This is a genomic window from Pseudarthrobacter sp. NPDC059871 (assembly GCF_042731175.1).
In the GTDB taxonomy this organism is placed as follows: Bacteria; Actinomycetota; Actinomycetes; order Actinomycetales; family Micrococcaceae; genus Arthrobacter.
This window is the reverse complement of the sequence record NZ_JBHWJV010000011.1, coordinates 113,259-168,471: the sequence shown is the minus strand read 5'-3', so window position 1 is coordinate 168,471 and position 55,213 is coordinate 113,259. Positions and strand designations below refer to the sequence as shown.

At 63.5% G+C, this 55,213-nt stretch carries 58 protein-coding genes and 2 pseudogenes (1 of these 60 running past the window's edge); 34 read left to right on the top strand and 26 right to left on the bottom strand.

Features of this window, described 5'->3' with window-relative positions; translation table 11 throughout:
• The 4 genes from ACFV4R_RS15865 to ACFV4R_RS15850 all read left to right on the top strand — a co-directional run.
• Window positions 1-717, top strand: partial view of a hypothetical protein gene (locus ACFV4R_RS15865; protein WP_377203324.1) — the 3' portion only. It extends 198 nt beyond the left edge of the window; 717 of the gene's 915 nt are visible here — the last part of the coding sequence; its start codon lies off the left edge, out of view; the stop codon is at window positions 715-717.
• Window positions 704-1,129, top strand: coding sequence for a DUF6228 family protein (locus ACFV4R_RS15860; RefSeq protein WP_377203323.1), 426 nt, complete (start codon window positions 704-706; stop codon window positions 1,127-1,129). Before ACFV4R_RS15865 ends, ACFV4R_RS15860 begins: the two co-directional genes overlap by 14 nt.
• 432 nt (window positions 1,130-1,561) lie before the next feature.
• On the top strand, window positions 1,562-1,783 hold the full coding sequence (locus ACFV4R_RS15855; protein WP_377203322.1) for a hypothetical protein: 222 nt from the start codon (window positions 1,562-1,564) through the stop codon (window positions 1,781-1,783).
• Window positions 1,780-2,136 carry a DUF6984 family protein gene (locus tag ACFV4R_RS15850; RefSeq protein WP_377203321.1) on the top strand — a complete coding sequence of 119 codons (357 nt, stop codon included), beginning with the start codon at window positions 1,780-1,782 and terminating at the stop codon, window positions 2,134-2,136. The genes ACFV4R_RS15855 and ACFV4R_RS15850 overlap by 4 nt, the downstream gene beginning before the upstream one ends.
• A 25-nt stretch (window positions 2,137-2,161) precedes the next feature.
• Here the strand turns inward: ACFV4R_RS15850 and ACFV4R_RS15845 are convergent, their stop codons facing one another.
• Window positions 2,162-2,560, bottom strand: a complete 399-nt coding sequence (locus ACFV4R_RS15845; RefSeq protein ID WP_377203320.1) for a DUF4259 domain-containing protein — start codon at window positions 2,558-2,560, stop codon at window positions 2,162-2,164.
• Between the two features lie 57 nt (window positions 2,561-2,617).
• Window positions 2,618-3,016 carry a hypothetical protein gene (locus tag ACFV4R_RS15840; protein ID WP_377203319.1) on the bottom strand — a complete coding sequence of 133 codons (399 nt, stop codon included), beginning with the start codon at window positions 3,014-3,016 and terminating at the stop codon, window positions 2,618-2,620.
• 85 nt (window positions 3,017-3,101) lie between these two features.
• Between ACFV4R_RS15840 and ACFV4R_RS15835 the strand changes: the two genes are divergently transcribed.
• Window positions 3,102-3,386, top strand: a complete 285-nt coding sequence (locus ACFV4R_RS15835) for a hypothetical protein (RefSeq protein ID WP_377203318.1) — start codon at window positions 3,102-3,104, stop codon at window positions 3,384-3,386.
• 52 nt (window positions 3,387-3,438) lie between these two features.
• Window positions 3,439-4,338 (top strand): DNA/RNA non-specific endonuclease, encoded by a 900-nt coding sequence (locus tag ACFV4R_RS15830; RefSeq protein WP_377203317.1) that lies wholly within the window; start codon window positions 3,439-3,441, stop codon window positions 4,336-4,338.
• A 606-nt stretch (window positions 4,339-4,944) separates the two neighbouring features.
• On the opposite strand, the gene ACFV4R_RS15825 is transcribed toward ACFV4R_RS15830, so the two are convergent.
• From ACFV4R_RS15825 to ACFV4R_RS15795, 7 genes and pseudogenes are all read right to left on the bottom strand, one after another.
• Window positions 4,945-5,502 (bottom strand): hypothetical protein, encoded by a 558-nt coding sequence (locus tag ACFV4R_RS15825; RefSeq protein ID WP_377203316.1) that lies wholly within the window; start codon window positions 5,500-5,502, stop codon window positions 4,945-4,947.
• Between the two features lie 49 nt (window positions 5,503-5,551).
• A pseudogene (locus ACFV4R_RS15820) lies at window positions 5,552-5,683 on the bottom strand (PspA/IM30 family protein); the annotation flags it as partial.
• Between the two features lie 111 nt (window positions 5,684-5,794).
• On the bottom strand, window positions 5,795-6,034 hold the full coding sequence (locus ACFV4R_RS15815; protein ID WP_377227117.1) for a hypothetical protein: 240 nt from the start codon (window positions 6,032-6,034) through the stop codon (window positions 5,795-5,797).
• Window positions 6,035-6,275: 241 nt separating this feature from the next.
• Complete coding sequence (locus tag ACFV4R_RS15810; protein ID WP_377203314.1) at window positions 6,276-6,764, bottom strand: hypothetical protein; 489 nt, start codon at window positions 6,762-6,764, stop codon at window positions 6,276-6,278.
• The gene (locus tag ACFV4R_RS15805) at window positions 6,761-7,192 is read right to left on the bottom strand and encodes a DUF6896 domain-containing protein (RefSeq protein ID WP_377203374.1); all 432 of its coding nucleotides are present in this window, start codon (window positions 7,190-7,192) and stop codon (window positions 6,761-6,763) included. The genes ACFV4R_RS15810 and ACFV4R_RS15805 overlap by 4 nt, the downstream gene beginning before the upstream one ends.
• Window positions 7,189-7,860: an ABC transporter permease gene (locus tag ACFV4R_RS15800; protein ID WP_377203313.1), complete on the bottom strand. Its 672-nt coding sequence runs from the start codon at window positions 7,858-7,860 to the stop codon at window positions 7,189-7,191. Before ACFV4R_RS15800 ends, ACFV4R_RS15805 begins: the two co-directional genes overlap by 4 nt.
• Window positions 7,861-8,383: 523 nt before the next feature.
• A pseudogene (locus ACFV4R_RS15795) lies at window positions 8,384-9,224 on the bottom strand (ABC transporter ATP-binding protein); the annotation flags it as partial.
• 124 nt (window positions 9,225-9,348) lie between these two features.
• Here ACFV4R_RS15795 and ACFV4R_RS15790 point away from each other — a divergent pair.
• The 3 genes from ACFV4R_RS15790 to ACFV4R_RS15780 all read left to right on the top strand — a co-directional run bounded on the left by ACFV4R_RS15790 (window position 9,349) and on the right by ACFV4R_RS15780 (window position 10,974).
• Window positions 9,349-9,963 (top strand): T6SS immunity protein Tdi1 domain-containing protein, encoded by a 615-nt coding sequence (locus ACFV4R_RS15790; protein WP_377203312.1) that lies wholly within the window; start codon window positions 9,349-9,351, stop codon window positions 9,961-9,963.
• Window positions 9,964-10,271: 308 nt separating this feature from the next.
• Complete coding sequence (locus ACFV4R_RS15785; RefSeq protein WP_377203311.1) at window positions 10,272-10,520, top strand: hypothetical protein; 249 nt, start codon at window positions 10,272-10,274, stop codon at window positions 10,518-10,520.
• Window positions 10,521-10,788: 268 nt separating this feature from the next.
• Window positions 10,789-10,974 (top strand): hypothetical protein, encoded by a 186-nt coding sequence (locus ACFV4R_RS15780; RefSeq protein ID WP_377203310.1) that lies wholly within the window; start codon window positions 10,789-10,791, stop codon window positions 10,972-10,974.
• Between the two features lie 133 nt (window positions 10,975-11,107).
• On the opposite strand, the gene ACFV4R_RS15775 is transcribed toward ACFV4R_RS15780, so the two are convergent.
• Together ACFV4R_RS15775 and ACFV4R_RS15770 are read right to left on the bottom strand one after the other, a co-directional pair.
• Window positions 11,108-12,040: an endonuclease NucS domain-containing protein gene (locus ACFV4R_RS15775; RefSeq protein WP_377203309.1), complete on the bottom strand. Its 933-nt coding sequence runs from the start codon at window positions 12,038-12,040 to the stop codon at window positions 11,108-11,110.
• Between the two features lie 1,013 nt (window positions 12,041-13,053).
• The gene (locus ACFV4R_RS15770) at window positions 13,054-13,350 is read right to left on the bottom strand and encodes a hypothetical protein (protein ID WP_377203308.1); all 297 of its coding nucleotides are present in this window, start codon (window positions 13,348-13,350) and stop codon (window positions 13,054-13,056) included.
• 780 nt (window positions 13,351-14,130) lie between these two features.
• On the opposite strand from ACFV4R_RS15770, the gene ACFV4R_RS15765 reads away from it, so the two are divergent.
• The 3 genes from ACFV4R_RS15765 to ACFV4R_RS15755 all read left to right on the top strand — a co-directional run bounded on the left by ACFV4R_RS15765 (window position 14,131) and on the right by ACFV4R_RS15755 (window position 15,666).
• A complete protein-coding gene (locus ACFV4R_RS15765) occupies window positions 14,131-14,736 on the top strand; it encodes a hypothetical protein (protein ID WP_377203307.1) in 606 nt (201 codons plus the stop codon).
• Between the two features lie 302 nt (window positions 14,737-15,038).
• Window positions 15,039-15,206, top strand: a complete 168-nt coding sequence (locus tag ACFV4R_RS15760; protein WP_377203306.1) for a hypothetical protein — start codon at window positions 15,039-15,041, stop codon at window positions 15,204-15,206.
• A 34-nt stretch (window positions 15,207-15,240) separates the two neighbouring features.
• Window positions 15,241-15,666, top strand: a complete 426-nt coding sequence (locus ACFV4R_RS15755) for a hypothetical protein (protein WP_377203305.1) — start codon at window positions 15,241-15,243, stop codon at window positions 15,664-15,666.
• Between the two features lie 414 nt (window positions 15,667-16,080).
• Here ACFV4R_RS15755 and ACFV4R_RS15750 read toward each other — a convergent pair whose 3' ends face one another.
• A complete protein-coding gene (locus tag ACFV4R_RS15750) occupies window positions 16,081-16,281 on the bottom strand; it encodes a three-helix bundle dimerization domain-containing protein (protein ID WP_377203304.1) in 201 nt (66 codons plus the stop codon).
• Window positions 16,282-16,501: 220 nt separating this feature from the next.
• On the opposite strand from ACFV4R_RS15750, the gene ACFV4R_RS15745 reads away from it, so the two are divergent.
• Entirely contained in the window at window positions 16,502-16,729 is a 228-nt protein-coding gene (locus tag ACFV4R_RS15745) for a DUF2188 domain-containing protein (protein WP_377203303.1), read from the top strand.
• 547 nt (window positions 16,730-17,276) lie between these two features.
• Entirely contained in the window at window positions 17,277-18,305 is a 1,029-nt protein-coding gene (locus ACFV4R_RS15740) for a DUF4192 domain-containing protein (RefSeq protein WP_377203302.1), read from the top strand.
• 280 nt (window positions 18,306-18,585) lie between these two features.
• Here the strand turns inward: ACFV4R_RS15740 and ACFV4R_RS15735 are convergent, their stop codons facing one another.
• Entirely contained in the window at window positions 18,586-18,978 is a 393-nt protein-coding gene (locus tag ACFV4R_RS15735; protein ID WP_377203301.1) for an STAS/SEC14 domain-containing protein, read from the bottom strand.
• Window positions 18,979-19,380: 402 nt separating this feature from the next.
• On the opposite strand from ACFV4R_RS15735, the gene ACFV4R_RS15730 reads away from it, so the two are divergent.
• The 9 genes from ACFV4R_RS15730 to ACFV4R_RS15690 all read left to right on the top strand — a co-directional run bounded on the left by ACFV4R_RS15730 (window position 19,381) and on the right by ACFV4R_RS15690 (window position 29,516).
• Window positions 19,381-21,597 carry a catalase gene (locus tag ACFV4R_RS15730; RefSeq protein ID WP_377203300.1) on the top strand — a complete coding sequence of 739 codons (2,217 nt, stop codon included), beginning with the start codon at window positions 19,381-19,383 and terminating at the stop codon, window positions 21,595-21,597.
• A 561-nt stretch (window positions 21,598-22,158) separates the two neighbouring features.
• Window positions 22,159-22,302, top strand: a complete 144-nt coding sequence (locus ACFV4R_RS15725; protein WP_377227116.1) for a hypothetical protein — start codon at window positions 22,159-22,161, stop codon at window positions 22,300-22,302.
• Window positions 22,303-23,175: 873 nt separating this feature from the next.
• Complete coding sequence (locus tag ACFV4R_RS15720; RefSeq protein WP_377203299.1) at window positions 23,176-23,400, top strand: hypothetical protein; 225 nt, start codon at window positions 23,176-23,178, stop codon at window positions 23,398-23,400.
• A 349-nt stretch (window positions 23,401-23,749) separates the two neighbouring features.
• Window positions 23,750-24,805, top strand: coding sequence for an iron-containing redox enzyme family protein (locus ACFV4R_RS15715; protein ID WP_377203298.1), 1,056 nt, complete (start codon window positions 23,750-23,752; stop codon window positions 24,803-24,805).
• Window positions 24,806-24,939: 134 nt separating this feature from the next.
• Window positions 24,940-25,188: a CDGSH iron-sulfur domain-containing protein gene (locus ACFV4R_RS15710; protein WP_377203373.1), complete on the top strand. Its 249-nt coding sequence runs from the start codon at window positions 24,940-24,942 to the stop codon at window positions 25,186-25,188.
• A gap of 527 nt (window positions 25,189-25,715) precedes the next feature.
• Window positions 25,716-26,864, top strand: a complete 1,149-nt coding sequence (locus ACFV4R_RS15705; protein WP_377203297.1) for a glutathione-independent formaldehyde dehydrogenase — start codon at window positions 25,716-25,718, stop codon at window positions 26,862-26,864.
• Between the two features lie 61 nt (window positions 26,865-26,925).
• Window positions 26,926-28,074 carry a zinc-dependent alcohol dehydrogenase gene (locus ACFV4R_RS15700; protein ID WP_377203296.1) on the top strand — a complete coding sequence of 383 codons (1,149 nt, stop codon included), beginning with the start codon at window positions 26,926-26,928 and terminating at the stop codon, window positions 28,072-28,074.
• Between the two features lie 15 nt (window positions 28,075-28,089).
• Entirely contained in the window at window positions 28,090-28,674 is a 585-nt protein-coding gene (locus ACFV4R_RS15695) for a hypothetical protein (protein ID WP_377203295.1), read from the top strand.
• A gap of 212 nt (window positions 28,675-28,886) precedes the next feature.
• Window positions 28,887-29,516 (top strand): DUF1345 domain-containing protein, encoded by a 630-nt coding sequence (locus tag ACFV4R_RS15690; protein ID WP_377203294.1) that lies wholly within the window; start codon window positions 28,887-28,889, stop codon window positions 29,514-29,516.
• 162 nt (window positions 29,517-29,678) lie between these two features.
• On the opposite strand, the gene ACFV4R_RS15685 is transcribed toward ACFV4R_RS15690, so the two are convergent.
• Window positions 29,679-30,749 (bottom strand): LacI family DNA-binding transcriptional regulator, encoded by a 1,071-nt coding sequence (locus ACFV4R_RS15685; RefSeq protein WP_377203293.1) that lies wholly within the window; start codon window positions 30,747-30,749, stop codon window positions 29,679-29,681.
• Between the two features lie 217 nt (window positions 30,750-30,966).
• On the opposite strand from ACFV4R_RS15685, the gene ACFV4R_RS15680 reads away from it, so the two are divergent.
• The 9 genes from ACFV4R_RS15680 to ACFV4R_RS15640 all read left to right on the top strand — a co-directional run bounded on the left by ACFV4R_RS15680 (window position 30,967) and on the right by ACFV4R_RS15640 (window position 39,823).
• Window positions 30,967-31,449, top strand: a complete 483-nt coding sequence (locus ACFV4R_RS15680) for a hypothetical protein (RefSeq protein ID WP_377203292.1) — start codon at window positions 30,967-30,969, stop codon at window positions 31,447-31,449.
• A gap of 61 nt (window positions 31,450-31,510) precedes the next feature.
• Complete coding sequence (locus tag ACFV4R_RS15675) at window positions 31,511-32,647, top strand: substrate-binding domain-containing protein (protein ID WP_377203291.1); 1,137 nt, start codon at window positions 31,511-31,513, stop codon at window positions 32,645-32,647.
• Window positions 32,648-32,700: 53 nt separating this feature from the next.
• Window positions 32,701-34,206, top strand: a complete 1,506-nt coding sequence (locus tag ACFV4R_RS15670) for a sugar ABC transporter ATP-binding protein (protein ID WP_377203290.1) — start codon at window positions 32,701-32,703, stop codon at window positions 34,204-34,206.
• A 3-nt stretch (window positions 34,207-34,209) separates the two neighbouring features.
• On the top strand, window positions 34,210-35,196 hold the full coding sequence (locus tag ACFV4R_RS15665) for an ABC transporter permease (protein ID WP_377203289.1): 987 nt from the start codon (window positions 34,210-34,212) through the stop codon (window positions 35,194-35,196).
• Between the two features lie 5 nt (window positions 35,197-35,201).
• Window positions 35,202-36,356 (top strand): Gfo/Idh/MocA family protein, encoded by a 1,155-nt coding sequence (locus ACFV4R_RS15660; protein WP_377203288.1) that lies wholly within the window; start codon window positions 35,202-35,204, stop codon window positions 36,354-36,356.
• Window positions 36,353-37,168 (top strand): sugar phosphate isomerase/epimerase family protein, encoded by an 816-nt coding sequence (locus ACFV4R_RS15655; protein WP_377203287.1) that lies wholly within the window; start codon window positions 36,353-36,355, stop codon window positions 37,166-37,168. Before ACFV4R_RS15660 ends, ACFV4R_RS15655 begins: the two co-directional genes overlap by 4 nt.
• 68 nt (window positions 37,169-37,236) lie before the next feature.
• Window positions 37,237-38,409 (top strand): Gfo/Idh/MocA family protein, encoded by a 1,173-nt coding sequence (locus ACFV4R_RS15650; RefSeq protein ID WP_377203286.1) that lies wholly within the window; start codon window positions 37,237-37,239, stop codon window positions 38,407-38,409.
• A gap of 59 nt (window positions 38,410-38,468) precedes the next feature.
• Window positions 38,469-38,819, top strand: a complete 351-nt coding sequence (locus ACFV4R_RS15645; RefSeq protein WP_377203285.1) for a putative quinol monooxygenase — start codon at window positions 38,469-38,471, stop codon at window positions 38,817-38,819.
• 2 nt (window positions 38,820-38,821) lie between these two features.
• On the top strand, window positions 38,822-39,823 hold the full coding sequence (locus tag ACFV4R_RS15640) for a sugar phosphate isomerase/epimerase family protein (protein ID WP_377203284.1): 1,002 nt from the start codon (window positions 38,822-38,824) through the stop codon (window positions 39,821-39,823).
• A gap of 104 nt (window positions 39,824-39,927) precedes the next feature.
• Here ACFV4R_RS15640 and ACFV4R_RS15635 read toward each other — a convergent pair whose 3' ends face one another.
• The 3 genes from ACFV4R_RS15635 to ACFV4R_RS15625 form a co-directional block, all read right to left on the bottom strand.
• Window positions 39,928-41,154 carry an ATP-binding protein gene (locus tag ACFV4R_RS15635; RefSeq protein WP_377203283.1) on the bottom strand — a complete coding sequence of 409 codons (1,227 nt, stop codon included), beginning with the start codon at window positions 41,152-41,154 and terminating at the stop codon, window positions 39,928-39,930.
• A 312-nt stretch (window positions 41,155-41,466) separates the two neighbouring features.
• A complete protein-coding gene (locus ACFV4R_RS15630) occupies window positions 41,467-41,748 on the bottom strand; it encodes an STAS/SEC14 domain-containing protein (protein WP_377203282.1) in 282 nt (93 codons plus the stop codon).
• 311 nt (window positions 41,749-42,059) lie between these two features.
• Entirely contained in the window at window positions 42,060-42,635 is a 576-nt protein-coding gene (locus ACFV4R_RS15625) for a MarR family winged helix-turn-helix transcriptional regulator (protein WP_377203281.1), read from the bottom strand.
• Window positions 42,636-42,742: 107 nt separating this feature from the next.
• Between ACFV4R_RS15625 and ACFV4R_RS15620 the strand changes: the two genes are divergently transcribed.
• The gene (locus ACFV4R_RS15620; RefSeq protein WP_377203280.1) at window positions 42,743-43,834 is read left to right on the top strand and encodes an FUSC family protein; all 1,092 of its coding nucleotides are present in this window, start codon (window positions 42,743-42,745) and stop codon (window positions 43,832-43,834) included.
• A 310-nt stretch (window positions 43,835-44,144) separates the two neighbouring features.
• On the opposite strand, the gene ACFV4R_RS15615 is transcribed toward ACFV4R_RS15620, so the two are convergent.
• From ACFV4R_RS15615 to ACFV4R_RS15605, 3 genes are all read right to left on the bottom strand, one after another.
• Window positions 44,145-45,626: an NAD-dependent succinate-semialdehyde dehydrogenase gene (locus tag ACFV4R_RS15615; RefSeq protein WP_377203279.1), complete on the bottom strand. Its 1,482-nt coding sequence runs from the start codon at window positions 45,624-45,626 to the stop codon at window positions 44,145-44,147.
• 187 nt (window positions 45,627-45,813) lie between these two features.
• On the bottom strand, window positions 45,814-46,674 hold the full coding sequence (locus tag ACFV4R_RS15610; RefSeq protein WP_377203278.1) for an alpha/beta fold hydrolase: 861 nt from the start codon (window positions 46,672-46,674) through the stop codon (window positions 45,814-45,816).
• An 18-nt stretch (window positions 46,675-46,692) separates the two neighbouring features.
• Window positions 46,693-47,100 carry a hypothetical protein gene (locus tag ACFV4R_RS15605; RefSeq protein WP_377203277.1) on the bottom strand — a complete coding sequence of 136 codons (408 nt, stop codon included), beginning with the start codon at window positions 47,098-47,100 and terminating at the stop codon, window positions 46,693-46,695.
• A 217-nt stretch (window positions 47,101-47,317) separates the two neighbouring features.
• Here ACFV4R_RS15605 and ACFV4R_RS15600 point away from each other — a divergent pair, with 217 nt between their 5' ends.
• Complete coding sequence (locus ACFV4R_RS15600; protein WP_377203276.1) at window positions 47,318-48,253, top strand: LysR family transcriptional regulator; 936 nt, start codon at window positions 47,318-47,320, stop codon at window positions 48,251-48,253.
• 75 nt (window positions 48,254-48,328) lie between these two features.
• On the opposite strand, the gene trxA is transcribed toward ACFV4R_RS15600, so the two are convergent.
• The 6 genes from trxA to dnaK are packed head-to-tail and all read right to left on the bottom strand — an operon-like array spanning window position 48,329 to window position 55,105.
• Entirely contained in the window at window positions 48,329-48,757 is a 429-nt protein-coding gene (gene trxA / locus ACFV4R_RS15595) for a thioredoxin (protein ID WP_377203275.1), read from the bottom strand.
• Window positions 48,754-51,390 carry an ATP-dependent chaperone ClpB gene (gene clpB, locus ACFV4R_RS15590; RefSeq protein WP_377203274.1) on the bottom strand — a complete coding sequence of 879 codons (2,637 nt, stop codon included), beginning with the start codon at window positions 51,388-51,390 and terminating at the stop codon, window positions 48,754-48,756. The genes trxA and clpB overlap by 4 nt, the downstream gene beginning before the upstream one ends.
• Entirely contained in the window at window positions 51,387-51,701 is a 315-nt protein-coding gene (locus ACFV4R_RS15585; protein ID WP_377203273.1) for a chaperone modulator CbpM, read from the bottom strand. The genes clpB and ACFV4R_RS15585 overlap by 4 nt, the downstream gene beginning before the upstream one ends.
• Window positions 51,698-52,648: a DnaJ C-terminal domain-containing protein gene (locus tag ACFV4R_RS15580; protein ID WP_377203272.1), complete on the bottom strand. Its 951-nt coding sequence runs from the start codon at window positions 52,646-52,648 to the stop codon at window positions 51,698-51,700. The genes ACFV4R_RS15585 and ACFV4R_RS15580 overlap by 4 nt, the downstream gene beginning before the upstream one ends.
• Window positions 52,641-53,186: a nucleotide exchange factor GrpE gene (locus ACFV4R_RS15575; RefSeq protein ID WP_377203271.1), complete on the bottom strand. Its 546-nt coding sequence runs from the start codon at window positions 53,184-53,186 to the stop codon at window positions 52,641-52,643. The genes ACFV4R_RS15580 and ACFV4R_RS15575 overlap by 8 nt, the downstream gene beginning before the upstream one ends.
• A gap of 8 nt (window positions 53,187-53,194) precedes the next feature.
• Entirely contained in the window at window positions 53,195-55,105 is a 1,911-nt protein-coding gene (dnaK, locus tag ACFV4R_RS15570) for a molecular chaperone DnaK (RefSeq protein WP_377203270.1), read from the bottom strand.
• Between the last annotated feature and the right edge of the window lie 108 nt (window positions 55,106-55,213).

Genomic DNA, 55,213 nt, shown 5'->3' with positions numbered 1-55,213 from the left:
GCTCCCGAGCCAGAAGATAGTGACCGTCTTCCAGGCTTCGGCTTCGGCGCCCACGCACCCGATGGATGGCAGCGGATCAACTGGGCAGAATCAGCCGCCGACAAAGGTGTCCAGCTGCAGGGGCCCGCCGGCGACGACGGCTTTGAGATTCCGCCCGCCTACTGCTGGTCGGCCCTGCTGAACGATAGCGCCGCCGACTATGTGCTCATGCCTCCCGGCGTGACACCCCAAGATTCGTTCTGGCCAACGGAAGGCTCTCTGGGGAAAGCTGATTTAGAGGCGCTCGTTCCCGTCCTGGCAGCGCATACCGGCTCGACCCGAATGCTCGGCAGGTTTTCACCCATCGCCAACATCTTCGAGGCCGAATCCATCCGGGTGTTCTCCTTCGATCTGCCAACCATGCTGTCCGCCATGCTGGCCGGCGGACAGCAGGAGTTCAGCCCGGAGCTGTGGTGGCCCGAGGACCGGGCGTGGCTCCTGTGGACTGACTACGACCTGATGGGCACCAGGGTGTTCGGCAGCAAGAAGCTCATCGATGCCCTGCGCGCCGCCGCTGACGTCGAGACGCTGGACTGGCACCGTGTCCGGCTCCGACCGCCGACACCACCACGTCCGCCGAGCCGTCTGCAACTGCGTGCGATGGGCCTTCTGGCCGAGCAGGAAGCAGAAACCACCACCCACGCCACCCCCAATGAAGCAGACGATGGACAGAGTTGAGGTCGGGGGTTCTCCTGAGCGCTTCATCTTCACCGACGTGCAACGCGGAACCAACGGCGTACCGTTCAGCATGCTGGTTGCCGTGGAACTCGGGGGCCTCACAGCCGGTCGCGAAGTGGCATCCCATTACGTGAGCGGTTTCGATGACCTGGTGCTGTTCTTCGTCGACCTGGCCGAGGACTGGCGTGGCTGGGACGGGGAACGGACCTACGAGTCGATGGAACACGACTTCCTGCTGGTGGCGCGCCACACCGGAAGCCACGTCAAGCTGGGCTTCACGCTCCAGGATCCCTCCTTTCCCGAAGAATGGTGCGTCCGCGGCACGGTCACGCTCGACGCCGGCGAAGAGCTCAGCGGTGCCAGCGAAGACATCCAGGCCCTGTTCACGGCCCAACCAACACGCTCGCCATGACCCAGACCAAGCGCCCGGCCCCCGACCCGGAGTGGGTACAGATGTACCGCCAGGGCACCCCGACCTCAACGATCGCCGCCGCCGCGCGCGTTGCTGAGACCACGGTCCGGTATCTGGCCATCGCCGCCAAACAGGATCCCGCCTTCGATCCGCCCACCGGGCAGCCGCGCGGCCCACGACCCGCGTCACCGCCGCCGGCCGGCGGAACCTGGACGATGTCCTGGCCCTCTACCGGGCCGAGGGACGCCTGCCCACCAAACGCACACCCAGGGAACGGGCACTGGCGATCTGGCTGGCCCGCCGCCGGGAGGACGCCGCGGCAGGCACCCCTCCCCCGACTACGCTGCGGCGCTGGACGAGATTCCCGACTGGCGGACCCCACCCACGAAGCACGCCGACGACACCGCCCGCTGGGACCGGCGCCTGAACGAGGTGGCCGCCTGGTTGGCCGCCGGCAACCAGCTGCCGCGGCACCAGAAGACCGACGACCAGGAAGAACGGACCCTGGGCGTCTGGCTGCATACCCAGCGCATCGACGACCGGGCCGGCCGCCTCGCCGAGACCAAAGAAACCCGGCTCAACGAGAAGGTCCCCGGCTGGCGGGAGGGTCGGCCCCGTGGTGGGTCACCAGCAAGGACTAGAATCCCGGGATGAGTCCTAGAAGCCTGCTGCCTGGTGAAGCGTTGATAATGCGGACTTTGCTTGCCCACGCATACGAGCAGAAGTGGACGGACGTCGACGTGGCATCCTTGCGGGTCACTGAAATGGACGACGGCGGAATGGGTAGCCTTTCGTTTGAAACGATAAAGCCGGACCGGATGTTCGGCCGGACTTTGTCGGAAGGCTGGTTCAAGGATGAGGACGGGTTCCCATGCGCGATTGCCATCGTGCTGGACAAGGAAGACGAAATATTCGAACTGGACAGCTTCAAGGTCGATTCCTCTCCGCGGCGCCGGCTTCCTGATTCAGAGTCGGAAATACGCTTCGATAATCCACACATGGAGTAGCTCGGTCAGCCAGTTCCACGACCAGCTACCGCAGGGCAGCGCGCAGTCGCTCGGCCAGGTCGTCGACGGAATCGTGCCATTCGGGTTCGTCGGCGTCGTCCCAAAGTTCAGCCAGCTCGGACTCCTCCCCCGCGACCCGTTGGACAGCTTCCAGGGCGAACTCCACGTCTTCGGCGGTGATCCCCCGCCCGTGAGCAGTCACCCAGTCGGCGACGTTCTCCGGGAGGTTTCCCGCCGGTGTCCCCTGACTGGCGGCGATGACCTCGGCGGCCGCCACAGCGACACTGCCTACCGGGGCGTCCACATAGCCATCCCCTACCCTAGTGATTGCCCTGCGGACGACGTCGGCATCCCCGCCGTCGAGCTCGTCGAGCCAGTCCATCGCGTCGTCGTTCTCAAACGGCAAGAAGCCCCATGCACCCATCAATCGCCCCTTCTCGGTATCCGGTGACACCACTATGGCAGAGAACACTGTGTCCGCTTAGAACTTCCACACGGCCTTCGAGGGCGAGCCGCGCGGGCCATCCTTCACCGGGGGATCCCAAGGGATAGGGTCCAGTGTTTTGTAGGCCACGACCGCCTGGGACGCAGTGTCGTAGACCGTCAGCCGCACGGCACGGACGCCGATCTGCATGGCCACGGACATGTGCATCGCCGCACTGTAGCGGTGTCCTGCCTGGTATTGGGTGCAGGCATCCTGATCGGACCGGTCCAGGCACGTCACCTCATATTCGAGACCCGCGGTTCGGGGAAACATGGTGAAGTCCAGCTCCAGGGTGCTGTACCGCATCATCGTGTCGCAGGAAACATTCCCGCAACCGGTCAGCAGTGAACCGGCCAGCAGCATCGATGAGAGTGCATATCCCGTCGACGGTCGCATAGCCTCACCCTAGCCGGGCGCGCGGGGGTGCGGTCATGAGTGAGGAACACGGTTAGGGCACAATTGCAAGCATGGGGATGAACTGATGGAGATGCTGGGTGCTTCCCGCTCTGTCATCAGCGGTGACCTGGAGTGGCCGCTGCATGGGCTCCGGCACCCGCCCGAGGCGAACACCTCCGGCTGGTATGTGTGGACCGGCGAATTGTTGCCCGACGCGGACTTCTTCCAGCCCTGGCATCCAGCCCACCTGGTCGAGCGCTGCCCGCAGGTTGAAAGTCTCCTGCAGATGCCGCCCGGTTCACGGTTTCTGCTCGCGCCCGGGTACGTGGAAGTCTGGGACGACCCGGCGTTGCTTGACGTAGCAGAATGAGGGCGGACCGACCGTTCAGCCCACCGTCATGTGCGGCTGGTAGGGTCCGGGCATGGATGAACTCATGACGCACGAGGCACAGGTCGCCACTGCCCGGGACCTGGCTGGCCGTGCCGGGTACGACACTGGTTTCCTCGGCGTTCCGGTCCCAATCCCTGCGCTGCCAGGCGTGGAGACCGTCCTGCTCCCGTACACGCATTTCTCGGTGCTGATGCGCCCGGACAAGCGGCTGGCCGCGGTGACTGCCCTGGCCATGGACGGGCAAAAGCTGATGGATCTGGACCGGTCCGGCATCCAGTGGCGGCTGGACCCGCGCCTGCCCGAGGACCAACAGACCGGCGAACGGGTGTACGCCCGGAACGACCTGGACCGCGGCCACCTGGTCCGCCGCGCCTCCGCGGTGTGGGGTGACACCCGGGCCGAGGCCGCCCAGGCAAACGAGGACACCTTCCACTACACGAACGCCGCCCCGCAAGCGGCAAAGTTCAACCAGGGCCTGGAACTCTGGCTGGGGCTGGAGTCCTACCTGCAAGAGAACGCAGCGGACAACAGCCGGCGGATCGTCGTGCTCACCGGGCCGGTATTCAGCGAACACGATCCGGTCTACCGGGGAGTGGACATCCCGCTGCAATTCTTCAAGGTCGCCGCATTCATCCACCACGGCGAACTGGCGGCCACCGGCTACGTCGTGGACCAGACACCCCAGCTCGACAAGCTGCCGGACATCCCCCGCCCGGGAGTCATCGATGACGTTCCCCCGCTGGGCCCGTTCCGCACCTTCCAAGTACCCATCCGGGACATCGCAGCGCTCACCGGGCTCGACTTGGACCAGCTGGTGGCCGTTGACAGGATGCCAATCGCGGCGGCCCTCCCAAGCGCTCGGGTGACCGAAACGTGGCGGGAACTCCACTCCCTCGACGACCTGGACCTGGACTTCGACCTCGGCGAGTGACGAGGAAAGCATTGACGCGGTGGTTCTGAAGAGTAGCGGCGAACTTTATCCGCGGTGTTGGAACGCCGTTGTGCTTCGCGCAATCCCCAAGACATCTCGCTCTGTTCGGGGCCGGGACCACCAGTCAGAGGAGTCGTCCTCGTCGCTCAACATCTTTCCGGCGGTCTTCGTCCTCTGACCAGAATGGGGAGTCGTTCCGCCGTATATACAGCAGGTGCACAACCTGCCCTGTAGCCAGCAGGAACAGCACCGTGTAAATCCAAAAACCGTGTACATCCCAGCTGTCGTCTGGACCTGCTGAGAGCCGGGTAATCGCGAGAAACGCACTGATTGGAATCTGCACGCCAAAAGCCCACATACTGAAGCGCCAACTGCCCCGCCCCATTTGCGGTCGAAGTCGCTTGGGACCTTTCGACTCTGACATATCCGGAGCCTACAACTGGAGGCAGGACATATGCCATCAGCTGTTAGCAGCAAGTAGTGAGCCCAGCTGGGCAGCGCCCCTTTGCCGTCGTTCACAAGGAGGTCGCTTTGGCGCCGAGCAATCAGTAGGATAACCCCGAAGACCAGTTCCCCGCGATTTTCCATACAGGGTCCAGCGCTCCTTCATGATGCCGACTTCGCAGAGCCTGACCCCATGGCCTCGGCAAACTTGTCCAGCGAATCCGGGCTTGCAGCGAGTTGCACCTTGCCGCCCTCGGTCAGCAGCGTTACGGCCTGCAGCCCATATGCCGGCAGGTATCTACGGTCCTTGCCACTGATTTTCAGGCGTTCAGGAAGGATCTCGTGGACTTTGAGCTCGGTCGGCCGGCCGGACGGCTCGAGGCTGTCATAGACCGCGGGCTGGAATCGCAAGGTCCCCTCGCCTGGCGTTGCGATTCCTTGGTTCCAGATCAGGCGGAGCGATCCAGGCAAAGCGTCTGGGTAGCGGATGAAAGCCCGGAGCTGGCCCTGTTCGTCGAGGCGCTGCCTGGTCTTGCGTAAATTTCGTATCTGAAAGATAGCCAGCACCCAGTAGACCAAGGTGTTGAAGAAGGCACTCACCAGCGCATCCACTAGGTCCCGAGTCGAAAAGAGCAGCCACACCCCGGTTATGATCACGAACGTGACGACGTAGCCGAGCGCCAGTGCAAGATAGGGATGCTGTCGGACCCAGGTCTTCATGGCGAGAGTCTATGGACCGATCCACGTTTCAGCTAACCCAATGAACGCCCTAATAGTCGATGGCTTTCCGGTCCATGGATTTAAGGGCGGCGAGGCGGGCCTCCACTTCGGTCTGCTCGCCGAGGTCTTCGAGGGAGGAGAACTGGGCGTCCAGCAATGATCCGGCGAGTTCCTGCTGGCCGTGGCTTCCTGGCGGATGTTCTATGTGTACGGGCGATGACGGTCGCTTCTAACGTTGGGAACCGGAATGGCCAGCCTTCTGTCGGCAAGTTTCGGTGCTTTTCCAGTCTGGCTAAGCCCAGATGATCTGACTCGGGGTGCGCTGCTCGGCGCTCCGGACCGCAGCTTCAATGGTCGCGTGGCCCTTGGAATCCGGCCAGGTGGGTTCCTCGGTCTCTCCCGCATGGCGAAACCTCACGTAGTAGAGCAACCCTTCAGTGCCTAGCGGTTGAGCCACGTCACCGGGTTCGAGTTGCTGATCGGTCTGGGCCAGCCCAAACCAAAAGTCATACGGCAGACCGACGATGTCCACGGGCATAGTGACTTCTCCCGCGTACAACCAGGTCCCGCTCCTGCTAATCAGCACAGACAAAGAATGCCATCTCATCCTGCCGGGTTACCACCGGTTCCCGGGTCCAAGGCCGACGTCTGGGCCACAGGTATGCTGCAGGCCGGTGACGGCCCCTGCGGGCAAGACCAGTCCGGTTGACGTGCGGCCGCGCGTCTCACGGTACGCGTCGCCGTGCGGGGCGACTGGTGTCCGTGCAGGTGGCTCACGGGGAGGCGTTGCCGTCGCGGCGGAAGGTCAGCCGGTCCGCGCTGTCCGGGTCGCCCAGCCACTGATACAGGCTTCTGCCATCTGTAGGTCCCATGACATAGAGCCAATACCCCCAGGGCCTGTTTTCTATGTCTATGCGGACGTGGACAATCTGATAGTCGTCGCCGGCGGGGCCTTGGTCTTGCTCAAGGGCCCACGTGTCGTGGTAATCCGTTCGGCTGTTCCAGTCCAGACTCAGCGTGGACGCGAAACCGTCGAAGACGCCGTCTGGGACTCCGGTCCAGTCCGCCGTACCGTCGGGCCGCAGTTCGAGCTGGGTCCGTTTCCCCTGTCCGTGGTCGGTGTGCCAGTTTCCTTCGACTTCAGCGGCCTGCACGTCGTTAGCGGGTATGGGCACCTCGAACCATGAACAGCCGGCCAGCAGCATGCCGCACACGACAAGGCCCAGCGTTGTGACCGCCCGCCGGCTGATGTTCAGCCTCATGATTCGGGCCTGGTGACGTCGTACCGGCGGTGCGAGAAGGTGAACTTGTCCGCTTCCAGGGTGACCACTGAGGGCGCCTGGTGCGCTGCAGCCCTCAGTTCCTGCCTGGTGACGGTCTCGTCCCCGGTCGAGTGGGCGTACATCAGGAGCCGCCACGAATTGAACACGGCCCGCCCGTCCCAGTCCCAGTCGATGTCCACGTCTTCACCGGTGTCCAGTTCGAAACGGCACCCGATGCCGTGCAGGTGGAAGGAACCCAGCCCTTCCAGGACGCCGGACCTGACCGGGTCACTTCCATCCCGTGGCACGAGCCACAGGCCGGTCCACACCGTCGGCCTTTCGTTTCCTCCGTACACAGTGAGCAGGGCATCCAGGCACCGGGACGTCAGCCGGACGAACGAGTCGACGATCGCTGCCGGGTCGCTCATTTGGCGGCGATTTCGTTGCGGCGGAAGGTCCCGGCGATCGAGAGTTTCTTGCCCTGGGCAATGGACCCGTACCGGAACAGATGGATGGCCAGACGCAGGATGAGGATGCCGACGATGAAGAGTTCGGCGATGACGATCCCGGCCTCGAGCGGGCTCAGGGTGCCGAAGCCGTTGCGGAGCAGGGCGGTGACCGGGGCGGTCAGTGGGAAGTAGGTTAAGATCTTCACCATGAGCGCTTCGGGGTTGGAGATGACCAGACTGAATATGTAGAAGGGGATGAACATCACGGCCATCAGCGGGCCGAAGATGGTCCCGGCTTCCTTCGCTGTGGGCATGACCGCACCGATGGCGACGAGCACGCCGGTGAAGACGGTGAACCCGCCGAGCAGGAGCAGCGCCCCGGTGATCATCGGGCCCGGTTCGAAGACCAGGGCGGACAGGTCCATGTCCGGCAGGGCCAGGGAGTCGCGGAAGAACAGGTACGCGAGCCCGACCGGGGCGTGGAACACCAGGATCTGGACGAGCCCGACGGCGAACAGGGAGATGACCTTCCCCGTGATCAGGGTGGTCGGGTTCAGGATCATCTCGGTGACCCGGTTTCCCTTCTCCTCCAGGGTGGAGTTCAGCATCTGGTTGGAGAGCAGGATCATCGAGATGTAGAAGACCACCAGGAACAGCAGGGGCGGGATGACCCCGCCGATGCCGGCGGCGACCTTCCCGTCCTTGAAGGGTTTCGGCGTCGAACTTCACGGTCTCCGTCAGGGCGGCGGTCAGTTTCGGTGAGCCGACCTGGTATTCGGCAGAGGCCTCCAGCAGCTGCTTGGCCACCGCCTCGTACTTGCCGTTCTCGAACATGCCCACGTCGGCCCCGTAGATCTTCACCGGCTCCGTGGTCGGGTCCGCCGGGTATTGGAAGTACGCCTCACTGGTCCCGTCCCGGACTGCTTCGATGGCGGCGGCCGGGTTGTCGGTGTACGTCCCGCCGGCAACCTTGGCGCCCGGGGACATGATGATGCCCGAGGCGTCGCTGTACGTGAAGGCGAACCGGGCGTCCTTCTGCGCTTCCGCGCTGTCCTTGGTGCTGGCGTTGGACGCGAACACCAAGGCGAAGACCACGATCAGGATCACTGGGATCGCCAGGGTGGCAATGGCGAAGCCCTTCCTCTTGATGGTGCGGACGAATTCGAACGCGACGACGGCCTCCACGAGCTCGCGCAGGACCGCGGCCTCACCCGCCCCCGCCGCCGGGGCCAGCTCGGCGTGGCCGTCACTGTCGGAGTCGACGTCGTACAGGCCCGAGGCCGGCAGGACGCCGTCGTAGGCCACCCGGTAGACGGTCCCGCCGAACTCTTCCTGGACTTCCTCAACCGTGCCGTACGCGCGGGAGACGCCGTCCTTGAGGAGGATGACCCGGTCACAGAGCCGCTCGACCTCTTCCATCTGGTGGGTGACCATGATGACGGTCGCCCCGGCCCGCTTGTGCTCCTCGATAATGTCCATCAGCAGCCGCCGGTTCACCGGGTTAAAAGCCCTTTGTCGGCTCGTCCAGGATCAGTAGCTCCGGGTTGTTCATGATGGTCACCCCGAGCTGGACCTTCTGCTGCTGGCCGCCGGAGAGCTTGTCCAGCCGGACCTTGGCCTTGTCACCGATCCCGACCCGCTCCAGGTACGACTCCGACCAGGACCGGGCGGCGGCCTTGGACATTCCCTTGAGCCGGCCGAAGTAGACCATCACGTCAAGGACCGATTCCTTCTTGTAGAGTCCGCGCTCCTCAGGCAGGTATCCGAGGCGGGCACCGTCGCGGGGCTGGAAGACCTTCCCGCCGATGTGCAGGGTGCCGGCGGTGGGCTGGTAGATGCCCAGCAGGGCCCGCAACGTCGTGGTCTTCCCCGACCCGTTGGAGCCCAGGAAACCGAACGTCTCCCCTGCCCGCACGTCGAACGACAGGTCCCGGATGACCGTGGTGTCCCCGAAGTCCATCCGGAAATCCTTGATGTGTACGAGCGGCTCCGCCGCGTCCCCCAAGCTCATGGATTGAAGCCTATCTTTCACGCGGCACGGTCCTTACGTGTAGGCATGCGTAGGGGGCCGCCTGCCACCCGTTGAATGCGTCTTTGGATAGAGTGGGGCACCACCATGGGGAGGAATTACATCGATGTTCGAATTGTTCGCAGACGGATTCACCGCCACATCACGGGAGCCGCACCCGAACACCAGCGTCGCCGCTCCCGGGATCCTCACTGGCTTGTTTAATACCTACGGGGGCACGACTTTCGACGGTGGCATCTACCGGATCCACGACGCCGTCTCATCGAAAGCTGCCTCAAAGACAGCTGCTGAAGCGTACCCGGGATTCCAGACGGAAACGTTCTGTTTCGGATTCGATTGGCTGGGCCGCCAATTCGCCTTGGACTTCCACCGGGGAACCCCGGATGACCCGGAGGTCATCCTGCTGGAGCCCGGCACCGGTGAAGCCTTGGAGATCCCTGTTCCCTTCTCCAAATTCCACGACGACGCCCTCTTCGAATATCGCGACTCGTGCCTGTTCCCAGACTGGTTCGCTGAGTGGCGTGCGGCCGGAGGAGCTGCACCCGCGTTTACAGAGTGCATCGGGTACAAGCAACCCCTGTTCCTCGGCGGCGAAGACACCACAGCCAACCTGCAACTGACCGACATCGACGTCTATTGGTCCATTGCGGGGCAGGTCCTGAATGCCACACGCCACCTCCCGGACGGTACCCCCGTCTCGCACCTGGGCATGGCCACCTAACCAGCCGGAGCCCTGTCGGAGTAAAATTGGGCCACCAAAGGCAGGGAAGAGGCCGCCATGCTCGACTCCATGCAACGCCGATTTCGGTCCGCCGTGCACTTCCCGATGAGGTCCGATGGGTATCTCCGCGGGATGCGGATCAGCAACCACGTCGTGGGCGTTGGCGCTTTGGCTCTGGCCCTGCTGTGGAATGGTCGCTGGCAGACAACCGTATGGGCCCTCGTCGGACTCGGCTGGTTTGTCCAGTCGTCATTGGCTGAGAAGGAACTCCGGCGCCGCACCGATACGACCGGAAGGTGAGGCCGCGCATGCCCGGCACACACCACTACTTCCGGACAGCGCTCCGCTTCCCGAAGCGGGATACGGCGGCTCTGCGGTGGATCCGGACGTTCAGCATCGTCGGCGGAGTCCTCTCCCTCCTGCAGGCCCTGACCTGGTTAGGCACCTGGCACACCGCCGTCGCGGTCCTGCTCGCCCTGGCCTGGTTCACGCAGACCTACTACGCCGCCAAGGAAATCAGACGCCGTGCCGGCGAAGCTCCCGGACCTCACCCGTAGCCGGCAGACGTGTCGGCCGGACGCGGACAAACTTGCGGGTGCTCTGCCGCTTCTTAACAGGTAGCGACCACTCATGCGCGTCACCTCTGCGCATCAATACCCTGTGGTCACGCCGGCGGCGAGGGCGCCGTTGAGACCGCGGGGCCTCCCCCAGCCGCCGCCGACCCAGCTATGTGCCCCACGCGCGCATCCGTGGTCTCCGCCGGGCTAGGCTCAGTTCAATGAACTGGGCACCACGAGCCCGACCACGGCAAAGATCAGGGGGATCATGACTGCCGTCGCGATCTCAGGACTGTGCCTGCTGGCCGGGGGTGCCCTCCTGTTGCTCCTGTCCGCACCTATGGCCCGGTTCGGAACCAGCAGGCGAAGCCTCCTGATCGTACGGTTCGTAGCCACGGCATGGCTGGCCATGGGGGCCGGCCTCATCATCTACGCCATCACCCAGGGGAAATAAACTCAGCTCCCCGGTTTCTCCCGGCATCCACCCAGCCTTCCGTCCTACTGTGATGGCAGAGTCGGCGGCGGGAGCTCCCCGTCTGAGATCGGGTGTTCCACCCAGCCGCCGCCGGCCAGCAAACCTTCCGCTCCTACCCGGCCTCTTCGAGGTGGAACTCGACCCGGTACTTCATGAACCGGATGTTCCTCGTCATCGACAACGCCCGGCGGATCCGCAGGTCGTCCTCCTGGGCGATAATGACCCCCTCCACGGACTGGCCCGGTTCGAGCAGCGCGTCCTGGACATACCCCATGTAGCGCTGGATCTGGCCGACGACGGCGTCGCTGGCCCTCCCCCGCTTCAACTCGACGACCAGCAGCCGGGACCGGTCCTTGCTGATCGCCAGGATGTCCATCGGGCCAGTGTCGGACGGGTACTGCTGGCCGACCGGTTGCCCGTCCTCCGTGTAGATGTCGAACTCCCGGCCCAGGGACGTGCTGGCCCAGTTGTGGACCAGGAACTCCTCAAGCTGCTTCTCCAGCTGGAACGCCAGCTGCTCCTGCACCTTTGACGCGATCGCCTGGACGACCGGCTGGCTTGCCTCGGTCATCTGGGTCAGGGTTGCCAGCTCCGCAGCGTGCGCCTCCACCTGGAACACCGTCATCGGCACCGCAGCCGTCGACGCCAGGGTCGGGCTCATGTCGTCCCGGTTGATCGAGCCCTTCCAGTCCACCGGCCGCCGGTGCGGCAAGTCCGTTCCCGGGTGATATTCGTACCCGCCGGCCACGACCCCGTACTGGTACGTCCGGTCAGGCTTCGGCGCCAACACCAGATCCCCCTCGGAGATGCCTTCCGACGCCGCCCAGAGATTGCCCATCGCCAGGCCAACCGCCATGCGCGGCTTCTCCGGGTACATCTCCTGGTAGATCCCGTTCATCGCCCCGCGGAACACTTCCGCTCCCCCGCCCAGGTGCGGCCGGATGACGTAGTCGCCGATGAAGTCCACGCCGATGTACCCGCTGCGGACCATCTCGTCGGCGAACTGTGCGCCGCGGCCCTGCCGGACCACCCATGCTGTCGTCATTGCTCTCCCAAAATCCAGGGCCCCTCATGGGCTGCTGTTGACCGTATCAGGGAGAGCTACCACAAGGTTGACGACTAATTCTGACTAACCGCCGAACAGCTTCTTGCCGATCCTGGGGAAGACTCCGCATTCCTGAGACTGGTCGATAATGGTAGGTTCAGCAGAGAAGTCCGTTCCGTTCTTCAGAACGGTCCAACGCTTGTTTTTCCAACCCACTGAGCCAAACTCAGTGTTATAAAGCGGCGGTGTCACGCCCTCAGAGCGGAATATCTCCCACATCCAGTTTGGGATATTTTCGTCAGTTCTCGGGTATCGGAGTAGTTGGGCCGACCCAGACTTCAGCATCTGCCGGCTCTGCTCCCGGATACCAGCGACCATTGCTCATTTTTCGTAGATGCTCTTCATCAAAAACATCCAGGTGGCCCGGCCTGTTAGGGTACACGTGCACTTCGGCTGTGGTCCAGGTTCCTAGCCCTGGCTCGTAGGCCAATCCTCTGACCTCGTCCAACCAACCGTGAAGTGCCTCATAAGTAAACTCGTCTTTGCCCCCCCTGCATTCCTCGAGAGGATCTGCTGGTTCCGGAGACGAGGTAGCCGTGTCCCAAGATACTGGAACCCCGGTGAATCAGTACGTGTGTTACCTCGTCGGCACCTTCAGCAAAACCATTGCGGCCAAAGGCCTCCTCCGTCAGTCTTTGCAGCCCAGCGATGACATAGGCATCAGCGTTGAGGTCGAGAACCCGCATATAGTGGGCCTACTTTGGGTCGAGGAGATCTGGAAAAGGACGTCGTCAGAGCCGAAGGCGTAAGTCAACTGCATAGAGGCGGGCAGCCCAGGCTTAGTCCCTGGCTCTAGCTTCATTTCCCACTGCAGATCAACTGGATCACTTTCTCAAAGCCGAACCTTCACTTCATCTATAATTCTCATCCCAGTCTCGTGGAAGTTCACGCTGTCGTTCTTACTTCCCAACTTCCGATTCTGCCACTCGTGCTGCGGGAATAGCCCTGCGCGCTCACCGGTGAACCCCAAGGCAGACGGGGGGGTTGGACATCGCGTCGAGGACTTTCGCAGTGGTTTGTGGCATTAGGACGTCCGTTCCGCTCGAGGGCCGGATCAGCAGGTCGATGTGCTCCTGGATAACGTCGGCAACGGTCGGTGTGCGCTTCTCATTGGCGAGGATGGCGTGCTGCGCGATTTCAAAAGACTGGCCGTTGGCGTCCAACAGACGCGTGAGCGTCTCAGCTTCAATGAGGGTGCTGACGGTGAGCCCTTGATTGGACCTGGATTTCGGATCCCGCCAGCGCACCATGTAGGACTTTGAACGGTCCTTTTAGATGCGTGTAGCGATGCTGGCCATAGAAAAACGGTACGCTCGTGTACGCACTCTTGGTGATTTTGTACACACCCAATCGGCCAACAGGCATCTGACCTACGGGGATGCTATGCCCGAGGTGGGACTCGAACTACATTCCAACCCTTGGAAACACTGGGAACCCGCGAAACATAGGGAATCCGGAGCAGTTCAAAGGCTGTACGACCCGGACCAAGGAGGAGGCGTTGACATTGTCAACTCCTCCTCCTTTCGTCACCGAAACCAAGCGAGGTCTCGCGCGATCCAGACGGAAAGGCCTCGTCTTCGAATACCGGCCACGGGCCGTAACGGTGGGTAAGAGGACATGCCAGCAATAGCCGCCGTCCGACTCTGGCCCCTACCGGCGGCCGGAAACCTGCGCTTGAGAACGGGAGTACAGAGTCACGGGTACTTGTGCACAAGAGTAGTGGGCAGTCATTGATCACTAGCCGTGTGCACAAACCCCGGAATTCAACGAGAAGTTGTGCTTCGTGCTTCTGAAAACAACAGCGGTTGTCGATTTCAGAAGCTGATTGCACAGACGACCACAGGGTTGTGGATTGGGCCCATATGACTTTGGCATCCGGCTGGCCGGAATATCCCTGCGCGAAGGTGCTTCTGTTCAGTACTCCTGCTCCCCAATGGAGGCGGTCATGGAGGCTGGTGTGGACCGGATTGCACGGCTCACCCGCGCGGGTGATTTACTGACCTGACCGTACATACTCCTGGGGGATAGGTATGAAGGCTTTCGCTGCCGCTCTTTTACTCACGTCGCTGGTGCTGGCAGGCTGCGCTGGCGGTCCGCAAGCAGCGTCAACTGCGCCTTCACCACCATCTGGTGCGAAGACCTACGCAGTTCTTGATCCGGCGGGCATTGAACGGATCAAAACGTCGGGGCTGGCAATTTTCGATATGAAGTCCGGGGAGCTCACCAATGAGAGCGTTGGCCTGGGCGGCGGTACCAGCCAGGCGCCGGATGTCTTGATGCCCGATGGTTTGATGGACCTGAAAATCGAAGCGCCAACGGGCATGATTAGCGCTAAGACGGATCGGCTGCGGCTCAATGGCATGAACAGCGGCTCCGGCTTTCAGGAAATGACGTACTTCCTCACGGCTGGATCGTTGGAGGACTTCAAGGCGCTGATCCGCGACGGCGTGGACCGCTACGGAATTCCGAGCGAGTCAGCAGAGGGCTGGATCGAATCCGTGTCCACCCGCCCGGAGGACAAAGGTGACTTTGCTTTGGCTCCGGGTACCGCGACGGGCCTAGAGGTCCAATATGACCTCCGCTATGACGGTTCAAAGGACGTGCAAGTGATCATTGTGCACGTTCGCCCCGTCTAACCCGGACCCGCCCCCGCCAGGATTTTCACCAAGAAGAGAGCACCATGGAACCTCACAGCCCCTACCCTCCTAACCATTTCCCGCCTCAGCCCGGGCCCATCCAGGTTTCGCCACTGCCTGGATGGGCCCGGACGTTCCGCACAGTCCTGCTGATCGGCGCCGGACTCCTGGCGCTCCTCCTGCTGCTCCTTATAGGTACGGCGACGTCCGGATCGGCCGACATGTATAGCGCAGGCGGACGAAACGCTCTACAGGCCATCGTCTGGCTAGGCTTGGGAACACTCCTGCTGACAATCCCGTACGTGCTCGCCAGCATTGTCTACGCTGCTCTGTGGGCCAGTAAGCTGCGCGGCAGAGGCTTCCGCCGGTACCCGGGTACCGCATGGATCCTGATCGCCGGACCAGTTCTGGCAGCACTGCCTATGGTGTTCCTGACAGGGCTGATCGCGTCCAACACCAGCACGTGGTGAACCTCTGACCAACTGACTCTTAAGGAAACTGACCATGTATTCAGATCAAGAGCGGCGCAATGATGCCGTCTATGCCGAACACAAGGCAGCGGTGAAAGCCGGGGAGAAGCGCGTACTCCGCAACACGGTCACCGGCGACCTTCACAGTTACCCGGGGGACGAAATCGGCTTTACCCCTGGCCGCGGTCAGGCTCAGGTCAGCACGTGGTGGGGGATGGGGATTCTCGCGCTGGTTGGCGCAATCATCACTGTCTTTTCGTTGGTGCTGTTGCTGGCGCCGCTGGGACAAGGACAAAGCCCCATGTGGGGTGTGCTGTTCATGACTGCTCTCGGCGGTGCCTTTACGTTGTATGCGGTCACGCTGTCCCGCCAGGAGTACCGGGCGACGCAGCTCCGTAAGCTGCGGGGTTCACCGAAACCAAGCTCGACCGGCAGGGCAGACATTCCCGCAGACCACTAACTCAAGCGCGCCTCCGGGACACCGGTATGCGTCGTGGAACAACGCAGAAGCCCTCTGCATCCCGGATTCCGGCTACTTAAGCCGCCGACAAGAGCCAAGAGATCCACGGCAGGTCTCCGGCCGGCCCAGGCCTGCAACGGCTCGTCGCAGGCCCTGCGGGCTTTCGGGGTATCAACACGGGTTTCCTCAACCATCACCAGCGGCTTGGGATGGCGACCTTGGTCATTTCCAGAGGTTCGAACAAGCGCCAGCCCCCGGTGCATCAACAGCCCTTGCCATCGCCAGGTGACGTACGCAGTCACTCCTGGCGGCGTAGTTGCTGCCGGTGTCGTCCCTGCTGAAGGAATGCCAGCCCCGGGCATGGCGAGTCAGAGGCGATCGTCGTGGACCATGGGAAAGATGCCTGCAGAGTTTCTACTGCCGCCTGCCCTGCAGGCGCCTGATGGCGGCACGTTCGACGAGTACAGGGACCATCGTCCGTACCGGGCCCGAGTTGAAGGCCGAATACTCTTCACAGACCGCGTCCTCAACGTCGGTCCGGGAGTGTCCGGGAAACCGGCAGGCAAGGGTGTTGATTACCGACACCACAGCGTGCTGCTCGTCGTTGAACTCCATCGCTCCACCTCATCATCGAAATGTCCACGGCACTGCTGCCCTTCCGGCAGCTTGAACGATAAGCATGCTTCCTATTATGGTTGGGGTCAAGCTTCTTCGCCTGTCCCCCATCAGGCGAAGGGGTTGCCAGGAAGGCCCTGCAGCTCCATGCGCTGCGGGGCTTTCCGCTAACCGCCTCATGGCGGGGGTGTCAGGATCGGAACGGCAGAGGGAGCATGCAGTGGCTCAGGGCGACATCGAGACGTACTACGAAGACGGTGCCTGGAAGAACAAGCGCGAGGGCACTGACCGCGCGTTCGGCGCCGGCTACGGCACCAAGGACGAGGCAGTACCCGCGGGCCGGGAAGCGGCGAAGGCTGACAAGGTCGAGCACGTCATCAAGAACCAGGATGGCCAGATCGGCTCCAAGAACAGTTACGGCAACGATCCCCGGAACGTCCTGGGCTGATCACCAGACGGCGTCTGGCGTCCCGGCGCCTGCGGAGACAAGAAGAGCCGGCTCAAAGTTTGAGCCGGCTCTTCTGCGTTCTCCTCGGCAAGGAAATCTACGGGTTCAGCCCAAAATGAACCCCGAACGCGCCAAGAAACGCCTCGTACGCCGAATGGTTTCGCTCGGATTCGAGCCCAACCTCACCCCACTTTCCGAGGGGAGCTCACCTTCGTTTTCTTAGTAGAATCGCCCTTGCCATCGCACGTACAAGGTCCGTAGAAATCGAGCGACCGTTCAGTTCAGATATCTTTCCGCGGACATGCGACCTCTTATTTCCCAAGGGGTCTTGAGACGCCAGGAGTCAGGTGATTCCCTGCGCGCTAAGGAGCAACATCCGGGGAGCGCTAGAGACTCATCAGCCGACAAGCACCCATGCGGCCTCGGTTCTGACCTCGCAGCCATGCCAAACGATCCTCTCCTCGTAGATCATGCCGCTGAGGGGGCGTACCCCGATGGATGAGTGGAAGGCATAACCACCAAGACCAAGGGTGAAGGAATCAGGATCATGGAAAAGCTCACGATCAAGACACCGTCGGATGTCCTCAGCTTCGTCGGCCACACCCTCGGCTTCTGGCCCCAGGAAAGCCTCGTCTGCATCACGCTGAACGACAACAGCATCGGCGCCACACTCAGGATCGACCTCCCCAACCAGCCCGGACAGGAACTCGCCTACGCACGCACCGTCGCGCACTACCTCACCAGCGACGCCGCAGCCACATACATTCTCTTCGCCATATACACCACCGCACCCACCCATCCCGGACAAGCCAAACCCCACGCCGCCACCATCGCCGCACTCACCGGAGTCCTCGCCGAACAAGGAATCACCATCCGCGACGGCCTCGTCGTCGGAGACACCACCTTCTCCCCCTACGACGACGAACCCGGCACCAGCATCGCCCTACCCGTCAGCTCCACCCAAACCAGCACCATCAACGCCGAATTCATCTACCGCGGCAGCTACATCCAACCCACCGACCGCATCACCCTCCCCACCACCAGCCAGGCACAAACCAAAGCTGCCGCCGTCGAACACCACATCCAAAGCATCAGAACACAGCTAAGAGACACCGCCCTGGAACAAGGCAGGAAACTCTGGGCCGGAATGCTCGACTCAAAAACCTTCCCCATCGACGACGACTGCCACGCCCTCATCGCCAACCTGCAATTCCCCGCAATCCGCGACCGCCTCATCGCAGACATCCCCGGCGTCGACGAACCCCTCCAACACATCCTCTTCGCCCTAACCGACACCGCCCCCAAATGGTCACGCATCGAATGGGCCCAACAACTACTCCTCCACGCCTACACCCGCACCAGCCCCCAACACGCAGCACCAGTCCTCACAACCATCGGCTACATCAACTGGTGGGAAGGCAAAGGCAGCAAAGCCCACCAATTCCTCCAACTCGCCCTCGACAACGACCCCGCCTACCGCCTCGCCCGCCTCAGCGACCAAATGATCGGCTCCGGCACCGTCGCCGGATGGAACATGAACAAAAGCACCGCCTACAAAGCCCTACCCTTCGATTAGACCAGCGGCCCGCAGGCATCCCGTCGAGAATCGAGTGCAAGCGCGAAGCAAGTTCCGCAGCTTACAGAAGGTCAATTATCAGCGTTTCGAAAACGCCTGGGGGAGTGACGAAACCGGGTCTGTTCTGGCCTAAGGCAGAGCCGTTTCGTCGTCCGAAGTGCCGGGATCACACCGGGCCGCCGGCGTCCGGTCGTTGAGAGCGAAGAGCCAAACCTGACGACATCGCCATCACTGCAATGAAGCGTCGCACGCAATCCGGCCCAAACTTCTTATGCATGCTTTAGGACTCGTTCAGGAGCCAGGCCTTGGACTCGTCCTTGGAGGTGAAGAACCGTGTCGGGCACGGGGGAACATGCACGCTGAGGAAGAAATTGGCGATGACCCGGTCCACGGGGCTGGAACCCAACAGGGCGATTTTGTTGGCGGCACAGGGAATGGAGAACACCGAACGGGCCGGGCGGGTGACTTCCTGCGTTGTGGCCATGTCCACGAGCATCGGATACTCCCGGTTATCGGCAACGGTGTTGACCGCTGCCATAGCCGCCTGCGCATCCTCTACACCAATGCGGGCCTCCGGATTCCAGACCAGATGAATGATCCCGTCGGCGCCCATTGCAACGGTGCCCTTGCCGCCGGCGATGAACAGCGGCTGCGTCGTCTGTTCCTCATCCATGAGCTGATGCTACCGGCGGCGCCCCCGTTAACCCGCAAATGACCTTGCACGTCTGCTGCCCCAACCCATCGAGGGGACCCGCACTTCCCCTGTTCCAGTAGAACGTCTGCGGCGCTAACACGGCACACCGTAATCAGCACTGCCGGTGCCGATTCTTGAGGGAGCCAGGGAGGACCAGTCAAAACCAACAGTAAGGAACGACCAGAAGACCACAGTCCATTCGGACCGTGGCCGTCTGGCTAAGGGGTGGTGCCGTTCACGCAGGGTGTCGGCGTGGTCAGGACGGGCGTACTGGCCGGGAGTTGTGGCATGGGTAAACGTTCCCTAGAGTGCTAAGTACGCTTAGTATCCTTGGTTTCCGCCGAGGACTGTTGGGCTTTCCGATCTTGAGGAGAAGAATTTATGTCAGAAGACAGCAACATCCAGATCCCCGGAGTCCCTGCAAGCGAACCTGCCGCCCTGGAAGCACCGACAACTCCACGGGAGCCCCTGCCGCCCAAGCCGGACCAGCGCGGGCCGGAGGCGGTGTCGCCCACGGGGAGCCCTACCGGGGCGCCCGAAACGGCGCGGGCCCAGTCTGGCCAGTACCTGACCACCGCCCAAGGTCTTCGCCTCCGCGATACCGATCACTCGCTCAAGGCGGGCTCCCGCGGTCCCATCCTGCTGCAGGACCACCACCTGCGCGAAAAGATCACCCACTTTGACCACGAACGCATTCCCGAGCGCGTCGTCCATGCCCGCGGCGCCGGCGCGCACGGCATCTTCCGTTCCTACGGCACCGCGGCGAACATTACCCGGGCGGGCTTCCTGGCCAAGGACGTGGAGACCCCGGTTTTCGTCCGCTTTTCCACGGTGCTCGGCTCCCGCGGTTCTGCCGACGCCGTGCGCGATACGCGCGGATTCTCTACGAAGTTCTACACGGACGAGGGCACCTACGATTTGGTGGGCAACAACATTCCCGTGTTCTTCATCCAGGACGGTATCAAGTTCCCGGACGTTGTCCATGCCGCTAAGCCGCACCCGGACCGGGAAATCCCCCAGGCTCAAAGTGCCCATGACACTTTCTGGGATTTCGTTTCCCTGCATACGGAGGCGCAGGCACACACCATGTGGAACATGTCAGACCGCGGCATCCCCCGGTCGTACCGGACGATGGAAGGGTTCGGCGTCCACACCTTCCGGTTCGTCAACGACGAAGGACGCACCACACTGGTGAAGTTCCACTGGAAGCCCAAGCAGGGCGTCCACTCCCTGCTGTGGGAGGAAGCGCAGATCATCAACGGCATGGATCCTGACTTCCACCGCCGCGACCTCGCCGACGCCATTGAGGCCGGCGCCTACCCGGAGTGGGAACTCGCCGTCCAGACCTTCCCGGACACCGAAGACCAGATGTTCGAAGGCATCGACCTGCTCGATCCCACCAAGTTCGTTCCCGAGGAACTGGCACCGGTCCAGCCAATCGGCGTCATGACGCTCAACGCCAACCCCACCAACTACTTCGCTGAGACGGAGCAGGTGGCCTTCCACCCCGGCCACCTGGTCCCCGGAATCGACGTGACGAACGACCCCCTGCTGCAGGTCCGGCTCTTCTCCTACCTGGACACCCAGATCTCCCGCCTCGGTGGACCCAACTTCGGCCAGATCCCCATCAACCGCCCGCAGTCACCGGTAAACGACATGCTCCGCGACGGGATGCACCAGCAGGCCGTCCACTCCGGAGTCGCCCCGTACCGGCCCAACTCACTCGACGGCGGATGCCCGTTCCTCGCCGGAGAAGACGTCGGGGCTTTTATCGACGTGCCCGAGGAAGTGGCCGCCGCCATCAAGGAACGCCGGAACCCGGCCTCCTTTGACGACCATTACAGCCAGGCAGGCCTGTTCTTCCGCAGCCTGAGCCCGGTGGAGCAGGACCACGTTATCCAGGCGTACACCTTCGAGCTGGGCAAGTGCTACGAGAAATCCATCCGGGAACGCCAGCTCGCAGCCCTCGCCAACATCGACGCCGGGCTTTGCGCTGCGGTGGCCCAGGGCCTTGGCCTCCCCGCCCCGGAGGCAACAGAATCGACGCCGTCGTCCGACCCCAGCCCTGCGCTCTCACAGATCGGCAAGACCTGGCCCGTCGCCGGCCGCGTGGTTGGAATTTTGGCCGCCGACGACAGTGACCTCGCTGCCGTGAACGCGGCACGCCAGGCCCTGGACGCCCAAGGCATCGTCCCGCTCGTCATCGCGCCGTCCGGCGGATTCCTTGGACAAGAGGACGACGGCGGGGTCCCCGTACAGCGGACATACCTCACCGCACGCTCCACAGAGTTCGACGCCATCATCGTCGCCTCGGCAGCAACCCCGGCGCCCGACGCCGCACCCGGCCTCGACGCGAAGGCCGCCGCCCCAGGCGGCCCAACGGATCCGCGGGCCACGCTGCTGCTGACCGAAGCGTTCCGGCACGCCAAAGCCATCGCCTCCCTGGGCGCGGGCACAGCGGCCATCACTGCGGCAGGAATATCCCGCGATGCACCAGGGATTGTCGCCGACGAAGATGCTGACGCCCTGGTAACGGCATTGACCGGACTGTTGGCGGCGCACCGGGTGTGGGAACGGTTCCCGGCTGCCTCAGCGTAGCCCCAGCAAGGCGAGGTGACCATCGGAGGGAGGCGCTGGCGCCGCGCCCGGGCGGGCGCTTCCCTCCTCGCCTTCGGCGCCGGTACCCAGCGCCTTCGCCGCCAGGTCTTACAACGTTTCACACGCTCCCCCATCAGGGAACAGCATAAGGAAAGCACTACCGCGGCCCAGCAGCGCGGCGCCGACACAGGTCGGAGAAAGACCTTGACACCGGAATGGTCGGCCGAGCTCCGGCCCAACGTGCCGGCGCCGGAGATCGGACAGCAGCCCTGCACGGGACCCACGGGATCCGCAATGAGACAGTCGACGCAGCATCCCATGCCGGGGCCGTCACTGTGCCGCAGCAGATGCGGCCCTCGGTCGGCGGAAGGACCACTATCGCGTTTGAGTGGTTTAGCCTGGCACGACCCTGCCAAAAGCAGGTCTACAGACTCCTTCCGGGCTCTACGGGATCTGGCATGCTTCCGGTCCCATCCGGGCCAGTGACTTTTTCCTGCCACCTTTTGACAGGCCTCACCATCCGTAAGACGTATGGCGTTTGTTGGCCTTAGGATGAGCCGCATGACATCTGATGAGGAGAAGGATCCTCCCGTGCCCGGAGACCTGGTGGGCGCCTCGAAGCGCATCCACCGTGTTCAACCGAGAGAAACGGGTGACGGATCCGACCGCGAAGTCCCAGCGGATAAGCCGTCCGACCGGACCTGAAAACAGGCGGCGTCCTGGGCTTGCCTCGGAGAAGGGGTCGGGCGGCTCAGCGGAAATTCCGTGCAGATCCCCGGGGGAACCACGCGGGCATGTCTTCCAGATGCCCCAGGAGGAGGCCGGGTCAGAGATCTCCCGAGCCCTTGGATTCCTCCGCGGAGAAGCGCACTATTTATCTATTGGGCTAAGCAGTCAGCCGAACCGGTAGTCCCGAGAGCCAACGCCGCATGTCCGCCAATGCTGACCAGTCCCGAGCCGTTGAAGCCCCGTGTGGGCACACTCCGCGGCGGATCTTCCAAGCCTTTCATCAACGGCCAAGAGCACCGGCCCGTGAGGTGCTCCGCCTCGGGAGCAGGCTCGAACGACGCCTGGCCGGGCCCTTGAATTTCCTGTCGGCCGGACCTTTTTGGGCAGTGGGACTGCCTTCAGCCCCGCCAGACGTGCCGGAGCGTCAGACTGCCGTGGCGGCCTCAACCCGTCCTGCCTGTCGCGGGTTCGGCGTCCATGGACGGCCAACGTGCGCGGCGTGGTCATGAATGCGATACAGGCAGTGATCCTGATACTCGGCGCAGCGTTTGTCTGGATGGGTTTGACGGTATTCATTCTCCTGAGGCTCCGGCGCCGCAGGCGGGGCTCCTCAGTCGTCGCTTCGGCTCCGCCTTCTTCAGATCCCGCCAGCGACCGTCCCCACCGGCACTGGCGACACATCCGCCCCGTGACGGCCTCAAGCCTGGCGCGGCGGCGCCGGTCGAAACTTAGACGAGTCCGCGGCTAAGCGCTGCACCGCGGCAGTCGTCCAGGCCGCTTCGAGGCGGGGCTCTAAGTAGTAATTCCATAGGATCATGCCCCTGCGGGCGCCAGAGGTTGGGAGCAGACATGGACCCCGGGACGGTCCTCGGATTCACCTTCGGGTACGTTGCGGCCGTCACAGGCATCTTCCTCCTGTACCTGCCGGTCATCGCCCTCTACGTCGCGTTGCTGATCAGCGCCGGCGTCCTGCACCTGTTGATCATGCCGCTCACCATCCTGGTCCGCAAACTACGGCGGCGCCCGCCGCCGGACACGGACCCCTCCTGGCTCCTGGATCAGCCCCGACGCTAAAACAGCACCCAGCACTGTGACCGCGTCCGCGGGTGAAAGCCCAGGCTCTGCACGGCTCTGGGTCCATTACCGCTTCCAGCCGAAATGTCAGCGGTCGCGGATTGTCGACGTTGCCCAGCCGAGGTGTCAGCCGACAGTCCCCCTGCCTTTTCTCTGCCGGCGTGCGGCGTAGCCACGTCCGCCGCGGGCGGGGTCGGACGAGGATGGACGTTGTGAAGGGTGAGCGCAAATGGCTTTCATTTAGTAACCATGCTTACTATATTGTTCCGGGGTTTCGAAGAAGGCACGGGATTCCCATGGGCGGCCACGCGTTCGTTCCTGTCACCAGCGCAGCACACGGAGGAGCATCATGAGAGTCCCGGTAATGAGAGGTCCCGTGAGCGGAGCCTTGCTCGAGGTCCTCACACAGGCGCCGGACACCGCCGGACCGGCCCTCGAGGGGCTGGAGACCCTAGTGGTGCGGCAGCTGGCCGAAGCCGGCGACATCATCGCCGACGAGGACATTCAACTGGCACTCTTTTGCCTCTACGAGCTCTATTACTCCGGCCTGGACGGCGTGTCAGACAGCTGGGAGTGGGAGCCGGCGCTGATCAGGCTCCGGCGGCTGATCGAGGAACCGTTCGAAGCGGCACTGCGCACCGCCGCGCACGAGGCCGCCGCAGGCGTCGAGCTGCCCGAGGAAACCGCCATGACCAGCGACGCCGTGGCCGACGTCCTGTTCGGCCTGGCCGCCACGGACACTGGTCCCAGCGTGTCCCGTTTCGTGGCCAGGAAAGCCACGCTGGACCAGCTCAAGGAGTTTCTGGTCCACAAGTCCGTGTATCAGCTGAAGGAAGCAGACCCCCACACGTGGGCGATTCCCCGCCTCAGCGGCCGGCCCAAAGCGGCCCTAGTGGAAATCCAGGCGGACGAATACGGTGGCGGCCGGCCGGAGCGGATGCACAGCGCGCTTTTCGCCCGGACCATGCGCGGACTTGGCCTGGACGACAGCTACGGGGCCTACCTCGACACGGTTCCCGCCATCTCGCTCGCCTCGGTCAACCTCATGTCACTCTGCGGCCTGAACCGGCGGCTCCGCGGCGCGATCACCGGGCACCTGGCAATCTACGAAATGACTTCGTCCCATCCCAACCGCTTTTACGGCAACGGCTTTCGCCGGCACGGTTTCGGCCCCGACATCACGCACTACTTCGACGAGCACGTCGAGGCTGACGCCGTCCACGAACAAATCGCCGGCCGGGACCTGGCCGGCGGACTGGTGGAAGCCGAGCCGGAACTCCTTGAGGACGTCCTGTTCGGGGCAACTGCCGCCATGGCCATCGACAGCCGCCTGTCCTCCCACCTGATGTCCTGCTGGGAAGCCGGGCAAACATCACTCCGGGCGGACACACCGGCGGCAGCGTGACAGACGCGACCCCGGCAGGACAACAACAGCCCGACGCGGCGCCCGACGCGGAGTACATCCTTCCGGCGCCACGCCCGAAAGATGCGTCCCGTCCCCGGCACTCCAACTACGACAACGAAGAATGCGGTGCAGGCATGAACCCCGAACAGCATGGAACCGGAGTGGACGGGGAGCAGGAAGCTGCCCCCAGCTCAATCGTCGTCTGCCCGGACGGTCCCCTGATTGTCCGCGGCGACTTTGAGATCCTCACCCCCTCCGGGAATCCCGTGCCGCGGGACCGGAAGACAGTTGCGCTGTGCCGATGCGGAGCTTCCGCCATCAAGCCATACTGCGACGGCACCCACAAGCTCATCAAGTTCCGCACCAGCCCCCCGGCCCGATAGCACCACAGCAACGCCGCGCATCCGCTCGAACCACCAAGCAGCCGCCTGCGCAGCTCACCGAGCTCGCGCGGTCGGCCCGGGGCTCCGGGGTTGGGCGCGTGATGGACCTGGCTCGCCTACAACAGACGTGACCCCCTCTGACATCGTCAGCGGAGATGCGTGTGCACGTCGTCCACGGTCCTGTGCGCGACCATAGGTGAGGAGAAAATCTTGGATGCCCCTCGACACCGTTAATAAGTGTGCTTAGGATTGAGGTTCGAGCACGTGCTCTTCGCGTACAGATCGGCAGTCGGATTTCTCAGACGTTCTGCGGTCTGCAAGCCTTTGGCCTCCCAGCCGTCTTTGGCTGTACTGTCCGGGCCGCAACCTCATTCCCCAGCTCCCCGCGCTGGCTCAGCACTCGTCTATGGGGGACGTCTGCGCCGCCGTTTCCGGATACTGGCACTGCAGCCTTCTGTTTCTGCACGCCTAAAATCTGCGTCTCCTTGGCCACGAACGGGACGGGCAAGAAAGAAAAGAGCGGAAAAGTGAAGGCAGTAGTTTACAAAGGACCGAACAACGTCAGCGTCGAGGACGTTCCGGATGCGAAGATTGAGCATCCCGCCGACGTGCTGGTACGGATCACGTCGGCAAATATTTGCGGCTCCGACCTGCACATGTACGAGGGCCGCACCAGCTTCGAAACCGGACGAACTTTTGGGCACGAAAACCTCGGTGAAGTGGTCGAGGCGGGCCCGGCGGTGAGCAAAGTAAAGGTCGGCGACCGCGTCGTTCTGCCGTTCAACATCGCCTGTGGATTCTGCAAAAACTGTGAACGCGGCTTCACCAATTACTGCCTGACGATGCAGCCCGAACCCAAGCTCGCCGGCGCTGCCTACGGCTTCGCGGACATGGGCCCGTACCAGGGCGGGCAGGCCGAGTACCTCCGCGTACCATACGGTGACTTCAACTGCCTGCGCCTGGGCGAGGACTCCGTGGAGAAAGAACTCGACTACGTCATGGTCGCGGATATCTTCCCCACCGGCTGGCACGCCACGGAAATGGCCGGCGTCTACCCCGGGGATTCCGTCGTTATCTATGGTGCAGGACCTGTCGGTCTCATGGCCGCCTACTCTGCCATCATCAAAGGCGCCGGCAAAGTCATGGTCGTCGACCGCCACCCCGACCGCCTGAAGCTGGCGGAACAGATCGGCGCCATCCCCGTGGATGATTCGAAAGTGGACCCGGTCGAGTTCGTCAAAGACCAGACCATGGGATTCGGGGCAGACCGGGGCTGCGAATGCGTCGGCTACCAGGCGCACGACCCGGCTGGAAACGAACAGCCCAACCTGACCCTGAACCGGCTCGTGGACTCCGTCCGGTTCGTCGGTGGCATCGGCGTCGTAGGGGTATTCCTGCCCCAGGACCCCGGGGGCCCTGACAAACTCGCCAAGCAGGGCCAAGTGGCCTTCGACTACGGAAACTACTGGTTCAAAGGACAAACGATGGGCTCGGGACAGTGCCCTGTTAAAAAATACAACCGGGCCCTGCGCGACCTCATCGCCGGCGGAAAGGCCAGCCCCTCCTTCCTCGTCAGCCACGAGCTGACGCTGGATCAGGCCCCCGAGGGCTACAAGAACTTCGACAACCGCGAAGACGGCTGGACCAAAGTCGTCCTCCACCCGGCCGGGGCCTGAGTGGTCCGCGGAGAGGAGAACGTTCGATGTCCAGACGAACAATTTCAAGGATGTGGTGGTAATGCGGGCAATGGTTTACCGCGGACCGTACAAAGTACGGGTCGAAGAGAAGGACATTCCGAAAATCGAGCACCCGAACGACGCGATCGTGCAGGTCAGCAGGGGTGCCATTTGCGGGTCTGACCTGCACCTATACCACGGGATGATGCCGGACACTCGCGTGGGGATGACGTTCGGGCACGAGTTCGTCGGGACGGTCCATGAAGTGGGATCTTCCGTGCAGAACGTGGCCGTGGGCGACCGCGTGATGGTCCCCTTCAACGTGTACTGCGGCTCCTGCTATTTCTGTTCCCGCGGCCTGTACTCCAACTGCCACAACGTCAACCCGAACGCGACGGCGGTCGGCGGCATCTACGGCTATTCCCACACGTGCGGAGGGTACGACGGCGGCCAGGCAGAATTCGTCCGGGTCCCCTTCGCGGACGTGGGGCCTTCGAAAATTCCGGACTGGATGGATGAAGAGGACGCTGTCCTTCTCACCGATGCCTGCCCCACCGGATACTTCGGCGCCCAGCTCGGCGATATCGCAGAAGGCGACACCGTGGTGGTGTTCGGTGCAGGCCCGGTAGGCCTGTTCGCCGCCAAGTCCTCATGGCTGATGGGCGCAGGGCGCGTCATCGTGATCGACCACCTGGAGTACCGGTTGGAGAAGGCCCGCAGCTTCGCGCACGCCGAGACGTACAACTTCGCCGAGTACAACGACATCGTGGTGCACCTGAAGAAAGAAACCGACTACCTGGGCGCCGACGTCGTTATCGATGCCGTCGGCGCGGAAGCTGACGGCAACTTCCTCCAGCACGTAACCAGCAGCAAGCTGAAGCTGCAGGGCGGCTCACCCATCGCCCTGAACTGGGCCATCGACTCGGTCCGCAAAGGCGGCACGGTATCCGTGGTGGGGGCCTATGGGCCCATTTTCAGCGCGGTGAAGTTCGGCGACGCGATGAACAAGGGCCTGACGCTGAGGATGAACCAGTGCCCGGTCAAACGCCAGTGGCCGCGCCTCTTCGAGCACATCCGCAACGGATACCTCAAACCCAGCGACATCGTGACCCACCGTATTCCGCTGGAACACATCGCCGAGGGCTACCACCTCTTCTCCGCGAAGTTGGACAACATCATCAAGCCGCTCGTCGTCGCCGGCCAGTCCTGAAAGGAGACCTGCACCGTGACCGAGACAGCCACACCATATGTCGCTGACAAACGGATTGCCGGAAGATCCGCAGAAGACCTTCGGGCCCGGATCCCGGGTTGGGGCGCCGACCTTGACCCGGCCGACCGGCCCTCCTACCCCCGGGAGCAACCCGGGATAGAGACGGGCGCGCGCTGGGACTTCCCAGAGCGCCAACCGGAGAAATGGCCCCGGGAACGCTCCATCGAGCACGCCATGCTGCCACCGGTCTTCGGGACCTCAACGCCCCCGGCAGGGGTATCCGGAGCCATCCGCAGACACGCCTACACATACAGCGAAGGCCGGGCCGCGCACTGGCTGCTGCTTGTCGCCGCTGACCGCGTGGACGCCTGGGAACACCACCTGAAATCCCTTGCGACCATGCATCCAGATAACCCCGTCACCGAAACAGGGGTGCTCAGCGAGTTCCGCCGGGGCGGATTCCTCACACGGTTCGGGCAAAAGCGGGCGGACGTCAACCACCAATGGATCGACCCGCTCCTCGTCGGCGGCCCCTGGGTGCTGGCCGGGCTGGGTGCTGTTGCAGCCGTCCGCGCACTGCGAAAGCACGCCACATCCTGAGACCAGTTCCGCCGGGGCGGCGGAAAGGTGGGCACTAACAGCACCAAAGTCCGCGGCGATTCCTGCCGCGGTGACCTGTGCGCACAGGGCACCGCGGCAGGAGTTTCCAACTATGAAGAAAGTCTTGGGTCCTTGGACATACCGTGCTGTTGAGATCCCCCTGACCCCACCAGCGGACCATCGGCCAATCGCGTCGGAAGGAAGCGCCTTTAATGTCGCATCTCGATCGCAAAGCCCTAATGTCGGCCATCATCGGCCTACTTATCGCGTTCGTTCCGGCACTGTTCGGTGCTCCCGAGCTCGGGCCATTAATCGGATGGTCGGCAGCGGGCGGCGTCTTCCTGGCCTGGGCGTGGACAAAAGCGTGGCCCGCCGGGCCGGAGGCTACGGGTGAACTTGCCCGCCACGAAGGCCAATCACGACGGCTCGTGGACTCCCTCATCATCAGCGCGACGTTCATCAGCCTCGTAGCAGTCGTCTTTGCACTGATCCGCAGCCAACAAAAGGATTTCATCGGCGTGGCCGCGGCCATCCTGGCGGCCCTCAGCGTGGTGCTCGCGTGGGCTCTCGTCAACACCGTTTACGCCTTCAAATACGCCAGAATGTACTACCACGACGACCGCCATCACTTCCGCTTCAACCAGGACGAAGACCCGTCCTACAGCGACTTCGCCTACGCCGCATTCTCAACCGGCATGTCATACAACGCGAGCAACGTGAACGAGTCATCCACCCCCTCCCGCCGGATCGCCCTGGGGCACGCTCTACTCTCCTACTTCTTCGCCACCTTCGTCGTCGCCGTGGCGATCAACCTCGTCGTCAGCCTCGGCCAAACCAGCTGACCACCACAAGGGCTGGCGCCGGTTACCAGGAGCAGCCGATCAAGTCAGCTGCGATCGCGAAACTCCACAGCACCAGAAGGGGGTCTATGCCTGCGTGAACAGCGGCCCTGTGTAGGAACAACCATCTCGTTCTAGCACCACACGACCCGCAGCAACTGGCAACTACCCCTGTTTGGGAACGGCCCGAGCGGAGCTCTCGCGTACAACAAGCGTCGGCGCAATGGGGGTGCGGTCAACTTCCTGCCCCTCCATTGCGCCGATGAGAACTTCCATGCTCATCAGCGCCAGAGCGTGAAAGTCCTGCCGCACGGTGGTCAGGGGTGGCAGGAAGTAATCTGAGCCCTCGATGTCATCGAAGCCAACGATGCTCACATCGCCCGGGACCCGCACGCCATTTTCGGCGAACGCGCGAATAAGCCCGAGGGCCGTGTGGTCGCTGGCTGCGAAGACCGCTTGGGGGACCTTGTTTTCACGGACCAGGTTGAGTCCGGTTTGGTAGGCCCAGCGAGGGCTCCAGTCGCCCTCCAGGCAGAGCCCCGGCGGAAGACCCGCGTCACGGAGAGCGGCTTCCCAGCCACGCTTGCGGACCCTCCCGTCGAACCAGTCCATCGAGCCGGCGAGGTGGGCGATGTCCGTGTGGCCTAAGTCAATGAGATGTTGGGTGGCCAGCCGAGCTCCGAGTTCCTGGTTTTCCGAGTATGTAAAGACATTTGGGGTCGACGAGGCCCCCGCTGCTATCATCTCGACCGGCACGCGGCACGCTGCATTCCAGATCGCTGCCGCCATGTCAACCACAGGGGCAATGACGATGATTCCTCCCACGCCCACGTCATCGAGGGTGTCGAGGGCGGGCTGCACGGACTCTGCATAGGGCTGGTCAACGCTGATAACTGTGGTGGCGTAGCCCTTCTTCCGGGCCACGTTCTCAAGGGCCATGAGAGTGCCCACCGGGCCAAACCGGGGGGACCCGTCAGAAAGTATTCCAATCGACGTCGACCGGCTTGTAACCAGCGCGGTCGCCGCCCGGTTCCGCCGGTACCCGATTTCCTGTATGACCTCCAGAACCCGCTGCCTGGTGGAGGCACTGACATCCGGTGCATCGTTCAGGACACGCGAGACAGTGCCAAACGAGACGCCGGCGACATGGGCCACATCGTTGATGGTCGGCTTCCGGCGCAACGGGGCCTCCGGAAGCGGGCCCTTGGCCCCGCGCGGAAATGCAGCGTCTGGCATGCTCTCTCCTGTCTCCCCCTCTCTGCACCGACGCCGGCGGCAGCAGGCATCGTGCGTCCTAATCCTACGTCGACGGGACACTTCTACAGCTTTTCGCTCTGATGGCTGTGATGGTTGACACTCTACTCCGTAAACGTTTACGATCACTTCCGTAAACGTTTACGGCCATCACGGCAGCGGTTACGGATTTGAGCATTCAATGAGGAAGGAGCGCTAGATGCCCGGCACTGTTGCAGACGCACTTGCGCTCGATTCCTGTTTTCGCCTTCGAAATATCCACCGTGGACAATGGGCAAATCTGGCATTGCTCCTTTCGGACGAAGCGGTCGATGATCTCGTCACAGCTGTCCGGACTTTCGTGGCTGCTGGCTCTTCGGCAGTCGTCTGCATCTTTGATGACAACGTCCTTTGGGCCAGCATGATCGTCACCTTTACCGATTCGGGCGGGACACCATCAGCGTCCACCATGGACATCCCGGCTGCCGGACTCGACGGTGAAATGACCAAGGCGGCAGGCCAAGCAGTGAACTGGGTCGAGACCCACCATGGGCCGTGTTCCCTGGGCTTGTTCGTCGATAAAGAGCGTGCACAGACACTGCTGGCGGCGACAGACAAGGCCGGCGCTATTCGCTCGGCCGCAGCCGCCGGTGGCCTTGTACTGTCGCCGATTCCCCCGGCGCTGGCTATAGCCCTCGCCTGATCCACCCCAACCACCCACCCCCAAGCACTGGAGAACAATGATGATCCGCAGGCTTCCCCTTATGGCCGTGGCAGCAGTCCTGTCACTTTCGGTCGCCTCGTGCAGCAGCTCGACATCGGCGACGTCAAACGCCCCTGACGCCGGCGTCTCCGAAAAGGCTCAGCAGGCCCTTGACAAGATCACGGGACAGGTTCTGAGCAAAGGCCCCAACGGCGAGACGCCTTCCCCCGCGTCCGTTGCAGATCTGACGCCCGAGGAGATTGAGAAGGTCAAGGCCCTCAACGCCAAAGCAGCAATCGTGATGCACTACGGCGGCAACGACTGGGCTACGGCACAGGTCAATGGACTTAAGAACGAATTTGAAAAGCTGGGGATCAAGGTCATCGCCACAACCGATGCGAACTTCAAGCCGGACAAGCAGGTCTCGGACCTTGAGACTGTGATGACGCAGGACCCGGACATCATCGTGTCCATCCCCACGGACCCCGTGGCCACGGCGTCCGCCTACAAGAAGGCCTCTGCGGCCGGCACCAAGCTCGTCTTCATGGACAATGTTCCTCAGGGATTGACGGCCGGCAAGGACTACGTGTCCGTCGTCTCAGCCGATAACTACGGCAACGGCGTCGTCTCCGCCCATCAGATGGCTAAAGCGCTCGGGGGCAAGGGAAAGATCGGCCTGGTCTTCCACCAAGCCGACTTCTTCGTCACCAAGCAGCGCCACGAGGGATTCAAGGACACCATCACCAAGGAATACCCGGACATCCAGATCGTGGAGGAAAAGGGCATCGCCGGCCCGGACTTCGCCGGAGATGCCCAGGCTGCCGCCAACGCCATGATCAGCAAGTATCCCGACCTCTCCGGCATCTGGGCGGTGTGGGATGTCCCGGCAGAAGGCGTCATGGCCGCAGCCCGCGCCGCAGGTCGGCAGGACCTGAAGATCGCCACCGAAGACCTCGGCAAAAATGTTGCTATTGCCCTGGCCAAGGACGAACTCGTTGTGGGCCTCGGTGCGCAGGTTCCGTTCGACCAAGGTGTTACTGAAGCACGGCTGGCCGCAGGGGCGCTTCTCGGTAAGGAAGCACCGGCGTACGTGGCGTTGAGCGCCCTCCCGGTTGACCACTCCAACGTCCTCGAGGCGTGGAAGCAGGTCTACCACGAGGACGCCCCGAAGGACATCCAAGAGTCCTACAAGAAGTAGCCAGACCCGACGGTGCGGGGGCCACGCCCCCGCACCGCGCCGAAAGGGCAACAATGAACACCACAGACAATGTCGTCGAGATGCGCTCGATTTCCAAGGGCTTCAACGGCGTTTCCGTGCTGAAGGATGTCAGCTTCGACGTCCGCCACGGCGAGGTCCACGCACTGGCAGGCGGTAACGGTGCCGGAAAATCCACGCTCATGAAGATCCTCCAGGGGGTCTACCAGACAGACGCCGGCGAGATCCTCATCGGGGGAAAGACGGCCTCCATCAACTCGATCCAGGACGCCAAGGCGGCCGGGATCGGGATGGTCTTCCAGGAATTCAGCCTCGTACCCAGCCTCACCGTGGCACAGAACATCTTCCTCGCTGCTGAACCGCTCAGCCGGGGCGGGTTCATCGACGACCGCGCCGCAGTGAAGCGCGCCAAGGAAGTCTTCGCCGAGATGGAGGTCGACGTCGACCCCCGCGCAGAGGTTGCCCGGCTTGGCACCGCATACTGGCAGCTGACCGAGATCGCCAAAGCCCTCGCCCAGAACGCCACCGTGCTGATTATGGACGAGCCGACCGCCAGCCTGGCCCGGCACGAGTCCGAAGCCCTCTTCGAATTGATCGACCGCCTTAAGCAGCGTGGCATCTCAATCATCTACATCTCCCACCGCATGGACGAGGTTTACAGGCTCGCAGACCGGATCACCATCCTTCGTGACGGCCGCCACCTTTTCACCGAGCCTCTGACCGACGTCACTCCCGAGCAGATCGTGGAAGGCATTGTCGGGAAGAAGATCGAGGGCCAGCTTTCCTACCGTGCCCGTAACGTCGACCAGGACGGCGTACCCCTGCTGGAAGTCTGCGGCCTGAATGCCGGCCAACGGGTCCGGGACGTTTCCTTCGCGCTCCGGCCAGGCGAGATCCTCGGCCTGGCAGGACTTATGGGCAGCGGACGCACCGAGCTTGCGCGTGCGCTCTTCGGCATTGACAGAGTGGACAGCGGCGAGGTCCTGCTTCGCGGCGAAAAGGTCACTCTTGCTTCTCCGCAGCAGGCCATCAATGCGGGCATTGCCCTCATCCCTGAAGACCGCAGGGCCCAGGGCCTCGTCCTGGAGCACTCCGTCCAGGACAACCTGCTGCTGCCGCTGCTCGGACAGATCCAGCGGGGCCCCCTCCTGGATGGGACCAAGGGCAAGGAGCTGTCCTCGTCACTGATCAAGAGATTCGCAGTCAAGGTAGCCCACCCACACCGGCCAGTACGGCTGCTCTCGGGCGGCAATCAACAGAAAGTGGTCATCGCCAAGTGGCTGGGCACCGACCCGGACATCCTGATTCTGGACGAGCCGACGGCCGGTGTCGATATCGGCACCAAAAGCGAAATCCTGGACATGATCCGGGAGCTGGCCAGTACCGGCAAAGCGGTCATCGTCATCTCCTCCGAGTATCCCGAACTACTCGCGGTCAGTGACCGCGTCCTCGTCCTCAAGGACGGCTCCATTATCCGCGACATCCCCCGCAGCGAGATCGCTGACGAGGAATATCTCCAACTTGCAGTCCAGGGAGTCTGAACAGTGAGCAAGGCAAATACCATCGCGCCCCGGGACACCGCGGCATCCCGTAATTTTGGCACCGTCCTGAAAGAACTCGACTGGCGCCGCTACGTTATTTACATCGGCTTCGTCGTCGTATTCCTTTTCTTCGCGGTTCTGCTGCGCGATCACGGCTTCCTGTCGCCGAACAACCTGCTGAACATCTTCCGGCAGACGGCCACCATCACGGTCATCGCAGTGGGTATGACCTACGTGATCGCGTGCGCGGAAATCGACCTGAGTGTCGGATCCGTCGCGGGCCTCTCCAGTGTCTGCACTGCGATGGCCCTCTCCCAGTGGGGCCTGGTCCCCGGCATTCTTGCCGGACTCGCCGTCGGGCTCGTGGTCGGATCGCTCAACGGCGCCCTCGTCAGCCTCCTTGGCATCCCCTCCTTCCTGGTGACCCTCGGCATGCTCGGGATAGCTGCCGGCGTTGCGCAGTGGATCACCGCCTCTGCGCCGCAACCGATCCTGAACGATACGTTCAACACACTGTTCGGGTCCGGCAACTTCGGCCCCGTTCCCGGCCTTGTCGTCTGGAGCGCCATCTTCGTTGCCATCGGCGCCGTCGTGCTGAACCGCACCAGGTTCGGCCGGCAGGTACTGGCCACAGGCGGCAACCGCAACGCGGCAGAGTTCACCGGCATCAACACCAAGCGCATTAAATTCCAGGTGCTCCTCATCTCGGGCATGGTCGCAAGCGTCGCCGGCATGTTGTACGCCGGCCGCCTCCAGTCGGGCCGATTCCAGTGGGGAGCCGGCGACGAACTCTCCGCCATCGCCGCAGTCATCCTGGGCGGAACCAGTCTTTTCGGCGGGTTCGGCTCTATCGTCGGAACTCTTTTCGGTGCCCTGCTGATTGGCCTGATCAACAACGGGCTGATCCTGGCCGGGCTGGACAGCAGCCAGCAGCAGGTGGTCCGTGGCGCAATCATCATCCTCGCCGTAGCCCTCGCCCGAAAGAAGTAGGGACCATGGCTTCGATGCCACGAGCCGGAATCATCGGCACAGGATTCATGGGCTCCGTCCACGCCCACGCGGTGCGCACAGCAGGAAGCACCATCAGCGCAGTCGCCGGGAGCAGCCACGCTTCCGCTGAGGTGGCGGCGGCCAAGCTGGGCGCCCGGGCGGCGGCCACTTCGCCCGAAGCACTGATCGCACGCGATGATGTCGACGTCGTCCACATCTGCACCCCTAACACCACCCACGCGGACCTGGCGCGAAAGGCTATCGCCGCCGGGAAGGCCGTGGTCTGCGAGAAGCCCCTCGCCACCAGCGTCGAGGATGCCCGCGAACTGACAGAGCTCGCCGATCGCGCAGGCGTGGTCGCCACCGTACCCTTCGTCTACAGGTTCTATCCGGCCGTCCGGGAAGCGCGTGACCGCATCGCACGCGGTGAGGCCGGACGACTCTGGCTGTTGCACGGCTCGTACCTGCAGGATTGGCTGGCCGGTGCAGAAGCCACGAACTGGCGTGTCGACCCGGCGCTAGGCGGGGCGTCCAGGGCTTTCGGTGACATCGGCGTGCACTGGTGTGACCTGATGGAGTTCACTACCGGCCACCGAATCACCCGCATTATGGCCAGGACAAGCCGGGCCCATGACCAACGCGAAACCGGCGGCACGTTGTCCACTGTTGCCACGGAGGACGGTGCAGTGCTCCTGTTCGAGACCGATCTGGGGGCAACGGGTTCGCTGGTGGTCAGCCAGGTCAGCCCGGGGAGGAAAAACCGTCTGTGGTTCTCCTTCGACGGAACAGAGGCGTCCTTCAGCTTCAACCAGGAGCGGCCGGACACCCTGCACATCGGACGCGCAGACTCCAGCACCCACCTTCCCGTGGGGCCACAAACCCTCTCCACCACCGGCGGCCGGCGCTACGCGACACTCCCACCGGGCCATCCCCAGGGATACCAGGACAGCTTCAACGCATTCGTAGCAGACACCTATGCGGCGGTGCAGGGCCAGGACCCCGAGGGCTTGCCCACGTTCCGTGATGGTCTCCGCGCCGCACTCCTGACCGGGGCACTCGTCAGGAGCGCAGCCCACGAAACATGGGTTGACGTTCCCGGGATCGGCAACCCGCTCGACTCCTTCAAGTTCTCCCCGGCAGTTGAAAGGCAGAAGCAATGAAACTCGGTTACTGTTCCATCACCTGGGGCGGCGTCGTCGGCCACCCCCAAGGCGTGACAAGCGTCAAGGACCTCTTCTACATGACCCACGGATCCATGAAGGACGCCGTCCGGGACATCGCCTCCGTCGGCTACGAGGGGGTAGAGATGTTCGACGGCAACCTGGCCGAATACGCCGACAGGCCCGAAGAACTCAAGGAGATCCTCAGCAGCAACGGCGTGGCGCTGACCAGCGTGTACACGGGCGCGAACTTCATCTACGCTGACATCCTCCCGGACGAGATGCACCGGATCCAGCGGGCCGCTGAACTGGCAGCGACCTTCGGAGCGGAACGGCTCGTAGTGGGCGGCGGGGCAAGACGGGCGGCCGGAACCAGGGAAGACGACTACCTGCGCCTCGGTGAAGCCCTGGACAGGGTTACCGACATCGCCGAGAGCTTCGGACTCTCCGCGAGCTACCACCCACACCTGAGCACCATCGTCGAAAGTCCGCAGGAGCTGGAAAAGCTCATGCCGCTCACCCGTATCGGCTTCTGCCCGGACACCGCCCACCTCGCAGCCGGCGGAGCGGACCCGGCGGCAGTCATACGGAAGTACCCCGACAGGATCCAGCACGTCCACCTCAAGGACTACCAGCGGGAGCCGTTCAACTTCCTCCCCCTCGGCCAAGGGGAACTCGATTTCCCGGACATCATCGCCGCCATCCGTGAAAGCGGATACGACAGCTGGCTGATGGTCGAGCTCGATAACTACGACGGCGACCCCAAGGCCGCGGCGGAAATCAGCAGGAAGTACCTCGAGAACATCCTCTGACCCCATTTTTCACCCCACGGGAAGCCACAGCCGGCACGCCCGTACATCCCGGAAGGAACAGGATTCACATGCAGAACCTCAACGTCGGCCTCATCGGAGGCGGCTTCATGGGCAAAGCCCATTCCCTGGCCTATGCCGCCATGCCCATGTTCTTCTGGCCGGCACCGGCATTGCCGGTCCGCAAAATCATCGCCGAAGCCAACGAGGACCTCGCCGCCGAGGCGGCCCGCCGCTTCGGTTTCGAAAATTCCACCTCGGATTGGCGCAGGATTATCGACGACCCGGACATCCACGTCGTGGATATCGCAACGCCCAACCACCTCCACGCCGAAATTGCCATCGCCGCCGCCGAAGCGGGCAAGCACATCATCTGCGAAAAGCCCCTGGCCCGCACCGGCGAGGAATCCAAGGCCATGTATGACGCCGTTAAGGACAAGAACATCGTCCACATGGTTGCCTTCAACTATCGGCGTACCCCTGCAGTCGCGCTGGCAAAGAAATACATCGAAGAAGGCGCGATCGGCCAAATCCTCAGCTTCCGCGGAACCTACCTGCAGGACTGGAGCGCTGACCCCAATTCGCCACTGTCCTGGCGTTTCCAGAAGTCGATCGCAGGTTCCGGCGCCCTCGGTGACATCGCAACACACGTCGTGGACATGGCCCGGTACCTCGTGGGCGAATTCAGCGCCGTCAATGCCCTTCTCTCGACCTGGATCCCGGAACGGCCGCTTCAGACAGGCGGGGCGGACGCACTCGGCACCGTACGGGGCGGGGAGGGCCCCAAGGGGCAGGTCGATGTCGATGACGAAGTCATGACCATGATCCGTTTCGCCAACGGCGCCGTAGGATCCATTGAAGCGACCCGCAACGCCCACGGCAGAAACAACTACATCACCTTCGAGATCCACGGAACCGAAGGCAGCATCGCCTTCAACTACGAACGGCGTGACGAACTGCAGGTGTGCTTTGCCTCGGACCAGGCCGACCGCCGCGGATTCCGGACCGTCTACACCGGGCCGGCCCACCCGTACGGCGAAGGCCTGTGGCCGATTCCGGCGCTTGGCATCGGCTACGGCGAAACGAAGATCATTGAAGCCCACGACTTCTTCAAAGCCATCGCAGAAGGCGGCAGCGTCAGCCCCAGCTTCGCAGACGGATACCAGGTCGCCCTGATCGACGATGCGATCGTCGAGTCCGCTGCCAAAGAATCGTGGGTTGAGGTCCCGCAGATCGACGCCTGACCCATCCATCTCGGGAGGGGCGGCAATCCGCCCCTCCCCGGGACCGTCAAGGACCGCAGATGACTGAACCCCTTCTGACCCGCCAAAGCACCGATGAAGTCTGGCTTATGCCCGTCTTCATCGCCAAAGATGGATTCGAAGCCGAGCTTGAAGAAGTCCTCCTGACCCTGCAAACGGCAAGCCGCAAGGACCCTGGGTGCCTGCACTACAGGGTCTTCGCCGACGCCCACAGACCGGGAACGTTCGTCCTTTTCGAAGGATGGTCCCGTTCGGAGGACCTAAAGTCGCATAACAGGGAGAGCCACGTCAAGGATTTCGTGACGCAGGTGGAGCCACTGTTGATGGTCCCCTTCTCCGTAACTCCCCTCAACCCCCTCCCCCGAACCACCGGCGCCACCGAAGGAGCCTGACCATGCCCCGCCCGTTTACCCTGTTCACCGGCCAGTGGGCCGACCTGCCCCTCGAGGAAGTGGCCAAGCTGGCTTCCGGTTGGGGCTACGACGGCCTGGAAATCGCGGTCTCCGGCGACCACCTGGACGCCTGGCGCGTGGACGAACCCGGCTACGTCGAGTCCAAGATCGAACTCCTGGACAAGTACAACCTCAAGGTCTGGGCCATCTCCAACCACCTCAAGGGCCAGGCCGTCTGCGATGACCCCATCGACTTCCGCCACGAAGCCATCGTCGGCTCCAAAGTCTGGGGCGACGGGAACCCCGAAGGCGTCCGCCAGCGCGCCGCCGAGGAACTCAAGCACACCGCCCGGCTCGCCCGCGCGCTGGGCGTGGACACCGTCGTCGGGTTCACCGGATCCTCCATCTGGCAATACGTGGCCATGTTCCCGCCCGTCCCCGAAAAAGTCATCGACGCCGGCTACCAGGACTTCGCCGACCGCTGGAACCCCATCCTGGACGTCTTCGATGACAACGGCGTCCGCTTCGCCCACGAAGTCCACCCCAGCGAGATCGCCTACGACTACTGGACCACCCAGCGCACCCTCGAAGCGATCGGCCACCGCGAAGCGTTCGGGCTGAACTGGGACCCCTCGCACATGATGTGGCAGGGCATCGATCCCGTGTCCTTCATCTGGGACTTCAAGGACCGGATTTACCACGTGGACTGCAAGGACACCAAGATCCGCCAGACCGGCCGCAACACCGTCCTGGGTTCCCACCTGGCCTGGGGCGACCCGCGCCGCGGCTGGGACTTCGTCTCCGCCGGCCGGGGCGACGTCCCTTGGGAAGCATCGTTCCGGGCCCTGGCCGCCATCGGCTACGACGGACCCATCAGCGTCGAATGGGAGGACGCCGGCATGGACCGCCTCCACGGCGCCCCCGAAGCCCTCGCAGCCCTCAAGAAATACGACTTCCCCGCCTCCCAGACCAGCTTCGACGCCGCCTTCAGCAGCAAGGACTAAACGGGGCATCCGATGGTACCGCTGCCCGTTTTGGTTCGCCGCAATTACAGGAAGCACCCCTGTGATTGAACCGCGGCCGAACTTTCTCCCGCGCGTAGTTGCGGTCAGGCGGCCGGGAAGCTGACCGCGATGGTGGTTCCGCCTCCCGGAGTTTCCGTAAGCGTCAGGTCCCCGCCGTGGGCTTTGGCGATGGCGCTGCTGGTGGCCAGACCGAGGCCTGTGCCCGGGCCGTCACCGTCCCGGTGGAGCCGCACCAGCGGTTCAAGGACTTTCGCCCGATCCTCGGGTGCGATCCCCTTGCCGTTGTCGGCGACGCGAAGAGTCGAACCGTGATAGTTGGACGCCCCGGTGATGCGAATGTGGAGGTCCCGGTGGGCGCTTCGGTAATTCATGGCGTTAGAGAGCAGGTTCTGCAGCAAAATTCGTAGTTGTCCGCGGTCTGCGTGGACAGTGAGGTCCTGCACGTCCACTATGTTCTGGCCGGCAAGGCCAAGATCCCACATCACTTCATCTACCGCGACACGGACAGAGACCAACTCCGGTTTAACGCTTCCGCCCACGCGGGAATAGCTCAGGACGTCCTGCAGCATTGCAAGCATCCGGCGGCCCGAGGCGCCGATGCTGTCCAGGTCTTCGGTGGCTCCGGGAACGGCCTGGATGTTGGGGTCGTCCTCCAGAATCTCCAGGTATCCCAGCATTGTGGTCAAGGGGGTCCGCAGGTCGTGGCTCACCCGGCCTGCGAATCCAGTCAGGCGGGCGTTGCTTTCCTCCAGCTCCATGTAGGCCCGGTCGAGCTGGGCTGTCCGGTGTTGCAGCTCCAGCAGCTCCACTACCTGTTTAGCGAGGATCTCCAGCATGTCAATTTGCCTTGGCGGCAGTTCCTGGGCAGCTTCGGAAAAGACGCAGAGGGTGCCCAGCACGAAGCCTGATTCCGTTTCCAGCGGGATGGAGGCGTAGAAGCGGACGTTGCCGATGGCGCCGGTTACGAACGGGCTGTCGGCGAAGCGGGGATCCCGGGAAGCGTCAGCGACGACCGTCTTCTGGCCGGACAGGAAGACTTTGGCGCACATTGAGTCGTCGCGCGAGCATACGCCGGGCTCCACCCCCCAGGAGCCGATCTGGTGCTGATGCCCGGAGCTGATGATGTTGACCACCCCAAACGGGGCATCGCAAAGCTGTGTAGCGAGCCGGACAAGATTTTGCAGAGCAGACAACACTGCCGCATTCGGCAGCAGGGGCGAACCAAGGGACGGGTCGAGCCCGTACTCCAGCAGCTCAATGTCACGGCTGATGTCGTTACCGAAAGCCAGCCGTCCTCCTGCATTTGTCACTAAGCCCCCCAGCCCGTCCCAATACTCCCCGTGATCATATCCCGAACAAGTGCATTGGCGGCCGAATGGGAGAAGGCCCCTTCGGCGTAAGCCGGACCGACCGGTCTGTCTGTTTCGGGTAGTGCCTGCTGGTGATGGAACACATTTGGAAGGAACCCGGATGGCCAGCCGCAATGAGCTGCACTTCGAGCGTCGTCAGGGAGGTGCCCGGGTTGCTGATCCGGTCCATCAGCAACGGCGTCCCCTATGGGGCAGCAGACGATGAATTAGTGCAAGGAAGGCACTGTCGCCGGTGCCACCGATCTGAGTGGTCTACCCATTCAGCCAGGCGACCGCCTCGTCCATTGATGTGAAGAACCGCGTCTGACACGAATGCGTATGCCGAGAGGCATAAAAGGTCGCGATGACTTCGTCCACGGGGTTGGCACCCACGAGGGCCATTCGCGCGAGCGGCCACGGTGCTGCAAAAATCTCTGTGGCGCGGCGATCGATCCACTTCATGCTGGCCATTTCCACCAGCATAGGGAGGGCACGCCCTGAACTCAGCTCAGCGGCGCGACTCTTCAGCGCGGTCGCTTCGATTTCAGTGACCACTGCTCCGGGCCTCCATCGCACATGCAAGTAACCGTGACGCGAGAGATCAACAGCCACGATTTCGCTTTCTTGCCCATTCAGTTCCAAGACAACTCCTCAACACCGTACGCAAGGCGGCCTTGCTGAGTCAGCAGTCACAAATCCTCGTCGCAGGTTCACTGGGTCCATTTTCCTGTCACTTCCATGAGTTCAGATACTCATTCAATCCCCCGGCCAGGATGCGGTACAGGATTACCTGACAAAGTCTTGAACAACACAGGCTGTCACCCTATGGGCATTTGGTGCCCACCCGAAGCGCGCGCTGCTGCGGCTCATCCGGAGGGTTCGACTGCGCCGTTCCCCCGGTCCTTGCTGGACCCTGATTGGTGGCCGCGTCCCTGCTCCCACACGGATGTCAGTGCCCGCAGGGGATCGACCAAGCCCTCCACAACCCAGGGCGGGGCTTCGGCAAGTAGGGCATCTTCGAGGGCGAGCTGGGCGGGAATCACCTCGTCCACGAGCGCGGTGCCAGCGTCGGTCAGGACGAGCAGGGACGAGCGGCCGTCGGCCGGGTTGGCCGTCCGGCTCAGCAATCCCCGAACCTTTAGGGCGTTCAGCCGCATGGTGATCGCGGAGCGTGGGACAAGCAGCGTCTGGGCCAGTGTCGTTGGGCTCAGAGGGTCGTCCGTGCGGCGCAGCGCTGAAAGCACGTCCAGCTCGCCGCGGGTGAGCCCGTAATCGGCGAGGAAGGCGTCGCTGGCTTCGAGGATGAGGCGGGAAGCGCGCAGCACGCGGTGGATCACCCCGAGGCTGGTGAAGCTCAGGTCGGGGCGTAGCCGGGCCCACTCACGCTGCATCTGGTCCACGACATCGCCGTGATCGGCAGGTACGTCTGGGTCCTGATCCATCCGGCTCCTCCCAGTCCTGCGGCCCCCGCCTAGGTCAATCACAACAGTAATTCACAAGTGTAGTAACTTTAAAGTACTTCATTCCTGTACTACTTCGGAGGGTTACGATGACGCAAGCCACGCCCGCGCGGTCCTGGTGGGCGGCGGTCTTCGACCTCGGCCCGCATGCCGGTGCCCACTGGACGGCTCTGCGCGCAAGCTTGGCGATCTTCGGGCCGCTGATGGCTTGCGTGGCGTCCGGTCGCGGCGACCTGCTGCTGTATGCAGCGATCGGTGCCTTCACCGCCCTGTACGGCCGGCACGAGCCGGCCCGGGTACGCCTGGGGATGCAGGCGCAGGCGGGCGTGGTGCTGGTGGTCGGCGTCGTCGTCGGCGCCCTCGTGGCCACCGTCCCGTTCCGGCTCTGGCTGCTCGTCCCGGTCGCGGCCGTCTGGGCCGGTGCCGCGGTAGTCCTGTCCGAGCTGGGCCGATGGCATCCGGCCGGAGCTCTCAACCCGGTCTTCGCCCTGACAGCCTCGGCCACGGTCCCGATCGCGCCGGGCACAGTACCCGCAGCCGCCCTCGCTGCCGCTGGGGCGGCCCTCTTCGCGCTACTGCTCGCCCTCCCCGGCCGTACCGCGCGCGACAGCGGCGGCCCGGTGCGAGACGGCGGTGCCCCGGTGCGGGATCGGTTCCTGTGGCGCGGCCTGCGCCCGTCCCACCCGGCGGGCCGTCACGCCTCCCGCTATCTGCTCGGTATCGCCGGTGCCGGCTTCGCCGTCGCGACCAGCGGCATCGGCCACCCCTACTGGACTTTTGTTACGGCATCCGTCCCCATGTCTGCACCCAACCTGTACGCCCGCTTCACGCGCGCTGCCCAGCGGGTGATAGGCACCGCAGCCGGACTCGGCGTCGCTGCCCTCGTTCTGGCCGCCCACCCCAGCGGCTATGCCGCGGTCTTCGTGATCGCCGTGCTCCAGGCGTGCACCGAGCTGACCACCGGGCGCAACTACAGCCTCGGCCTGGTCTTCTTCACGCCGATGGCCCTTCTGCTCGGCGACCTCATGCTGCCGGCCTCGATCGGCACCCTCCTGACGCAGCGCGCCCTCGAGACCGTCATGGGCCTCACGATCGCCTTAGCCGCCACTGTCATCACCCAGGAAAGGCGCACTCCTGCGAGCCGGACACCACCACGCGATAATCGGCTCCACCACATGTAAAGGCCGCCACGATCTAGCACCGAGAAGACGCCTCTGGTCGGCGCGTAAAATCAGGTGGAGGGCGGACCGTACATGATTCGGTGCGCCGGTTTTGCTTCCGGGTGGCGCTGCTGTTTATCCCTTGGTACGTCGGTCGTCGTCAAGGTCGATGGTTCCTTGCCAAGCGAACCCGTTCGACGGGACCGTTTCCTTCTGAACGACCGGATGTTCTTCGTGAAGGTCCACTTCGTGCTACGTTCCCCTGCGCATTTCGCCGCGACGATGCGGGATCCGGAGACACCATTATCTGAGGGTACCTTCGCCGCCGCTGCTAGCCCGCGTAGGGGTCGGCGATGCCGATGTACTGGGTGTAGAGGTACTCCTCGATTCCCTCGAGCCCGCCCTCACGGCCCAGGCCGGACTGCTTGACGCCGCCGAACGGCGCGGCGGCGTTGGAAATCACGCCGGCGTTCAGTCCGAGCATGCCGGTTTCGAGGCGTTCACCCATCCGGATGCCCCGGTTGAGGTCCTTGGTGAAGACGTACGCCACCAGGCCATATTCGGTGTTGTTGGCCAGGCGTACGGCGTCGTCCTCGCTGGAGAACGTGATGATGGGGGCTACCGGGCCGAAGATTTCCTCCGACAGGATCCGGGTGCCTTCGCTGACTCCCGAGAGGATGGTGGGCTGGTAGAAGTAGCCCGGGCCGTCCACCGGCGCCCCGCCGAGGACAGCCTTCGCGCCGGAGGCAACGGCGTCGGAAACCAGTTCGTGCACCTTGTCCCGGCTCTTGGCATCGATCAGCGGGCCCACTTTGGACTCGGGCTCGGTGCCGCGGGCGGTGGTCATCTCCTTCATCTTCGCGGCGAACTTCTCCGCGAATTCGGTGGCCACGGATTCGTGCACGATAAACCGGTTGGCAGCGGTGCAGGCCTCACCCATGTTGCGCAGCTTGGCCAGCATTGCACCGGCGACGGCCGCATCCAGGTCAGCATCGTCGAAGACGACGAACGGAGCGTTGCCGCCGAGTTCCATCGACGTCCGGAGCACGGTTTCAGACGCATCGGCAAGCAAACGGCGGCCCACTTCGGTGGACCCGGTGAAGGAAAGCTTCCGCAGCCGGGCGTCCTTGATCAGCGGACCGGTCGTGGCGCCGGCGGTGGACGTGGGAATGACGTTCAGGACACCGGCGGGCAGTCCGGCTTCCTGCATCACGGCGGCGAACAGCTGCGACGTCAGTGGCGTCAGGTTGGCCGATTTCAGGACCATGGTGCAGCCGGCGGCGACGGCCGGTGCGATCTTGCGGGTGGCCATGGCCAGCGGGAAGTTCCACGGAGTGATCAGCAGGCACGGGCCAACAGGCTTCTTGGTCACCAGCAGGCGGGACTTGCCGTCCGGGGCAACGGAGTAGCGGCCGAACGCGCGGACCGCTTCCTCGGAGAACCAGCGCAGGAACTCTGCACCGTAGGTGACCTCGCCGCGGGCCTCGGCCAGGGGCTTGCCCATTTCCATGGTCATCAGCAGCGCGAAGTCCTCGGCGCGCTCGGTCACAAGCTCGAATGCCCGGCGCAGGATCTCGCCACGCTCGCGCGGCGGAACCTTTGCCCACGACTCCTGCGCAGCCACCGCAGCGTCCAGGGCCGCGGCACCGTCTTCGGCGCCGGCGTCGGCAATGCTCAGCAGCACCTTGCCGGTGGCGGGATCCTCAACGTCGAACGTCTTGCCGGAAGCGGCATCACGCCACTCGCCATTGATCAGCAAACCGGTGGGAACGGAGGCCAGAAGGGCGGCTTCACGGTCGGCGTTTATTGACATCGTTCTATCTCCAAGGGTTTGAAGCAAGTTATGGCGGTGGGCCCGCGACCTTCAGCAGTTTGGTGCGGTCCGATTGTCAAAGGCATGGCACGAAGGGGTTGAGTCTTTGTGCATCGTCCGCCATTGAGGTGGCAGCGTCGGCGCCCACCTGCTTGGGGTTGGCGCCGACGCCAGGGGTGAGGGCCAGCTAGGCTGGGACGTTGGTCTTGGTCCGGATCAGGTCTAGGGCCTGAACGAGGTACCCCTTGAAGACCGGGTAGTTTTCGCTCATCGGGAAGTGCCCGATAGCCTTCATCTCGATGAACTCGGCACCCGGGATTTGGCTGGCGGTACGGGCTCCGTCTTCAGGCGTAGTGAGGTAGTCGTACTCGCCGGTCATCAAGACCACCGCGCATTTATCGGTCTGAATTTCGCCGAGTTTGCCGCGCAGATCGTGGTCTACCGAGTAGAAGTAAAGGTCACCCTTGAACGCCTCGGAACCCTGTGTGTAGTAGAACCAGGTCTTCCAACGGTCAGCCTCCGGCGATTGCGGGGCCATAAGATCCCAGGTGCCGCTGCCGCACACCTGTGCGGCATTGGCATGGGGGTGCTGCCACCAGTCGAGGTAGAACCCCGGTGAGTAGTCCGCCCCCTCTACGGGGACGACGGCGTCGAACCTTTCCGGGAAGCGGTGGGCGAGCTGCAGCGCCACGTTTCCGCCGAAGGAGGATCCCATGAAGATGGGGTCGACCAGTTCCAGTGCATCGACGAGGGCGACGATGAAGTTGGCGAAGTGGTCAGCGCTGAGCTGGTACTCCTCGGTCCACCACTGGGTGTTTTCAGGCGGGTCTGATTTGCCGTGGCGGGGGAGGTCGTAGGCGATGACGCGGTAGTTGGCGGTGATCTCCGGGTCCTCCAGCAGGCCGCGCCACTGGTGGTTGTGGGCTCCGGCGGTGTGCTGGCAGACCAGGGGCTGGCCCTGGCCGTTTTCGAGGTAGAAAACCTTGTATTCGAGGCCGTCCACGTCGACGGTGACGTAGTGGCCGGTGACGGGGGAAACTTTGCTCATGTCAGGAACTCCTATGGTCTAGACGGGTGCGCCGGTGGAGCGCAGCAGTTCGATCTGGCGGGTGAGGCATCGCAGGTTCTGCATCAGGACCAGGACATCGCCCTCCAGCTTCATGTCGCGCTGGAACGTGGCGGCCCAGATGCCGTGGTACATGGGAGCCGGGACGGGCTTGCCGAATTCACCCCAGGTGTGGGCGCTGGCCCGGATGGCGAATTGGTACGGCACCTCGATGGGTCCCGGGTCCACGGAAATCTGGGCGATGGTGCCGGACACCACCTGGACAATGAAGGTGTGCGCCTCCATGTCCAGCAGGTAGGAGCATGTGAAGTACTTTCCGTGGGCCTGAATTTCCGGGTCCTGGTTGTTGGCCTCGGTGAAGCTCTGAACCCAGGATTCCACAGAAGGGGCACGTGTTGCGACCGTCATTTCGTTGTTCCTCTCATTGGTCTCGCGGAGGGTCGGGCTTCTCTGTCCGAGCCTCGAAAGCGGGGTTTCTGGAGTGCCTTTACGGCTGTCTCCGATGGCAACCCTTCGCTGTTTCCATTGCAGCCCTCGTCGCCCCGAACCGTCCAATACTTGTCCCCTATCCACCGATAGCCTGAAACTATTGGACCCCGATTGTGGCGGAGCTTACAGTTGAACGATGCAGCAGCCCCAGCTGGACCTGCGCGTCCTGCAGTACTTCGTCGCCGTTGCGGAAGACCTGCATTTCGGGAGAGCCGCTGCCCGACTTCATATCGCGCAACCATCCCTCAGCGTACAAATACGGAAGCTTGAACACTCGCTTGGCACTCCCCTGCTGATCCGGACCAGCCGCAGCGTCTCCCTGACCGGAGCAGGGGATGTACTGCTGGGTGAGGCCAAGCGCCTTTTGTCCGCCGCGGAGCGCGCAGTCTCGTTGACGCGTGGGGTGGCTAGCGGCGTGCGCGGCACGCTCATAGTCGGCTTCCAGGCCAACGCGGCGGCTGAACTGACCCCGCGAATCCTCGCCGCGTTTAAGAACAACCACCCGGAAATCCACGTGCAGATGAGGTCCTTCGATTTCGCTGACCCTACAGCGGGGTTAGCCGATGGAAGCGCCGACGTGGCATTTGTGCGGCCGCCCCTGCCGGCGGCTGACTGGCTCGCCATGGAGACGCTTTTCGTTGAGCCGCGGGTCCTCGTAGTTGCCAGCACTTCCCGCTTTGCCGGGCTGTCCGAAGTTTCGGTGGAACAGGTCGTTGATGAGTCCTTCGTCGCCCGCAAAGCTCCGGATAAGTGGAGGGATTTCTGGCTCGCAACCCAGGCCCGGGGCGGACAGCCGGTTCGTCTGGGCACGCAGGTAGCTACTGTTGACGAGTGTTTCGAAGCCATCATGGGTGAGCGGGGCATTGCGTTCACCCAGGCCTCCACCCAGCGTTTCTATGACCGTCCGGGGCTATCGTTCATCCCAGTCAGGGATGTGCCGCCCTCTCCTCTGTCGATTGCATGGCGCACGGATGTCAACGACGGGCTGGCACGTGAGTTCGTGGAGACCGCCCGGACCTTGGCCTCTTTCGGGGGCGTCCCGAATCTCGTCGAATCCCGTCTGACTGCATAGGTATCCTCTTTGCCCCCGGCTAAGGGCCACTGACGATCGCAGTGGGCAACTGCCCGCCGTCATCCGTTTTTTGTGCTACTTCCTGAGTGCATCTTCCAGCCAGGACCTCAGCACCGGCGCGGGAGCTGCGCCAGCCTGCCTCGCGACGATCTTGCCGTCGACGATAACCATCAAGGTTGGCACTGCCTGAATCGAGAATCTGGCCGAGAGCTGCGGCGAGTGGTCCACATCGACCTTCACAAGTTTGATCTGCCCCGCCCGTTCGTGTGCCAACTGGTCCAGCGCAGGGCTGACCATCCGGCAGGGTCCACACCACACCGCCCAAAAGTCCACCAGGACCGGAACACCATGCCGTTCGGCGATCTCGCTGAAGTCGTCGTCGCCCGCTTCAACCACCCACGGAAGCTCCCGGTGGCAACTCCCGCAGCGTGGCCGGCCGTCGGCGGCAGCCGGAACGCGGTTGGATTTGCCACAGTGCGGACACTTGATGATTGCCTTATTCATGCGGTTCCGGCCTCTTCCATTTCCCTAGTGGCGTAGTCCACCAAGAGCTCACCATCGGCTGCTGTCACCGTCACGACTCCCCCCTCGGCGATGCTGCCGCGCAGGAGGGCCCGGCCCACCTCCGTTTCCACTACACGGGAGATAAAGCGGCGCAGTGGACGGGCTCCGTAGATCGGATCGAAGCCACGTTCGGCAATCAGCAGGCGCGCCTCATCGGTCAGGTGCAGTTCGACCTGCTGTTCGGCCAGCCGTTGCCGCAACTGTTGGAACTGCAGGTCCACAATGCGTTCGATCTGCGCCAGACCGAGCGGCGTAAACAGCACGATATCGTCCACACGGTTCAGGAACTCAGGGCGGAAGTGGCCCCGGAGCTCCCCCATCACCATGCTGCGCGCCTCCTCGGTGATCGTCCCGCCTTCGGTGGAACCCTCCAGGAGATATTGGGAACCGATATTGGAGGTCATGATGATCACGGTATTGCGGAAATCAACGGTCCGCCCCTGGGAGTCCGTAACCCTGCCGTCGTCCAGGACCTGCAAAAGGGTGTTGAAAATATCCGGGTGGGCCTTTTCCACCTCATCGAAAAGCACCACCGAATAAGGCTTGCGGCGTACGGCCTCGGTGAGCTGGCCGCCCTCGTCATAGCCTATATAGCCCGGAGGGGCACCCAAGAGCCGGCTCACGGTGTGACGCTCCTGGTACTCGCTCATGTCCAGCCGGATCATTGCGTTTTCACTGTCGAAAAGAGCCGCGGCAAGTGCCTTGGCAAGTTCGGTCTTGCCGACGCCTGTCGGTCCCAGGAAAATAAACGATCCGATGGGCCGGCGCGGGTCGCGGATGCCGGAGCGGGCACGGATGATGGCATCCGTGACCGCACTGATTGCTTCTTCCTGGCCGATCACACGGGCGCGCAGGATCTCGTCCAAATGCAGGACTTTCTCGCGTTCCCCCTGCTTCAGCCGGGCCACCGGTATGCCTGTCCAGGCCGCGACGATGTCGGCGATCTCGTCCTCCGTCACCACTTCGCGGAGCAGGCGTTTCTCCCCCTGCTTCGCGGCCAGCCGTTCCTCCTCGGCGGCCAGGCGCCGTTCGAGATCGGCAAGTTTGCCGTAACGCAGCTCCGCTGCCCGGTTGAGGTCGTAGTTCCGCTCTGCTTCCTCCGCTTCCTGCCGCACGCGCTCCAGTTCAGTGCGGATGTCCTGCAGCTTGTGGATCGCCTGGCGCTCGGCTTCCCATTGGGCCCGCTTCGCATCGGCCTCGCCGCGCAGGTCCGCCAATTCACGCCTCAGCTCCTCGAGCCGGGCCTTACTGGCCGGATCGGACTCCTTGGAGAGTGCCGCCTCTTCTATTTCGAGCCGCGTGACCTTCCGGGTGAGCTCATCCAGCTCCGCCGGCATCGAATCGATCTCGGTGCGCAGCCGGGCGCACGCCTCATCCACCAGGTCAATCGCCTTGTCCGGGAGGAACCGGTCAGTGATGTACCGGTGGGATAGGGTGGCCGCAGCCACCAGGGCACTGTCCTGGATCCGTACGCCGTGGAAGACTTCAAGCCTCTCCCGGAGCCCGCGAAGAATGGAAATGGCGTCCTCGACGTCGGGTTCCTCAACCAAAACGGGCTGGAAGCGGCGTTCCAGTGCCGGGTCCGATTCAATGTGTTTGCGGTATTCGTCGAGCGTGGTCGCCCCGATCATGTGGAGTTCCCCACGGGCGAGCATCGGCTTGAGCATGTTCCCGGCGTCCATGGACCCCTCACCCGCTCCTGCCCCGACGACCGTATGCAGCTCGTCGACGAAGAGCAGGATCCTTCCCTCCGCGGCCAGGACTTCGGCGAGGACCGCCTTCAACCGCTCCTCGAACTCGCCGCGGTACTTGGCACCTGCCACGAGCGCGCTCAGGTCGAGCGAGAAGATGGTCTTGTCCTTCAGCCCTTCCGGCACGTCCTGGCGGACGATCCGTTGGGCCAGTCCCTCCACAATGGCTGTCTTGCCGACGCCTGGCTCCCCGATCAGTACCGGGTTGTTCTTGGTCTTGCGGGAAAGGATCTGCACGACCCGCCGGATCTCGGCGTCGCGGCCGACGACCGGATCCAGTTTTCCGGTGCGGGCGTCCGCCACCAAGTCGCGGCCGTATTTCTCCAGCGCCTCGTACGTCTGTTCCGGTGTCGCAGACGTGACGCGCTGGTTTCCCCTGATCTGCGTCAGGACGGACAGGAACGCCTCGCGGGTGACGCCGTGCTCAGCCAGGACCCTGCCGGCCGCCGTGGAGCGGCCTTCCTCCGCCAGTGCCACCAGCAGGTGTTCCACCGAGACGTATTCGTCCTTAAGCCGCTTGGCTTCCCGTTCAGCAGCATCGAGGAGTGTGCCCAGCCTACGACTTACGTATACCTGGCCTGGCGCTGCCCCCGGCCCCGTGACCTTCGGCTTGCGCCTCAACTCTGCCTCGACCGCCGCCTTCAGCTCGTTCACGTCAACCTGCATGGCCACGATCAACCGCGGAACCAGTCCCCCCTCCTGCTCGAGCAGGGCCGCCAGCAGGTGTTCGCCGTCGGTCTCAGTGTGCCCATTGCGTTGTGCTATCCGCTGAGCCTCCGCCAAGGCCTCCTGGGATTTTTGTGTCAAACTCTCCATGTTCATCGTGAAGCAGTCCCTTCGACCTGCGTGATTTCAACCAATCGTCGTTCAAGCGCGTCGACCCGAACCAAAAGATCGAGTACCAGCGGGATTGCCGCGTAGTTCAGCGACAGCTCCGAATGGAGTCTCATGACGCGCCCTATGAGTTCCGGGGACCGCGTGCTGAACCATGGGCCACCAGGCGAGTCGCCCAGCGGCCGGATGAGGTCCAGATCCACGAACCGCATGACGACGTCGGGGTGAACGCCGGCGCTCCGGGCCACCGCGTCGAGATTCATGCGCCAGGGATAGGCGAGCGGATAGACGCCGCTCATCGCTCCTCCCTCGGATTGAACGTGGATACCGTGGCGAGCTTTTCGTACAGCTTCCGCTCCTCCTTGCTAGGGCTGGGGGGAACCATGATCTTGATTTCCGCATATAGGTTCCCCGGCAGCCCCCGAGGATTGGGCATCCCCTGCCCGCGGAGCCGCAGCCTGCGCCCACTGGAGGACCCTTCAGGAACGGTGACTGTGACAGGTCCGGCCGGCGCGTGGGTGGGTACCTTGGCCCCGAGTGCGGCCTCCGAGGGCGAGACCGGAAGATCGAAGTAGATGTCCCGGCCTTTTAGCCGGTATCTGGAGTCGGGTTGGATTCGTACGGTCAGGAAGAGGTCGCCGGATGGGCCTCCCTCCCTGCCCATGGCGCCCTCACCGGCCAGCCGGATACGCTGGCCGTCCAACACGCCGGGCGGCACGTCGACGTCGTAGCTCCGGGTCTCGCCGTCGGCCTGGGCCAGCCGGATGCTGCGCTTCCCGCCGTGGAGGGCTTCCTCAAGCGTCAGCCACAGCTCGGCCTCTTGGTCGGCCCCCTGGGCCGGGCCTCCTGCCTGTTGCCTGAACCAGCCGCCGAGGAGGTCCTCCCAGTCAACGTCGCCACCCATACCGCCGTCGCCATTTCCGTACGCCCCCCGTCCCGGCCGGGGGCCAGGCCGCGGTCCGGGCCGCGGGCCACCGGAACCCCCTCGCCGTCCTCCGCCCGACGAACCGGCCCCGCTACCGGCGTACTGCCGGTAGTCGGCCCCGAAACGGTCATAGCGCGCCCGGGTCTCGGGATCGGACAATGTGTCGTAGGCCTCGCCGATTTCTTTGAACTTGTCGGCGGCGTCCGGCTCACGGTTGACATCCGGATGGAATTTTCGGGCGAGTTTCCGGTATGCGCGTTGGATCTCGTCGGCCTCCGCTGTCCGTGGGACGCCGAGAACCGAATAGTGGTCCTTAGCCACGGTCCGGGGTCACCGCCCGGCTTACCACCACGGCGGCTGGCCGGAGCGTGTTTTCCGGGCCGCCGTAGCCGGGGCGCAGCACGGTCAGTACGGTCCCCGGGGGGACCTCTTCAGTTTCCACCACGCTGACAACCTCATGAAGCCGCGGATCGAAGGGGACATTCTCAGCATCGATGCGGGGATAGCCCAGGCGGGCCAGGGTGTCGATGGCCTGTTCCCGGATGGAGGCTATGCCCTCGACCAGCGGGTCCTCGGCACCCGCCGGTGCGTGCGACAGGGCAAGCTCCAGATTGTCCAGGATGGGCAGCCACGCCAAAGCAACCGCGGCGCGCTCCTGTGCCCTCAGCTGTGCGCCCTCCCGGGCCGCACGCTTCCGTACGTTGTCGGCGTCGGCCAGCGCACGGCGCCACTGGTCCTCCATTTTGGCCAAGGCGTCCGCCTGCACTGTGGACTGTACTTCCGTTTCCGGGGTTTCGGTGGCCCCTGCTTGCCCGTTTCCCTCGTGCGCCTGGCCCCCGAGTGCAGTCTCGTCGCTCATCGCTTTACCTAGCCACGGTCAAATTCCGCGTCGACGATATCCTCGTCATCGGCATCGCTGGACTCTCCGGCCTGCTGACCTGTTCCGGCTTCCTGACTGGCCCCGGCCCCGGTGGTGGCCGCGGAGGCAGCCGAGGCACGGAGCGCCGCCTGCAGTTGCTCGAGTTCGGAAATGAGCTCCCTCGCGGTGGCGACCTCCGCCTGGTTGCTGACCGCGTCGCGTGCCTGGCCAATCAGTAGTTCCGCCCGCGCCTTGTCGTGCGCGGGGACGGCGTCGCCCAGTTCATTGACGGCCCGCTCAACGCGGTAAGCCACCGCGTCGAGCTCGTTGAGGGTGTCGATCCGCTCCCGGTTTTGCACGTCCTCGTTTCGGTGGGACTCAGCCTCGGCAATCATTCGCTCGACTTCCTTGGTGTCGAGGTTGGAGCCCTCGCTGATGGTGATGCCCTGTTCCTTGCCCGTGTCCTTGTCCTTGGCCGTGACGTTCAGGATGCCGTTTGCGTCGACGTCGAAAGTAACTTCGACCTGCGGTTCTCCGCGAGGCGCCGGCCGGATGTCGCTCAGCTGGAACCGGCCCAGCACCCGGTTGTCCGCCGCCAGTTCGCGCTCCCCCTGCAAGACCACAACGTCAACGGCGGGCTGGTTGTCCTCGGCGGTGGAGAACACTTCACTGCGACGGGCGGGGATCGTCGTGTTGCGCTCGATGATCTTGGTCATGACGCCGCCGCGCGTCTCGACGCCCAAAGAAAGTGGGACTACGTCCAATAGCAGGACGTCCGAGACCTCTCCCTTAAGCACACCGGCTTGGATCGCAGCGCCGATGGCCACGACCTCGTCCGGATTGACACTCATGTTCGGATCCTTGCCGCCGGTCAGACGCCGGACGAGGTTCTGTACCGCGGGTATGCGGGTGGAGCCGCCTACCAAAATCACTTCATCGATGTCGTTAGCAGTAACCTTGGCGTCCGTCATCGCCTGCTTGACCGGATCCAAGGTGCGTTCCACCAGATCATGGGTGATATCGTCAAAAACGGAGCGCCGAATGGTGGTGGTCAGGTGCTTGGGGCCCGAAGCGTCGGCGGTGACGAAGGGAAGGTTGACCTGAGCCTGGCTCACGGAACTGAGCTCGACCTTCGCTTTTTCGGCCGCCTCAAACAGGCGTTGCAACGCCTGTGGGTCCGACCGCAGGTCGATGCCCTCCTGCTTCTGGAATTCGTCGGCCAGGTAATCGACAAGGCGGCGGTCAAAGTCGTCTCCGCCAAGGTGCGTGTCACCCGCCGTGGAGCGGACCTCCACAACTCCGTCCCCCACGTCCAGCAGGCTCACATCGAAGGTTCCACCGCCGAGGTCAAAAACTAAAACCGTCTCGTGCTGACGTTTGTCGATGCCGTAGGCCAGGGCCGCCGCGGTCGGTTCGTTGATGATGCGAAGTACCTCCAGCCCGGCGATCCTGCCCGCGTCCTTGGTGGCGGTGCGCTGCGCGTCGTTGAAGTACGCAGGGACCGTGATGACGGCCTCCGTCACTTTTTCGCCAAGCTGCTTTGCGGCGTCGTCCACCAGCTTGCGAAGGACAAGCGCGCTGACCTCTTCGGGTGATACCTTCTTGCCCTGAACCTGGAAACGCGCCACACCGTTGTCATCCGCTACGACGTCGAAACTCACGGCTTTGGCTTCATCCGTGATCTCGTCATAGTGCCGGCCAATAAAGCGTTTGGCCGACGTGATAGTTCCTTTGGGGTTGAGAATCGCCTGGCGGCGTGCCAGTTGCCCTACCAACCTTTCTCCACTGTCCGTGTACGCCACGACCGACGGCGTGGTCCGGGCTCCTTCTGCGTTGGGTATAACGCGGGCTTCCCCGCCTTCCCAGACAGCGATTACTGAGTTGGTTGTTCCAAGATCAATTCCTACTGCTTTGGCCATGACTCGCTCCGGTTCTTGTGGGCGCGACCCTCTCCTGTGGCGACGTCCGCCCGAGATTCCACCCCATGATTACGCGTCCTGTCTGCCGGGCCGTGAGGCTCGAAGGGC

Bases quoted from the DNA above. Each gene is read 5' to 3' on its own strand.
- ACFV4R_RS15610 (WP_377203278.1), bottom strand. From the start codon at position 46,674: ATGAGCAAAGTTTCCCCCGTCACCGGCCACTACGTCACCGTCGACGTG.
- ACFV4R_RS15685 (WP_377203293.1), bottom strand. From the start codon at position 30,749: ATGCCAGACGCTGCATTTCCGCGCGGGGCCAAGGGCCCGCTTCCGGAG.
- ACFV4R_RS15810 (WP_377203314.1), bottom strand. From the start codon at position 6,764: ATGAGGCTGAACATCAGCCGGCGGGCGGTCACAACGCTGGGCCTTGTC.
- ACFV4R_RS15765 (WP_377203307.1), top strand. From the start codon at position 14,131: ATGAAGGCTTTCGCTGCCGCTCTTTTACTCACGTCGCTGGTGCTGGCA.
- ACFV4R_RS15670 (WP_377203290.1), top strand. From the start codon at position 32,701: ATGAACACCACAGACAATGTCGTCGAGATGCGCTCGATTTCCAAGGGC.
- ACFV4R_RS15840 (WP_377203319.1), bottom strand. From the start codon at position 3,016: ATGCGACCGTCGACGGGATATGCACTCTCATCGATGCTGCTGGCCGGT.
- ACFV4R_RS15860 (WP_377203323.1), top strand. From the start codon at position 704: ATGGACAGAGTTGAGGTCGGGGGTTCTCCTGAGCGCTTCATCTTCACC.
- ACFV4R_RS15715 (WP_377203298.1), top strand. From the start codon at position 23,750: ATGAGAGTCCCGGTAATGAGAGGTCCCGTGAGCGGAGCCTTGCTCGAG.
- ACFV4R_RS15675 (WP_377203291.1), top strand. From the start codon at position 31,511: ATGGCCGTGGCAGCAGTCCTGTCACTTTCGGTCGCCTCGTGCAGCAGC.
- ACFV4R_RS15625 (WP_377203281.1), bottom strand. From the start codon at position 42,635: ATGGATCAGGACCCAGACGTACCTGCCGATCACGGCGATGTCGTGGAC.
- ACFV4R_RS15645 (WP_377203285.1), top strand. From the start codon at position 38,469: ATGACTGAACCCCTTCTGACCCGCCAAAGCACCGATGAAGTCTGGCTT.
- ACFV4R_RS15600 (WP_377203276.1), top strand. From the start codon at position 47,318: ATGCAGCAGCCCCAGCTGGACCTGCGCGTCCTGCAGTACTTCGTCGCC.
- ACFV4R_RS15615 (WP_377203279.1), bottom strand. From the start codon at position 45,626: ATGTCAATAAACGCCGACCGTGAAGCCGCCCTTCTGGCCTCCGTTCCC.
- ACFV4R_RS15835 (WP_377203318.1), top strand. From the start codon at position 3,102: ATGGAGATGCTGGGTGCTTCCCGCTCTGTCATCAGCGGTGACCTGGAG.
- ACFV4R_RS15605 (WP_377203277.1), bottom strand. From the start codon at position 47,100: ATGACGGTCGCAACACGTGCCCCTTCTGTGGAATCCTGGGTTCAGAGC.
- ACFV4R_RS15650 (WP_377203286.1), top strand. From the start codon at position 37,237: ATGCAGAACCTCAACGTCGGCCTCATCGGAGGCGGCTTCATGGGCAAA.
- ACFV4R_RS15755 (WP_377203305.1), top strand. From the start codon at position 15,241: ATGTATTCAGATCAAGAGCGGCGCAATGATGCCGTCTATGCCGAACAC.
- ACFV4R_RS15805 (WP_377203374.1), bottom strand. From the start codon at position 7,192: ATGAGCGACCCGGCAGCGATCGTCGACTCGTTCGTCCGGCTGACGTCC.
- ACFV4R_RS15780 (WP_377203310.1), top strand. From the start codon at position 10,789: ATGACTGCCGTCGCGATCTCAGGACTGTGCCTGCTGGCCGGGGGTGCC.
- ACFV4R_RS15680 (WP_377203292.1), top strand. From the start codon at position 30,967: ATGCCCGGCACTGTTGCAGACGCACTTGCGCTCGATTCCTGTTTTCGC.
- ACFV4R_RS15730 (WP_377203300.1), top strand. From the start codon at position 19,381: ATGTCAGAAGACAGCAACATCCAGATCCCCGGAGTCCCTGCAAGCGAA.
- ACFV4R_RS15710 (WP_377203373.1), top strand. From the start codon at position 24,940: ATGAACCCCGAACAGCATGGAACCGGAGTGGACGGGGAGCAGGAAGCT.
- ACFV4R_RS15830 (WP_377203317.1), top strand. From the start codon at position 3,439: ATGGATGAACTCATGACGCACGAGGCACAGGTCGCCACTGCCCGGGAC.
- ACFV4R_RS15790 (WP_377203312.1), top strand. From the start codon at position 9,349: ATGTTCGAATTGTTCGCAGACGGATTCACCGCCACATCACGGGAGCCG.
- ACFV4R_RS15620 (WP_377203280.1), top strand. From the start codon at position 42,743: ATGACGCAAGCCACGCCCGCGCGGTCCTGGTGGGCGGCGGTCTTCGAC.
- clpB (WP_377203274.1), bottom strand. From the start codon at position 51,390: ATGAACATGGAGAGTTTGACACAAAAATCCCAGGAGGCCTTGGCGGAG.
- ACFV4R_RS15690 (WP_377203294.1), top strand. From the start codon at position 28,887: ATGTCGCATCTCGATCGCAAAGCCCTAATGTCGGCCATCATCGGCCTA.
- ACFV4R_RS15775 (WP_377203309.1), bottom strand. From the start codon at position 12,040: ATGACGACAGCATGGGTGGTCCGGCAGGGCCGCGGCGCACAGTTCGCC.
- dnaK (WP_377203270.1), bottom strand. From the start codon at position 55,105: ATGGCCAAAGCAGTAGGAATTGATCTTGGAACAACCAACTCAGTAATC.
- ACFV4R_RS15750 (WP_377203304.1), bottom strand. From the start codon at position 16,281: ATGGAGTTCAACGACGAGCAGCACGCTGTGGTGTCGGTAATCAACACC.
- ACFV4R_RS15785 (WP_377203311.1), top strand. From the start codon at position 10,272: ATGCCCGGCACACACCACTACTTCCGGACAGCGCTCCGCTTCCCGAAG.
- ACFV4R_RS15850 (WP_377203321.1), top strand. From the start codon at position 1,780: ATGAGTCCTAGAAGCCTGCTGCCTGGTGAAGCGTTGATAATGCGGACT.
- ACFV4R_RS15845 (WP_377203320.1), bottom strand. From the start codon at position 2,560: ATGGGTGCATGGGGCTTCTTGCCGTTTGAGAACGACGACGCGATGGAC.
- ACFV4R_RS15770 (WP_377203308.1), bottom strand. From the start codon at position 13,350: ATGGTGCGCTGGCGGGATCCGAAATCCAGGTCCAATCAAGGGCTCACC.
- ACFV4R_RS15700 (WP_377203296.1), top strand. From the start codon at position 26,926: ATGCGGGCAATGGTTTACCGCGGACCGTACAAAGTACGGGTCGAAGAG.
- ACFV4R_RS15825 (WP_377203316.1), bottom strand. From the start codon at position 5,502: ATGAAGACCTGGGTCCGACAGCATCCCTATCTTGCACTGGCGCTCGGC.
- ACFV4R_RS15655 (WP_377203287.1), top strand. From the start codon at position 36,353: ATGAAACTCGGTTACTGTTCCATCACCTGGGGCGGCGTCGTCGGCCAC.
- ACFV4R_RS15735 (WP_377203301.1), bottom strand. From the start codon at position 18,978: ATGGATGAGGAACAGACGACGCAGCCGCTGTTCATCGCCGGCGGCAAG.
- trxA (WP_377203275.1), bottom strand. From the start codon at position 48,757: ATGAATAAGGCAATCATCAAGTGTCCGCACTGTGGCAAATCCAACCGC.
- ACFV4R_RS15660 (WP_377203288.1), top strand. From the start codon at position 35,202: ATGGCTTCGATGCCACGAGCCGGAATCATCGGCACAGGATTCATGGGC.
- ACFV4R_RS15585 (WP_377203273.1), bottom strand. From the start codon at position 51,701: ATGAGCGGCGTCTATCCGCTCGCCTATCCCTGGCGCATGAATCTCGAC.
- ACFV4R_RS15640 (WP_377203284.1), top strand. From the start codon at position 38,822: ATGCCCCGCCCGTTTACCCTGTTCACCGGCCAGTGGGCCGACCTGCCC.
- ACFV4R_RS15740 (WP_377203302.1), top strand. From the start codon at position 17,277: ATGGAAAAGCTCACGATCAAGACACCGTCGGATGTCCTCAGCTTCGTC.
- ACFV4R_RS15725 (WP_377227116.1), top strand. From the start codon at position 22,159: ATGACATCTGATGAGGAGAAGGATCCTCCCGTGCCCGGAGACCTGGTG.
- ACFV4R_RS15720 (WP_377203299.1), top strand. From the start codon at position 23,176: ATGGACCCCGGGACGGTCCTCGGATTCACCTTCGGGTACGTTGCGGCC.
- ACFV4R_RS15575 (WP_377203271.1), bottom strand. From the start codon at position 53,186: ATGAGCGACGAGACTGCACTCGGGGGCCAGGCGCACGAGGGAAACGGG.